Origin of the sequence: Aeromonas sp. A04, assembly GCF_047780465.1 — a bacterium.
Lineage (GTDB): Bacteria > Pseudomonadota > Gammaproteobacteria > Enterobacterales > Aeromonadaceae > Aeromonas > Aeromonas bestiarum.
In genome coordinates this window covers 967,677-1,022,287 of sequence record NZ_JBLNHP010000001.1, presented here as the reverse complement: position 1 = coordinate 1,022,287, position 54,611 = coordinate 967,677, and the positions used below count along the sequence as shown (strand labels likewise).

The following is a 54,611-nucleotide window of genomic DNA, read 5'->3' as shown; positions in this document are numbered from 1 at the left end:
CGCCCTTGCGGCTGTAAATGTCCTCAATCAGATGGAGGTAGTAATACTGACCCCGTATCCCAGCAGATAGAGTCCTTGCTGCCCAGCGTGGATCTCACTGAGCTGTTGCTGGAGATAAATGCTCATACCGGCTTCGCCAACGAATTTACTCATGTCAGCGAATCCAATGTCTGAGCCGAGGAGTTGGTTGTCAGTATCTGCGCAGTGTTGCTGGCGGAGGTCTGCAACATTGGATTGGAGCCGCGGCTCAAGCACCAGGTATGCCCTCTATCGCCATGGGGACTCCGAGCACCCGAGGGAGTTGCACCTCAAGTGGAATAACCTGGTGCTACCTATGGATCACCCCTGGTGGAATACCCATTCCCCGAGCAACGGGTATGGCTGCAAGTGCAAGAAGTTCCTGCTCTCGGCAGCCGACCTCAAGCGGCGCGGCCTTGAAGTCGGCAAGGCGCCGGATGATGGCGATTATGAGTGGGTGGATAAGGCGACCGGGGAGCTACACAAGATCCCCAGAGGTATCGACCCCGGCTTTGATTACCGGCCCCAGACCCCGGCTGCCTTGACCAAGGCCGTGGCCAAGCGGGAGGAAGCCAAGCCAGCGCTGGCCGAGCGGCTGCCCGAACGGATGGTGGAGAGTGCCTATTCCAGTGCCAAGGGGGTGAGTGCGCAGGGCTTGAGCGACCTGCTGGCCCAGCTGCCAGCCCCCCAGCGTGAGCCCTTGGCGGCCTTCCTCAAGGCGCATCCGGTCAAGACGCTGTTTATCAAGCAGACCGAAATGGGAAAGGGGGCCGCGGGGCTCAAGGTCGCCTCGGCCATTGCCGAGTATCTGGGCAAAGATGTTTACCAAGTCCGTGCCTTCTATCATTCTCGCCGCGCCAGCATGACCAATGGCTTTACCGCCAAAAGCTGGGATCATCTGGTTATCAAGGTAAAGGGAGGCGATACTTTAAAGGCGGTCGATATCAAGGCGGTGCAAGCGGCGGCCACCGAGGTGGTGACGGATGCCAAGGGCAACAGCGGTCCCCGGCAATGGCAGCCAAGAGGGATCAGCGGTGAGACTCTGCGCCGCCATTGAAGCGTCTCGGCCAATGTGGGGGCCAGGCAAGGTGAGTCGGCACAACGGATATCGACCTGGCTGCACGAACTGGGGCATCAGGTCCACTTTTGGGCTGGTGAACCGGATTTGACGGGGGTTGGCTTGCTGACCGAGTATGCCGGCAAGACCAGGATGGAAGCCGCCGCCGAGGCGTTTGCCTCCTGGGTATTGGCCAGGGACGCCATGGTGGTGCATTTCCCCGAGCTGGCCAAACGGGTGGAGGCCATGTTGGCCCAGGCCACGGCTGCCAGTGGCAAAGGAGATAGAGGATGACCTTGTTGGAACAAGCCAGCGCCCTGCTGGCACAGGATGGCCCCTTTACCTTGGCACAAGCCAAGGTGCTGGATGCGCTATGCGAGCAAGCCCGTGATGCGGAAGCCGACCTGATGGGGGATCTCTGGGAGGCCGCCATGGCGAATGCGGATGACGAAGCCTTGCACTATATGACCACCTTTGAGGATGAGATCTGATGGCCGGCAGCTTTATCGCCATCAGCCACCATGGCGTGGCCGATGCTCACGAGCTGTTGGCCCACCTCTACCAGCGCACTGGTGATCTCAGCGAACCCCTGGCCGATATCGGTGAGGGGTTGGCGCTCTCCCACCGGGATCGCTGGGATGCGCAGGAGACCCCAGAAGGGGAGCCCTGGGCCCCGCTCTCGGAGAAGTACCGCGCCCGCAAGCCACGCCATGCCGATGAGGTGCTGCGCCTCAACGATGACCTGCGCGATACCCTCAACTATCAGGCCGAACCCCAGACCCTCTACTTCGGTACCCCGCTCGAATACGGCGCCGCTCACCAGTTCGGTCGCCCCGAGATCAACCTGCCCGAGCGCCCCTATCTGGGGCTCTCGGAAGCCGATCAACAAAGCGTACTGGAAACCCTAGAAGGCTATCTCACCACATAGCTTCTGTACGGCGCGATATGGAATTATTGGGTAGATGTAGGGTGATGGCAGGGAGCTGTCGTAGAAATTGATTAGCAATGGATTTAAACAGTCTTAAACGTGACGTCTGTCTCATGGCCGGAGAGGAATGGTTTGTGTAACGGTGTATGATTATCCCCGACTATTTTTTAGGGGATGATTTATGTTAATTGAAAAAATCTATGGTGTTTCTAAAGATATCGTTGGCAGCTATATAGAACGACCACTGGTGGATGAGCGATTCTCCAGCGCGTTGAGACAAACTAAGCAGATAATTATATATGGGTCATCCAAACAAGGAAAAACTGCTCTTGTACAAAAGCATGTTCCTGAAAAAAATCGGATAACGGTGCATTGTGGTCCCAACTCAACGATGGAAGATTTGTATCGTTCAATTTTACGCCAAGCAGGGGTGGAAATCGTAACAGGCTCTGCAGTTGAAACCTCACGTGAACTTGAAGCTTCAATCAGTGCAAAGTTTACTGCAATGATCCCATTTTTTGGAAAGGGTGAAGCGAATGCGGAAGGTTCTGCCACTGCGGGCCATGCTAATAATATTGAATATAAGAAAATTGAATTCAATCTTGGATTGGCTCAAGACATTGCAGAGCTTCTAAAAGAGACCAGTGCTCACAATAAATTTTTTGTTGTAGAAAATTTTCACTACCTCTCACCAGAGGTTCAATCGCATTTTGCATTTGATCTTAGAACTTTTGAAGAGCTAGGGTTACGATTTATAATCCTCGGTGTTTGGCGAGAAGCAAATCGTTTGATTCAATTTAATGGTGATTTGCAAGATCGAATTTCAGAAATTCCTGTGGAACCATGGTCAACAGCTGATTTTGAGCAAATAGTCTTGAAAGGCCAACCTCTAGCTAACGTAGTGTTTTCAGAGCAAATAAAGAACACTCTCTATCAGCAGGCCCATGGCAGTGTCGCTGTTGTGCAAGAGCTACTAAAGAAGATATGTGAGTTTGCGGGTGTTTTAGAAACTCATCAAGGAGCATCACCATTATTAATTGAAGATCAAAGCTTCGTTCGGCAGGCAATTGATGAGAAAGTTCGGGAATACTCCGCTCGTCATGTTAGAAGTCTAGAGTCCATAGCTGCAGGTTCTAGAACTCGTCGTCCAACTGAAGATACCGCTGCTCTGTACTTGCCGTACTATGTTGTTGCTGTATTAGTCGCCAGAAATTATGAACAACTCAGAGAGGGTATTGAACGAAAAGAGTTACAAGAGCTCATCAAAGCAATTCATCCGAATGAAGAAAACGTGAGGACGTCTGATGTAACAGGGATGTTGTTAAGGCTTTCAGCGTTACAAGCATCAGCTAATATCATTCCGCCATTATTTGATTACGATAGAGGTAATCGAAGAATAAAGGTTGTTGACTCTACCTTGTTCTTTTTCATTGATAACAGCGACCCTGAAGATGTTATGTCTGAAATACCTCATCCTGACCCAACTAGTCGGCAGCACTAACCCACCATAAACCCTGCACCCTCTCATGCCGCCGCACTATGGCGGCATGAGCATATCCAAGACCCCTTATTCGGCGCCCCTCGTGGCCATCCTCAATGCCAACCCCGTTAGCGGGGAGCGGCTGGCGGTGCTCGATGCGCAACTCACTTCCCAAGGCGATGACTGGTACCAGCTGCTGCCGGTCGGCCCCTTCAAGGCCCGTGACGGTCGCCCGTTCGATGTGACCATCCCCCGCGCCATCATCACCTTGGGTAGTGATGATGGCCAGGGCAGGCGGCCAACGGTATCTGGGTCAGCGGTGGCCATCAAGGCATCAGTGCGCGGGTGGTTCGGCAAGGCACTGCGGGTGAGCAACTGGCACAGAGCATTACCCATCCGCTGGTGTGTGACGTGGTGGCGGCCCGCGCCTAGGGTGTGGTGGGGCTGGCCAAGACCATGCCCAAGCGCACTCAGACCATCGAGCTGCCGTTGTCTGCCGATACGGGTCTGATCCTGCCGGGGGCGCTGCTCGTGGTAGATGGCTGGAAGGGATACAACCGGGGCGTCAGGGTCTCTGCTGCACTGCAGAACAAGGCCATGACGGTGCACCAGCAACTGAGCGTGGAGCGATTTGTATGAACCTGTTCAAGCGATTCCTGGAACTGGTACCCGGTGCTGACCCGCTGCTGGTCGGTACCGTGACAGCCATGACCAGTGCCACGACCACTTTGGATACGCTGGCGGGCGGTACCGTCACAGTGCGCGGTGTTGGTGTAGCGATCGGCAAGAAGGCGTTTTACAGGGGAGGGGAGCTGGCAGGAGAGGCGCCGGACTTACCGACCTATGAGATAGAGGTTTAATGCCGGTTTAACGGGCTTATCAAACTCGGCGATTCCTGTGCCACCAAGTTTGATAAAAGTACCAAGGGCACGGTTTTTCGTTTTAGGCAGACAGATTTTTCATTTTTCGCGGCGGACTACAAAATGGCAGGAGAGACGCCGAAGAGCGGGGGACATTCGTCTAGCGTCTCAGCGAGTTAGCCGAATACACTGCCAGTAAAGGCTCAATCGTTCGACATAGGATGGAAACCGGACACAAATAAAAAGGGCCACTTCTTGCGAAGTGGCCCTTTCCAAACGTTTGGTGGAGCTGGGGGGATTTGAACCCCCGTCCAAAATTACTACATCCTCGGTACTACATGCTTAGTCACTCTTTACATTCGCCAACCCGCTGCGGAGAGACACGCCACGAATTGACTAGCTCGATTGGTTTTAATGCTTCCGCCCCGAGCAGGACTTCCACACGATCCTGTGAAGGATGACCTTCCGATTCCCTAGGACACAGGCAAGCTAGGGTAGAAGGGCTCAGCGCAGGTTATTAAGCTGCGAGTGCGTAGTTTTCGTCGTTTGCGACTATTTTTTTGCGGTTTGTTAACGAGGCCTACCGCACCTCGGCATGCACCTTGGGTTTCGTGAATCTTGTCGAATCCAGAATCAGCCCCAAGTTGTCAAAGCCGATTGTACGCAAAAATCCTGTCATGGCAAGGCGTTGATGGCAATCGACCGGCCAAGGCCGGTCGATTGCTGGTTTATTGGACGCCGCACGGCTGCATGCGGCGCACAATCAGCCGCGATGCTTGTTCTTCATGATGCGGGCTTTCTCCCGATCCCATTCGCGGGCCTTGGTGTCTTCCCGTTTGTCGTGCTCTTTCTTGCCTTTGACCAGGCCGATCTCGACCTTGACCCAGCACTCTTTCCAGTAGAGCGCCAGCGGCACTATGGTGTAACCCTGACGGGCGGTCAGGCTCTCCAGCTTGTCGAGTTCACGGCGGCTCAGCAGGAGCTTGCGGGTGCGGGTCGGATCACACACCACGTGGCTGGAGGCGGCGTTCAGTGGTAGGAAAGTGGAGCCGAACAGGAAGGCTTCGCCCTGCAAGAAGATGACATAGGCTTCGCTGATGTTGGCCTTGCCCGCCCGCAGGGATTTGACTTCCCACCCTTGCAGGGACAGACCGGCTTCCACGCGCTCTTCGATGAAGTACTCGTGACGGGCGGTTCTGTTGAGTGCAATGGTGCTGGACCCGGCTTTGTTTTTACTGTTCTTTTTGCTCATGACGGGCGCCTTTGGCAATGATTAGGAAGGCGCATTATACGTGGGTGGCGGCGGCTGTAAAACGCGCAACTGCTCGAGTGGCGGCTTTGTGAGCGGTTTTGGGGATGATCTTGGCTGACAAGGTGATAAAATCGGCCCGATTGGATGAGGAAAGCCCATGCCCCGTATTACTCGCAGTGCCCTGGTGATGTTCAGCGCAGAACAAATGTTCAGGCTGGTCAATGATGTTCACGCTTATCCGGAGTTTCTGCCCGGTTGTGTCGGCAGCCGTGTCCACGAGACAGGCGATGACTATATGACTGCCTCGGTCGATGTGGCCAAGGCGGGGATTGCCAAGACGTTTACCACCCGCAACCTGCTCGATGCCAACCGGCAGATCAAGATGGAGCTGGTGGAGGGGCCCTTCAGCAAGCTGGCTGGCTGGTGGACCTTCACGCCGCTGGATGTGGATGCCTGCAAGGTCGAATTCGACCTCGATTTTGAGTTCACCTCCAAGCTGATTGAGCTGGCGTTTGGCCAGATTTTCCGCGATCTGGTGGGCTCCATGGTGCTCGCCTTCTCCAACCGCGCCAAGGTGGTGTACGGTGTCTGATCTGCTCAATATCGAAGTTGTGTATGCCCTGCCCGAGCGCCAGACTGTGCTGCGCATCCGGGTTGCTCCCGCCACCAGCGTGCTGGCTGCCATCGAGCAGTCCGGCATAGTGCAGAAGCACCCGGAGATCGATCTGGCGGTCAACAAGTTCGGCATCTACAGCCGGCCGGTCAAGGGGACCGAACTGCTGCAGGACGGGGATCGCATCGAGATCTACCGTCCGCTCATCGCCGATCCGAAAGAGATGCGCAAGAAGCGGGCCGAGAAGGCCAAGGAGGAGGGGCGTGCCGATGTGGTGACCGGCGGCAGGCCCAATGCCAACCGCAAGCGAGGAGAGACAGACCCGGCCTGATGCCGCACTCTGGAATAAAAAAGGCGCCTTGGCGCCTTTTTTGATCTGCTTTTCTGCGGAGCCGCCGTCAACTCGCTTCAGCGGCAAAGCGCTGTCACATCCCGTGCAGCCGCTCGTTTTCCACCACCTCGACGCCACTCTCCTGCTGGCCGAGCACTATCATGGCATGGGCTACCTGGCTGGCCTCGATGGCGCGCCAGCGGCGCAACTTGCCAACCAGCAGGGGGCGCAGCAACGGATAGACAGCCTGGAAACACTGCTCCGACAGGCGCGGTGGCTGGCGATTGCCGAGCAGCATGGCGGGGCGCACTATGGCGAGCTGTGGCCAGGCTTGTGCCAGCAATGCCTGCTCCATCTGCCCCTTGGTGCGCGGATAGAGAGCCGGCGAGCCTGGATTGGCCCCCAGACTCGAGACGACGATCAGACGTTGGCAGCCGTGGCGGCGGGCGAGTGCCGCGAAGGCCAGCACATAGTCGTGATCGACCCGGCGAAACGCCTCGTCGGACCCCGCCTGCTTGCGGGTGGTGCCTAGGCAGCAGAAGGCGATGTCGATGGGGCCGGGCAGCGAAACCTCGTCGAGGCGTTCGAAGTCGGCCGGCAGCCAGTGATGTTGGGGCCGGGGATCACCTGCCTTGCGACAGAGCAGGGTCAGTGAGTGGACGGGGTCGAGCTGACGGAGCAGCTCCCGACCGATCAGCCCGCTGGCCCCGGCGATCAGGATCTGGCTCATGCGTGCCTCCCAAGTTCAACGAGGGCCGCCAAGATCTTGCCAGCGAGCCGTCCGTGGGTATGGGGATTCTTGGGCTGGTGCATGGAGGCTTCCTCGCTAAGATGGGATGGCGGTGGCCAAATAAAACAAAACCGGCGCGGGGCCGGTTTTGTGAATGCGATCAGAGCGGGGTGTGGAAGGCCGCTGGCAACGGGAAGTCGCCGGTGACCGTGGCCAATCTGTCGTTGGCAAAGGTCAGGGTGAGCTCCTTGCGCTCCTTCTCGCCGCGACCCGGCTGGAATTCATAGAGGTAATACCAGGTGTTCGGGTCAAAGCCATCGCGCAGCATGGCGGAACCCAGCACGAACTCGACCTGTTCGCGGGTCATGCCCTGGCGCAGTTTGTCGACCTGTTTTTGTTCCACATAGTTGCCCTGGGGAATATCGATGCGATAGACCAGGCTGCAACCGGACAGGGTGAGGGCGGTCAGGGCCGCGGCAATCAGGTGTTTCATCCGCATATCGAGTTCAGATCATCCATTCAAGTCTTTTACGCTGGCCGAATCATACCTACTCCCTTGGCGGAAGTAAAAGCCATGGAAAAAATAGCCAGAGGGCGCCTGGCCCTCTGGCCGATGGGATCACTCCTCTATGGTTGGGATGGGGCGGACCAGCCGCAGCATGACGCTGGATATTCCTATTCCGCCAACGTTGAAGGTTTCCCCGCTGCCGGCAAAGTTCAGAAAGTCGTATCCTTCCCCCCCCGAGCTGTCTGAACCAAAGGCGATGTTGGTCAGTGCCCAAAGTTGTTGTTCAGCTGCGTGACATGCAGTTTTGACATCATCGGGAGCCTCGATCCACTGCTTGGTTACCTCATCCCACTTGGGCGCTGCATCAGCACACAGGGTCTCTTTGTCTGCCGCTATCTGTGATTGGAGGGATGTCGAAGGGTAACCTTGTGCCGCATAAATGGCCGGCTGGCACTGGTTGTTGTAGAGGGTAAACAGTTCCTTGATGTCGGGGGCCCGCCAGGGGTGTGCGGGTATACCAAGCCGGTCGTTGGCCTGTTTGATCACGCCCATCAAGGGATTGTCTTCAACGTTGGCGCGGGTTGAAATAAACGCTGGTGTGCCTTCGCAGCCGGTGCCATCGGCACTGGCGTGCTGACCATAAGGGCAGTAGAGCCACTGCAGACCGGTGGATCTGTCGTTGACCACGTTCAGCTTGCCCTCGGCCGTGTCGATCTGTTCGCTGACGAAGCGGCTGTTGTCGTCCTGATAGCCAGGCAGACATTCGCGTGCCTGGCTGGTGACCGGCAACAGGGTGGTGATCAACAATAGGGGGGTGAAATAGCGGTGCATTTTATTCTCCTGTGACCTTGAAGCCATCGCTGACCAGCATGACGTAATGGGGTTGATACTGGCGGGCGATACTGCCTCTGAGGTCAGAGCTGGGTCGTACCTTGTAGGCATCCGGCCCGCCATCATCCTTGTTCCAGGTACCGACCGGGCGGCTCACCGGCATGACATCTGCCGTCCAGAAGCCGTAGAAGATGCCTTCCAGCTCATTCCACTTGCCGTAGGTGTATGCCAGGCCGGAATAGAGCGGGAAATAGCGGGTGTCGAGCGCGGTGGGGTTCTCCCTGGTCAGGGTCATGATGCCGTAGAACTCCTGCTGGCTGGGGGCGCGCCAGTTGCCAAGACCACATAGCTTGCTTCGATTGACCAGCGTGGTCTGGCGTTTCAGGTTGCAACGGCTTCTGTCGCTGACCAGGGTGCCACTTTGCGGGTCATAGCAACTGCCGTTGAAGGCGTTGTCGCTCTGGATATCGTCATAGGCAAACAGACTTTTGTCATCGTGCAGGGAGGACTCCCCATCCTTGTGCTGCACCTTGGTTTCCCACACCAGTCCGCTCAAGGCGTCGGCCACGCAGGCGAAGGGCAACTGCTTGTAGGAGAGGTCTTGCCGTGGCAGAGGTTGGCCCTGGCTGTCCAGCTTGATGTAGCGAGCGCCAAGTACCCCATCCTGATTGCTGTTGACTGCCTGTCCGCTCAGGGGGTCGCAGCGGTTGTCGAGATCCCGCCCCCGCTTGCCGTCATCGTCTCCCATGCTGTGGGTGATGCGGGTATCGGCCACATGCAGCTGGCCCGCCCGATAGTGCAGTGGGGCGCTGATAGTACCGCCTTCGCCCATCACCCTTATCTGGTAGTCCTGGTAGCGAGCGAGCCCGCTCAGGGTAACGCGAGTCTGCTGGCTGCTAGCTTGCTGCTCGGCGTGTTCAATATGCTCGAACGGGGTGTGTCCCCAGCCAATCCGGTACTGACTCGCCCCCTCCTGGGGTTGCCAGCCGAGGGTGACCCAGTGGCTGCCATCCTGATCACGGCCTTGGCCCAGAATGGCCAGCCCGATCACCTGATCCGACAGTACCTCGCGCTGACAGACCGCAGAGATGGGGCTGTTGGGGTAGGGGGTGATCCAGCTGCCCGGAGTGCTGGTTCCGGGATAGAGAGGGGCATCGCTCTCCGAGTTGCGGATCAGGCCGGCCGCCGCCTTGATGATGTGGGAGATGTTCTTGTCGCTCTGGCTGTTGAGCAGTGGCCCAAGCCCGCTGTTGTCGGCGAGGGCGGTCTCCAGCTTGAACAGGTCTGGTATCTGGTTGTCACGGGAGACGGTGGAATACTCATTGGCCATGTTGATCTCCAGCCAGCTCAGCAGTTGCTGGCGAAAATCCGTGCCTTCGATCAAGTTGACGGGCTGTTGCCAGAGCTCCCCCTCGGCTTGCAGGGCGACCATGGCCGCCAGCAGCTCGACCTGGTGCCTCGGCAGCGCCTTGAGTTTTTGATCCAGCTCCGCCAGGGTCCAGGCTTGCCAGCCCAGGAATGAGCCCATACCGGCACTGAGGGTGGTTTTGAGCAGCAAGGCTTGTTGAGCCGTACTGGTATAACCCACCTGCAGGCGCGGGAATTCGCCGGCGGTGAGGATGCCGTCCCGGTTGCTGTCCTGCTTGACCAGCTCGCACAGGGAGCCCAGAACGGATCGCAACTCCACCTCGCTCTGCCCATCCTGCACCACCAGGGTGAGGGTGTCCTGCATCAGGTCGTCGCTGGTGTCGCTCTTGCCTGGCTGGCAAGTGGCGAAGCTGTTGTTGAGATCCGGCAAGGTGAGGCTGAGGCTGTACCGGTTGCCTTGCTTGACGGCGAGCCCGTCAAGCATCCGGCCATCCTGGGCCCGGATGGGGAGTCGCAGTGGCCGGATGGGGCGTTCCGGTTTGAAGTAGTACTGGTTCAGGCCATCGTGATTGGGCTTGGCGCCGATCTCCACCGTGATCGTCGGCTCGGCAAGGCGTGAGGGGAATATCCCCTGCAGGGTCAGCTGGCGGTGGGGATGGAAGGTGGTGAGCAACTGATAGGCCGGGGAGCGGGTATCCAGAGTCGCCATGGCCTTGCTGGCTGCGACCAGTTTGGTCTCGGTATCGACAGGCAGTGCCGTCCCCTGCTGGGCGGCATAGTGCAACAGCCCTTCTTGCAGTGTGCTGCCCGGCAGTGACTGCTGGCGGGCGATCACATGCCCGGCCAGCCTGGTGAGCTCGCTGGCAGGCAGTGGGATATCACCATCCAGCACGAGCTGCAGCAGTGCGGTCAGTTCGCGAGCGAAGCCGTGATTGAGTTGTGGATCGCTGACCAGCAGGGCGGTGACATCCTGCTTGCCCTCCCGTTTTTGCAGTGCCGTGGTGAGGCTCTGGTATGCCAGCAGCATGGGGGAAAGGTGCAGATGGGGTACCTCCTGCTCGGTGATGATGCCATCCCCATTCTGATCCTGTCTGAGCAGTTGCTCCAGCGAGGGCAGTTGGCTGCTGAGGATGGAGGCACTCTGCTGGCGGTGGCTGGCGGTCAGGCTCAGTGGTTTATCCTGCGGCCACTGACTCAGCTTGAGCTTTAAATCAAAGCTGCCGTCGGCCCGGATATTGGCAGGCGTACAGACCTTGTCGGCGCAGAGCTGAATCGCGAATTGGGCTCCCTGCTGGTGGCTGACGGACAGCGTGCCCGCCAGATCCAGGCTGGTGGGTTGATGGGGCTGGTCTGGCTCCTTGTCCGGTTGATCCGGCGATGTGGGCGGGGTCACAGTACCTGCGTTGCCTGCGTTGCCTGCGTTGCCTGCGTTGCCTGCGTTGCCTGCGTTGCCTGCGTTGCCTGCGTTGCCTGCGTTGCCTGCGTTGCCGCTACCGCTCCCCGAATTTGCGTTGTTGTTATTGTTGGTCCCGGTGTCCTTATCGGGTGTCGAGGTGACGGGGTCCGTGGTGGTGGGCTGCGTGGTCTGACTGCCGCCGTTATTGCCGTTGGCATTGTTGTTGCCGTTATTTCCTTCCTGCCCCGGGGTGCCCAGCTCAGCCTTGCATGCCAGCAAGGCCAGGCAGCAGAGGGCCAGGGACAGTGATCGCGTTGTCCTGAACAAGATCGACTCCATTATTGTGATTTAGATTATTAATCGGACAAACTAGCCGTTTATTGCTATTTTCATTAATAAAGCAGACTTATTTGCTGTTTTATTTATCAAAAAGACAAATTCACTCTGCGAATTATTTCTAAAGATGATAATGATATTGATTCTCGTTTAAGATCTCAATATGATGTTTCCGCTGTTTAATTTCAGGCATAAAAAACAGGGACACTAAAAATGGACATGCGAGTTTGGGATTACCTTGGGGATTATCTGAAGGATGACACCGGCGCCACGGCGATCGAGTACGGCATTCTGGCGGCCGGGCTGGCGGCCGGGATCCTGGCCATTTTCGGGTCGGACGGGATCTTTATCACGGCCTTGAAGGAGAAGTTCACCACCATAGTGGCCGGGTTGAACATGGATGCCGCCGGCAAGTGATGGCGCACGGGCAATGGCTGGCCATCCTGATGGCGTGCTGGTGCCTGGTCAGCGACCTGTTTGAACGGCGGATCCCGAACCTGGCGGTGCTGGTACTGGCACTCTGGGCACTTTGGTTGCTGCCGTTCAATCTGCTCTCGCTGAGCCTGGCTCTGCTGACCTTGCTGCTGGGACTGTTTGCCTATCACAGGGGCTGGTGCGGGGCCGGCGACAGCAAGTTGCTGGCGGTCTGCCTGTATGGCGCGTCTGAACGCTGGCCCGAGCTGCTGCTCTGGATGGCGCTCTCGGGCGGCGTACTCAGCCTGGTTTGTCTGGCCTATGCCCGTTTACGGCCATTTCCCAGCCCCGTCACTGTGCCTTATGGATTCGCCATCCTGTGGGCGGCGAGTCTGACCACTCCTCTATTTATGTAGTCACACCCAATGAAGAAACTCTTCTCTCTTATCGCTGCACTGCTGGTGCTGGCGGCGATGCTGGCTGCCTTCTGGCCGGTTGAACCGGCGCCGCAGACGGCTGTGCCACCGGGCGAACAGGCGCCGGAGCCAGCCGCCTCGGCCCGCCTCGCCCAAGTGCTGGTAGCGGCTCACCGGGTACAAGCCGGCGCCTTTATTCATCCCGAGGATCTGGTCTGGCAAACCCTGCCTGCCGCCGAGGAGATGAACCTGCCCGGGCTCTTCCTGTTCGGGTTTACCGATACCAAGGCGCTCAAGGGCAGTCTGGTCACCCGCACGCTGGAGGCGGGCCAGATCGTCTCGGCCGATGATCTGGTGCGCCCCGAGCAGAGCCATTATCTCTCCGCCATGATGGCCCCCGGCATGCGGGCCGTGACCCTGGCGCTGGGACGGGAGGCGGCCAGTCATGGCCTGATCCGGCCCGGCAACCGGGTGGATGTGATCCTCACCAGCAAGCATACCCACCAGCGCAATGCGCAGGGGGCCGAGGTGACCAGCAAGCAGTCGGCAGAGATCATCCTGACCGACATCAAGCTGCTGGCCATCGATGCCCAGGTCACCGATATCGCAGCACTCAACGGCACAGTGGCGGCGCAGGACAACTTCGATCAGGTCGCCGTGACCTTCGAGCTGGCACCGAGCGCGGCGGCCCGGCTGTTGCTGGCTCATCGGCTCGGGGATCTGGCCCTGGTGCTGCGCTCGGCCCAGGCCGCCCCGACGGGCAGTGAGGCCGTGACCCTGCCAGCAGGGAGCCTGATATGGGCCGAACAGGTGGCCCGTGGCCAGAACCCGAGGGCCCTGCCGGGTCACGGCGTCCGGATCAGCTATGGCGACGGCAACGACCGTAACCGCCAACCTTAATCAACTCAGAAAGGACACGATGTTGCGAACTCTCGCCATGGTGCTCGCCCTGCTGCCGTTATGGGCAGTGGCGGCCGAGAGCCTGACTCTCACCCCAGAGCAGTCCACCCTGCTCAATTTCGATGAACCCGTGCTGGATGCCTTCGTCGCCAACTCCGAGTTGGTTCGGGTACACAGCCCCTCCGATCAGCAATTGCTGATCTATGGCCGCAAGGTTGGCCGCACCGATCTGGTGGTGACGGCCCTGGATGGTCGCACCCTGGGTCACTACCGGGTACAGGTGGTGGCGGATCTCGCTCCCCTCAAGCAGCTGGCCAGGCAGCATTTTCCCCAAAGTCGACTCAGCTTCAGCGAGTCTGGCGGCGCCATAGTGGTGGCGGGGGAGGTGACCAGTCCGCTGCAGGCCCACGAGATCCTGACCATGGTGGAGGGGTTCGCCAAGGGTATCCAGCCGCAGGGGAGTGCCCTGGGCACGACAGCCCCCGCCCCGCCTCAGACTGGCAGCCAGGATGAGGGGGCCGCGGTCGCCGGTGGCGGCAGCGGGCAATATGCTCACGTCATCAACCAGTTGCGTCTGGCGGGATCGGATCAGATCAACATATCGGTACGCATCGTCGAGATGCAGCGTACTACCAGCGAACAGCTGGGATTGCGCTGGAGTGCCATGGGGGAGTATCTGCAACTGGGGGTCTCGCCGGGCAACCGCTTCCCCAAACCTGCCGAACGGGGCAGCTGGAGCGGCAAGAAGGATGTGGTCTACATCAACGCCATCATAGATGCGCTGGTGGAGAACAGTCTGGTCAATGTGCTGGCCGAGCCGAACCTGACCGCAAAATCCGGTGAAGCCGCCACCTTCATGTCCGGCGGCGAGTTCCCCTTTCCGGTAGGCAATGGGGACAACGGCCCGGAGATCGAGTTCAAGAAGTTTGGCATCTCGCTGGAGTTGACTCCCACCTTGCTCGACAACAACCGCATCAGCCTGACGGTGTCACCCGAGGTGTCGACCCTGAGCCGGGAGAACAGCGTCTCCATCGCCGGGGTGGTGGTGCCTGGCATAGAAACCCGTCGTACCACCACCACCATAGAGCTGGCGGATGGGCAGAGTTTCGCCCTGGCCGGTCTGGTGCGCACCCATCGCAACCAGAGCAGCGAGGCCCTGCCTTTCCTTGGCGAGATCCCCGGGCTGGCCCCCTTCTTTGGCAGCAACGGCTTCAAGAACCAGGAGAGCGAGCTGGTGATCATCGCCACCGCCCGACTGGTGCAGCCCACCAGCGATCCCCTCTCCCTGTCGACACCGCTGGATCACTATCGGGCGCCGAGCCGGTTCGAGCGGCTGTTCTTCACCGACATGGGCTCAACCGAGCGACCGGGCGCACAAGCGACCCGCCTGTTCGGCAACTATGGCTACAGCTACTGAGGGAAGTGACCATGTTAAAAGAGACACTGCTGCTGGCCCTGGCGTTACCGTTGCTGGCTTGTACCACTCAACCCCCCGCCGCCCCGCTCACGGATCGGCTGCAGTTCCGGGTTGCTCCGTCGCAACTGCAACAACGGCTGCAATGGCAGCTGGCCCCGCTGGCCAGCAGGCTGGAATCCGGCTCCCTGCACCTGCGGATCACGGGCCCGCAACCCGGGAGCCATGAGCCGACAGCGGAGGCACTGCGTCAGCAGTTGGCCCTGTGGCTGGCGCTGGAGACCCGCCTCACCTTCATTTCGGCGACCCGGCAAGAGTATGAGGTCGAGCTTGACGCCACCCTGCAACCCGAGACCTGCCGCTATGCCAGAGGGGTATCCCCGCCATCCCCCATCGCCTGTCTGGTGCTGCGCAACCAGTACCGCGCCCAGAGCCATGTCGAGCACTGGGCCCGCGGCGCCGGCTATGACGGCAGCGGCAGTGCCCTCGATGCCGGCGCCGTGCAGCGCCTCTACCAGGGCAAGGCCAAATCGGCCAAGAAACAGCAGACGACGGGGGAGTAGTGAATGAGTGAACAAGTCAAACAGCTGGTGGCCGTCACCCGCCAGCCTGCTCTGAGTGCCGGGGTCGACCTGGTACTGGCCCGGCTGGCCGACGTTGAAACCCGGCAGGTCCCGGGCTCCCTGGCCGAGGCCAGGGCCCACTGCCTGACGCAAGGGGCCCCCGATATTCTGCTGGTGGAGGTGGAGAACCCGCAGACGCTGGCGGCCGATCTGGCCGCCCTCGCCGAGTGTTGTCCACCCCAGATGCGGCTGGTACTGCTGGGGGATCGGGGGGATGTGACCCTGTTTCGCTGGCTGATTTCGGTGGGGGTGGATGATTACTATCCGGCACCGCTGGATCCCGATGCCCTGCGCACCGGCCTGTTGCGTCTGCTGGGGGTTCCCCTTGCCACCTCGTTGCGCAAGGGGCGGGTGATCTGCGTGGTGGGTGCCGCCGGCGGGGTGGGCACCAGCACTGTGGCCGCCAACCTGGCCATGGCGCTGGCCGACCGGCATCACCGCCAGGTTGCGCTGCTGGATCTCAATCTTCACCACAGTCGCCACCCCATACTGCTGGGCAGCGACTATGCCCCTCCCGGCGAGCAGTGGTGGCAGGCGACCGAGCGGCTCGACGGTACCCTGCTGGCGCATACCGCCCATCAGCTTGGTCCCAGACTCTTTCTTTTCTATGACGAGGGGCAGGAGCTGGTGCTCGGTGCCGAACAGCTGGTAGCGGCGGTCAACGTGATAGCGGAGCACTACAGCACCCTCATCATAGATGTGCCGGATCTGCGCAGTCATGCGCTGCAGGCCTTGTTGCAGCAGGCTGACGTGGCGATCTGGCTGCACGATTTCAGTCTGGGGGCGTTGCGGCTGCTGGGGCAATTCCCGCAAGGCGGGCCGGCCCAGCGCCGCCTGCTGGTGGGCAACCACTGTCGTGGCAAGGAGGGACGGGTACCGGCGCAGGCGCTTGAGCGCGTCTGTGGTCAGCCCCACGCCGCCGTGCTGCCCTACGATCACGGCGCCTTCGTGCGCGCCGAGCGAGCCGGGCAGCCGTTGATCCAGCAAAAGAGCAAGCTGGCTCGCGCCCTCACGTCATTGGCCGCCGAGCTGGTGGGGGCTCAGGTCGCGGGACGAGCCCGGGGCGGGAGGCGCTGATGTTTGGACAAGCCAATAGCCGACAGCCGTCGGTGTCAGGGGCACTGCTCACCCTGTCTGATGCCGCGCGGGAGGCTTTCTACGAGCTGGTCGAACCCTCGGTGGCGGCGACCTTGCCGCGCGCCGCGCTGCTGGAGCGGGTGGCCAGTGCCCTCGCGCAGCTCTCGGCCCGTCGCATGCTGCCCTACAACCGCCAGGAGCTGACTCAGCTCGCCCGCCAGCTGGTGGACGAGATGGTGGGGGTGGGGCCGCTGCAACCCCTGCTCGATGATCCCGAGGTATCGGATATCCTGGTCAATGGCCCTGACAAGGTCTATGTGGAGCGGCATGGTAAGTTGACTCTCTCCGGGGTGCGCTTTCGCGACCGCCAGCATGTGTTCAACGTGGCGCAGCGGATCGTCAATGCGGTGGGGCGGCGGGTGGATGAGTCCACCCCCATGGTGGATGCCCGGCTGGCCGATGGCAGCCGGGTCAACGTGATTGCGCCTCCCATCGCTCTGTGCGGCACCACCATCTCCATTCGCAAATTTCCCAGCGCCCGTCTGACCCTGGCCCATCTGGTGGAGAAGGGAGCCCTGTCCGATGCCATGGCCCGTTTTCTGGGGCTGGCGGCGCGCAGCCGCTTCAACGTGCTCATCTCCGGGGGGACTGGCTCGGGCAAAACCACCTTGCTCAACGCCCTGAGCAAGCACATCAATGATGACGAGCGGATCATCACCATAGAGGATGCCGCCGAGCTCTCCCTCGATCAGCCTCACTGGGTGCCGCTGGAGACCCGCAACGAGAGTGCCGAGGGCAAGGGGGAGGTGAGCGTTCGCGCCCTGGTGCGCAACGCCCTGCGGATGCGGCCGGACCGGATCATCCTGGGGGAGGTGCGCGGTGCCGAGGCGTTTGACATGTTGCAGGCGATGAACACTGGCCATGACGGCTCACTCTGCACCCTGCACGCCAACACCCCTGAAGATGCGCTGCTGCGTCTGACCAACATGTTGCAGATGGGGGCTGAGCGGCTCTCCGAGCAGATCATCCAGGCCCAGATCGCCAGCGCGGTGGATCTGGTGGTGCAACTGGAACGGATGCGCGACGGTCAGCGCCGCATCACCGCCATCAGCGAGATCGCCGAACTGGCAGAAGGACAAATCCGGATGCGGCCGCTGTTTCGCTTCGTGCTGGAGTCCGAGCTCAACGGCAAGCTGCAGGGGCGCTTCAGCGTCCACCCTCTCTCGGCCGCAGTAGAAGAGAAAGCCCGTCAGGCCGGCTTGCTGAGCGAGCTGCAATCCTGCATGACGGGCGATGGGGAGCCAGTCTCATGAACACGCTCATTCTGGTGTGCCTCTGCTGGGGGCTGGCCTGTCTGCTGCTCTGGCAATGGCAGAGCCGATGCGATGCCTGGCAGCAGCAGTGTCAACGTTATGGCCATCAACCCGCGCAACAGAAGAGGACAAGGCCGCTGCCCCATTGGTATCAGCAGATGGTGACCATGGTGGGCCAGGAGCAGCTGACCCGCTGGACCTGGCAGGGCCCGGCGGGTGCGGCCCTGGCCTGCGTCTTGCTGGCGGCCAATGGCATGCCGTTCTGGCTGGCGGTGTTGTTGGCGGCAGGGGGGGCTCTGGCCCTGGGGCTGGTGCTCTATCAGCAGCTGCAACAGCGGGCGCTGGAGCGGTTTCGAACCCGGTTGCCCGAGGTGATCGACGGCATGATACGGGCGCTGCGGGTGGGGGCGCCGCTGGCGGATATCTTCCTGCTGGTGGCCCGCCAGCAGCGCGGTTTGATGTCACGGCTGTTTGCCCAGATGCACGACGAGTTGCAGGTCGGCCAGCCGGTGGCGCAGGTGATGCAGCAGGCGGCTGGCCGGGTCGCGGTGGCCGAGTTTCAGTTTCTGACCATAGTGCTCAGCCTGCAGCAGGAGACAGGTGGTCGCCTCTCCGAGGTGCTGGCGCAACTGGTGGAGACACTGCGTGCCCGCCAGACCCTGGCGGCCAGCATCCAGACCATCACGGCTGAGAGCCGCAATGCCGCCAAGGTGCTGGCAGCGCTCCCCGTCATCATACTGCTGGTGCTGTTCACCACAGGGCGGGAGCACTTCACCTATCTGATGACCACGACCAGCGGCCAGTGGGTGCTGGGCTATGTCTCCATCAGCGTGGCGGTCGGGCTCTGGCTCATCCGTCGCCTCACGCGTCTGCAGGGGTAGCCCATGACGGTCATGCAACTTTTTGGATTGGCGCTGAGCTGTTTCGCGCTGGCCGCGTTTGCCGGCTGGCATGGTTACCGGCAGCAGCAGCAGTGGTTGGCCCAGAGCCGTCGCTATGGCCCGCCTCGTCAAGGCAGGGACGTGGCGCGGGACTGGCTGGCCTGGTGCGGTCGTGGTTATCCGGTCGGTGCCCGGGAGCAGGCCCGCTTGCAGCAGCTGCTGGCGCAGGCGGGGATCTTCTCCCGCCATGGCTTTGACCGGCTCAGGGCGGCCAAGCTGTTGGGCGGGCTGGGAGGGGCTATGGCGACCTTGCTGTGGCGCCTGCTGGCGGCGCCTGCCGACGGCTTCACCCTGATGTGGGTGCTGGTGGCCTATGTGGTGGGGGCCGGGGTGCCCGAGCGCTGGCTGCAATGGCGCGCCCGCAAGGTGAAGGCGGCGCAGCAGAAGGTGGTGCCCGATGCCATCGATCTGCTGGTGATCAGCGTCGAGGCGGGGCTGGCCCTCGATCGGGCCCTGCTGCGGGTCGGTCACTATCTGGGGGCGCTGGAGCCGGGCCTGGCCCGCCAGTTTTTGCGCACCCATGCGGAGATCCAGATGCGCGGCGATCAGGCAGGTTGCCTGGCACGACTCGCCTGGCGTACAGGCCTGCCCGAACTGGATCGTCTCGCCAATACCCTGCAGATGGCCCAGCAGTACGGTTCGCCGCTGGCCGAGACCATGCGCACCATCAGCCAGGAGGCGCGCCAGATGCGCCGGCTGGCGCTGGAGGAGCAGGCAGGCTCCTTGCCGGGCAAGATCACTCTCATCCAGATGGCACTCATCATGCTGCCCATGCTGGTGCTGATCATTGCTCCCACCCTCAACTTGTTGATCAACAGCCTGCGCTGAGCGGGCCACAGGACTTGAAATGCGATCACGACTTCATCACCTGCTGCTGCTGGCCCTGCTCGGGCTGGCAGGTTGCAGCAATCACGGCGATACCCGGCAGCAAAGCCAGAGCAATGGCATGGCGGTAGCCAAGGCGGCGTTCGATTCGGCCCAGTATGACAAGGCGGAGCGGCTCTATCAGGCCTTGCTGGTGGACGATGCCAGCCTGGACGAGGCGCAGCTGATGCTGGCCCGCACCCGCTATCAGCAAGACAAGAAACAGGCGGCGCGCGATGGCTTGCAGCAGTTGCTGGACAAGGGCGGCAAGCAGGGGGCTCAGGCCGCCCACTATCTTGGCAAGTTTCTGCTGGATGACGGCCTGACTGCCGAGGCTGCGCGGGTCTATCAGCAGGGGTTGGCGCTGGCCGGGCTTGATCTGGACGAACGGGCGCGGCTCAGCAACGGTCTGGGGGTGGCCAGCTTGCAGCAGGGGGCGTTTGGCAAGGGGCGCCAGCAGTTTGAGGCGGCGGTGGCGGCGGCTCCCGACGAGCCCGACTATCGTGCCAACCTGGCATTGGGCTGGCTGATGGAGGGCAACAAGGTGGCGGCCCGGCAGGCATTCGAGCCCTTGCTGCACTACCAGAGCCTGCCACCGCGGGTGGAGATGAACTATGTCTTGCTGCTGTTGGCCGAGGGCAATGAGCCCCAGGCTCGCCTCATACTGTCGCGCTTTCTCAGCGCCAGTCAGCTGGAGCACGACATCAGGCTGCTCAAGGCACAGCTGGGGCGGGGGCAAGGGGCGTGAGAGGCCAGCGCGGGGTGGCCAGCATAGAGCTGGTGATCATATTGCCGCTGCTGCTGGCACTGCTGTTGCTGGTGGTGGATGTGCTGCGGGTGCATCTGCAATACAGCACCCTGGAACATGGCTTGCGATCCGTGCTGCGTGAGCTGCAGGCCGAATCGGCAGCGGGGAGGATCCCCTCGGCCGACGGGATCCGCCTTCGCTTGCAGCAACGGGGGCGAGGGGAGCTGGACGCCGTGACTGTGAGCGTCAACCACCATGTGTCGCTGGAGGCCATGCTGGGCCAGGAGGAGGGCAGCCCGGATCTCGCCAGCGAAACCCGCTTGCCTGCGGATCCCGTGCTGGAAGTGACGGCCAGGATCCGTCCCCGTCTACAGCTCACCCCGAGCTGGCTGATTGACGAGCGCGAACTCAGCTATCGGAGCACCCTGCTGCTGCTCACCGACCGGCTACCGGCCGGAGGTGCAGGATGAGCAGTTGTTTCCGGCGGCGGTCATCTCCCGGCCCGGGCACCATGGGCGGCAGCATCAGCATGGAGGCGATGTGCTTCATTCCCGTGCTGCTGGCCCTGCTGAGCTTTGGCAATGAAGCGCTGCAACTGCTGCGTCTGGAGCAACGTCTGCACAATGTGGCCTACAACGTGACCCAGATAGTCACCCAGCAGGGCACGGGGCAAAATGCCGCCGCCGTGGCACAGCTGACTTTCTATCAGCGCTTCGTACAGGGCCAGTTGTCTGCGCTGCAAGGGGGGCAGGCGGCACTGACCATAGAGCAATACAACAGCGCCAATGGCGAGCTTGTGTCCCTGTTGCAGGGCACTGGCTGCGCCGGGCAGGGCAGCTGGCCGCCACTGCGGGTCGGCACCCTGATGCGGGTCACTCTCTGTTATCGCCTCGGGCAAGGGGAGGGTGGCATGTTCAGCCGGTTCTGGGCGGGTCGTACCCTGACCACCCACTTTATTCAGGAGATCCATTGAATGGGACAGCCCTTGCGCCAGGGGGGCGGGCTCTCCCCCGCCTTCGCCCTGATGTTGACTGGCGTGCTGGCGCTGACCGGCGTGGTCATCGAGCTGGTACGAGGCTACAGCGGCCAGAGCCTGCTCAGCGCGGCCGCCGATGCGGTGCTTTACTCGGCCGCCGACAGCGACAGTGCGGCGGAAGATGCCGCCGCGCTGGTTCAGGCCAATCTGGCGGGGCGTCATTTGCAGGTGGGCCCCCCCAGTCTGAGCCTGAACGAGCAGGAGGCTCAGGTCATCCTGCAGGGAGAGGTGCCGGCGCTGATGGCGCTCTCAGCCATCGGCAAAAGCGGCGATCTGCCGGTAGCGGCGGCAGCCCGTGCCAGCAGTGCCCGTACCCGCATAGAAATTGCCCTGGTGCTGGATGTGTCCAACTCCATGTCAGGGGCACCTATGAAGGCGATCAAGCAGGGGCTGGCGGAGTTTGGCGAGGTGCTGTTTGGCCGCGAGCGGCGCAATCAGGACAGAGTGGTCAGCATCATTCCCGCCACCGGCCTGGTCAATATCGGGGATCACCCCGAGCTGTTTCATCCAGAGAGTCTGACATTCCCCTTCGGATTGCAGACGCTGGCCCATGAGCGAGGCTGGAGCAATTTGCTGACTCGAGAGGTGCCGGGACGCCAGCGCAAGGCATTCTGCGCTCGCCCGCCGGAGCATGTGGACGGCATCGATCGGCTGGCCGAACTTACCCCTGGCTGGATCCGCAAGCTGGAACTGGCCCCGCGTGGTGAGGCGCAGCCCCGCCTGCACTACAGCACCAAGCCGCCAGCCATCCAGCAGTATGAGGATGGCACCCCCCTGCGGGCGTTTGCCCCGCGGGAGAACCCCCTGGAGCGTTATCTGGAGAACCGGCGTGACAAGCTCGGCATCTTCGATGATCCGGATTGCGGGGTGAGCCCCATTCAGGCGCACCTGTCGACCCGTGCCGCGTATCGTCAGGCACTCGATACCCTCCATGCCGCCTTCAACACCAATACGGCCGAGGGGGTGATGTGGGGCTGGCGGCTGCTCTCGCCACAGTGGCAGGGTCGCTGGCAGCAGGGGGCCGCCGAACTGCCGCGCCCTTACGAGCAGGCGGATAACCGCAAGATCCTGGTGCTGTTCTCGGATGGGGAGCACATGGGGCCCGAAGCGGCGCTGCGGGATCGCAAACAACTGCTGCTGTGTCGGGAGATGAAGCGCAAGGGGATCCAGGTATATACGGTGGCATTCGAGGGGGATGCCCGTTTCGTGGCGCAGTGTGCCAGCGAACGCTCGCTGGCCTACAAGGCCACCAGCGGCAATATCAGGACAGTGCTGACCCGGCTGGCCAGCGCCATCAACGATGTGGTGCTGACAAAATAGTGCTATATGGTGCAAAAAAGAGGGGCCAAGTTTGGCCCCTCATCTCATCTGTCGAGCATCCGGTTTACATGGCGGCGCGGAAGATGGCGACTATCTCTTCGTGGCTCGCCTGTTTCGGGTTGGTGAAGCCGCAGGCATCTTTCAGGGCGTTGCTGGCCAGGATATCGAAGTCATCGGCCTTGACGCCGAGCTGCTCCAGACCGGCCGGGATCTTCACGTCCAGCGCCAGCTGCTTGATGGCAGCGATGGCGGCAGCTGCGCCCTGTTCGTCGTTCATGGCGGTCACATCGACACCCATATGGCGGGCCACCTCTTTCAGGCGGGCGGCACTCACCTGGGCGTTGTAGGCCTGAACGTGGGGCAGCAGCACGGCGTTGCACACCCCGTGCGGCAGGTCATAGAAGCCGCCCAACTGGTGCGCCATGGCGTGCACATAACCCAGGCTTGCGTTGTTGAAGGCCATGCCGGCCAGGAACTGGGCATAGGCCATCTGCTCGCGGGCGTGCAGGTCATCGCCCTGATTGACCGCTGTACGCAGGTGCCTGGCGATGAGCTGAATAGCCATGATGGCGCTGGCATCGGTCACCGGGGTGGCGATGGTGGAGACATAGGCCTCGATGGCGTGGGTCAGGGCATCCATGCCGGTGGCGGCGGTGAGGCCGGCCGGCTTGGCCAGCATCAGTTCGGGATCGTTGACCGACATCAGCGGGGTGACGTGCTTGTCTATGATGGCCATCTTCACCTGGCGAGCCTCGTCTGTGATGATGCAGAAGCGGGTCATCTCGGAGGCGGTGCCGGCTGTGGTGTTGATGGCGATGAGCGGCAACTGCGGCTTGGCGGAGCGATCCACCCCTTCGTAATCCTGGATGTTGCCGCCGTTGGCAGCCACCAGGGCTATGCCCTTGGCGCAGTCGTGGGGCGAGCCGCCCCCCAGCGAGATGACGCAGTCGCAGCCGTTGGCCTTGATCATCCCCAGACCCGATTCGACGTTGGTCATGGTGGGGTTGGGCCTGGTTTCATCGAAAACCACGCTTTCAATGCCATGTTCTGCCAAGAGGGTGGTGAGCCTGGCGACCACGCCGATCTGGCCCAGGATCTTGTCGGTGACGATCAGCGCCTTGCGATAGCCATAACCCTGGATATCGGCTGCCGCTTCTTGCAGGCAGCCAGCTCCCATCAGGTTGATTGCGGGAATGTAGAACTTGAATGTCGCCATGATGGACTCCGTATTATTAGCCATTAAGTGGTATACGGGCGCCAACATAGCATCGTCAGTGGGGATGAAAAGGGGTCAAGGGTATCCTGTTTGCAACTTTATGGACTCGATCACGTACCGGTAAACCGGGGCGTGACAGGGATTGACAAGGCCGGATACCACGTCTTTGGCAGAAAAACGTTTTTCAAGAAATTCATCAAGTTAGCAAACGTTTTGCACGGGATTTGTCACTGTCAATGCGTGGAAGTGTGAGGAGCTTCAAGGAATTGGAAAGCGCTTTCGACCATAGTTGGCGCCTCCCCAGAGAGGGGGGTAAAGGCTTGAAAGTATCATAAAGAATCATCTTAACTTGCGCCCTGACCATGCTGGCAGGGGGCAACCAGGAGTCCACTATGTCTGATGTATTTCACTTGGGTTTGAAGAAAGCGGATCTGCAAGGCGCCACCTTGGCGATCGTCCCCGGTGACCCCGAGCGTGTAAAGCGTATCGCAGAGCTGTTGGATAACCCGGTGCACCTGGCCAGCCATCGTGAGTTCACTACCTGGCGCGGCGAGATGGACGGCAAGGCCGTGATCATCTGCTCTACCGGTATCGGTGGCCCGTCCACCTCCATCGCGGTAGAAGAGCTGGCCCAGCTGGGCATCCGCACCTTCCTGCGTATCGGCACCACTGGCGCCATCCAGCCGCACCTGAACGTGGGCGACGTGATCGTCACTACCGGTTCCGTGCGCCTCGACGGTGCCAGCCTGCACTTCGCGCCGATGGAGTTCCCGGCCGTAGCCGACTTCGACTGCACCACTGCGTTGGTCAACACCGCCAAAGAGATGGGCTCCAAGCTGCACATCGGTGTGACTGCCTCTTCCGATACCTTCTACCCAGGTCAGGAGCGTTACGACACCGTTTCCGGCCGCGTAGTGAGCCGTTTCCAGGGTTCCATGAAAGAGTGGCAAGCCATGGGCGTGCTGAACTATGAGATGGAATCTGCCACCCTGCTGACCATGTGCACCAGCCAGGGCCTGCGTGCAGGTATGGTAGCCGGCGTTATCGTCAACCGTACCCAGCAGGAAATCCCGAACGCCGAAACCATGGCGAGAACCGAATCTGATGCCATCAAGATCGTGCTGGGCGCCGCCCGCAAGCTGATCTGATAGCCACACCGAGTGGGGGGTGGGGGCCGTTGCGAAAGCACGGCCCCTATCTTTTATCTGCCGTTTGCCCCGTTTTTCCCCTGTTGCTCCTCTGTTCCCTCTGTTGTTCCCTTCGCCTGTTATCACACCACAGCTTGATGCCACGTCTCGCTAGAAGGGGCTGGCACATCTGACCGCCATCGGTTCACCGCTCACCGGATGCCGCAAATCCAGCTCGCTGGCATGCAGCATCAGCCGCGGCGCCTGCTCTGTGCCTGGCAACGCAAGACCGCCGTAGAGATCGCAGCCGAGTATGGGGTGGCCCAGCAGCTGGCTGTGGATCCGCAGCTGATGGGTACGGCCGGTTTCCGGCACCAGCCGCACGCGCGTTAATGGTACGGCCTGACCTTGCATCTGCTGCGCCAGCCGCTCAATGACCCGATAGCGGGAGCGGGCGGGCTTGCCGCTGGCGGCGCAGATGGTCATCAGCGGGAAGAGAGCCGGATCCTTGGCGATGGGGGCATCGATCACCCCCTCATCGTCGACCAGATGGCCGCACAGCAGGGCGCTGTAGGCCTTGCTTACCGCCCGCTGGCTGAACTGGTGACACAGCCGGGCGTTGATGGCCTTGTTTCTGGCCACCACCATGATGCCAGAAGTGCCAAAATCGAGGCGGTGCACCAGGGTGCAGCCGGGATAGTCCTGCACCAGCCGGTAATGGACAGAGTCGAGGTTCTGCGGGTTCTTGCCCGACAGGCTGAGCAGGCCGCTCGGCTTGTTGATGAGCAGCAGATGTTCATCCTCAAACAGGATCTCGATGGCAGCCTCGCAGGGCGGGGCGATGAAGGTATCGATGATGACGGACATAGGGCACACGGGCTGGAAACGGGGGGCGATCATACTCGAACCGGCTGCGCGGGGCGAATCGGCTGCTTGCGCCGTGCGATGCGAGGGGGTCATTCGTTCAACAGCTTGATAACACAATGGTTTAAAACGCGAGAAGGGCACCGTTTTGTGACCCCTTCCCGAGTTCATCCGGGGCTTGCTTGTTAAGGTATGGCTCCCTGTCATGTTGTAAGGAGTCTGTCCATGGCGTTGCCCGTTATTCTCGATTGTGATCCCGGCCACGATGATGCCATCGCCCTCATACTGGCGCTGGCCAGTCCCGAGCTCAAGGTGCTGGCGGTTACCACCAGTGCGGGCAATCAGACGCCGGACAAGACCCTCAACAATGCCCTGCGCATCCTGACCCTGCTCGGCCGTGACGACATCCCTGTGGCGGCGGGGGCGCCCAAACCGCTGATGCGCGAGCTCATCATAGCCGACAACGTCCACGGCGAGTCGGGCCTCGATGGCCCCAAGCTGCCGGATCCCGCCTTTGCCCCGCAAGCCATGACGGGCCTCGAATTGATGGCCAAGTGCCTGCGCGAGAGCCCGGAGCCGGTGACGCTGGTGCCGACCGGGCCGCTCACCAATATCGCCCTGCTGCTGGCGGCCCATCCTGAGTTGAAATCCAGGATTGCCCGCATCGTGCTGATGGGGGGCGCGGCGGGGGCGGGCAACTGGACCCCGGCGGCGGAATTCAATATTTATGTGGACCCGGAAGCGGCCGATATGGTGTTCAAGTCCGGCATCCCCATCACTATGTGCGGGCTGGATGTGACCCACGAGGCCCAGGTGATGGACGAGGACATAGCGCGGGTGCGCGCCATCGCCAATCCTGTGGCCCAGTGCGTGGCCGGTCTGCTCGACTTCTTCATGATCTACCACAGGGATCCCAAGTGGGGATTTGCTGGCGCGCCGCTGCACGACCCCTGTACCATTGCCTGGTTGCTGGCCCCCGAGCTGTTCCACGGGGTCGAGTGCCGGGTCGATATCGAAACCGGCGGTGCGCATACCACCGGCATGACGGTGGTGGATCGCTATGGCCTGACCGGCAAAGCGGCCAATGCGCTGGTGCTGCTGGGACTGGATCGTTCGGGCTTCATCGACCTGCTGGTCGAGCGACTGCGGGCGTTTGGCTGACCGCCATTGCACTATTGAGAGAAGGGACGGGAAATGTACAAAGCGTCGCTGGCACTGCTGGCCGGGTTGCAACTGACGGCCTGCTCCACGCCGTTTGAATCTATGTGGCAGGGGCTGGCGACCTGCGAGCTCGATGATCTCTATCTCGACAGCGAGACCGGCAAGCCGGCCCATCCTCAGCTCAAAAACTTCACCCCCTACAAGGTGACGGACGGGTTTGCCTGGTACAAGACCCGCCAGGAGCTGCATGGCCTGCCCATCAGCGGCTTTCTCATCCCCTCGTCCACCTTCGAGGTGCATGCCCTGTTCGTGGACACCCCCATCGCCAATGCGCGAAGGCTGACCCACAACGCCTATGGCAGCGAGTTCTCCGACGAGCAGAAGCACAACGAGGGACTGGCCCCCTTGCTGCTGCGCGACCCCAACAACCCCAAGCGCTCCATCATAGACTGCACCCAGGGTGAGACCCAGGAGCCGCTGCCGGAAGAGCCCTTCCCGGAATAAGCCTCCCGCCATCTCCAGAGCCTTGGCCGTCCTTCCGACATAAAAAAGCAGGGGCCAGCCTCATCGGCTGGCCCCTGTTCATCGTCCCCTCGTCGGGATCCGGGATAACCCGGCGTCTGCTTGATCACGGGCATCCCCCAGTCGCCGAGTCATGGCGCTTATGGATAACCCAGGGTCTGCTTGATCACGGGTAGTTGCGCCTTGATCCAGGCGGGATTGATGGGCCCCCAGTCGCCGATGCGATAGTGACCCTGCAGATGGCGGGCCCCCTCGGTCTGCTCGAAGCCGCAGCTGATGTCCAGCTCGGCCAGGGCGCTTAGCGTGTCCTGGGCCGTGCGTCTGGGCATGCCGGTGGCGGCCATGATGGCCGGGATTGTGTCTGTGCCCTGACTTATCAGCCAGGCCACGTAGAGTCGTCGGTAGAAGCTGGTGCGAGTCTTGCTCGGCTCTGTCATATCTCGTCCTCGAGCCGGTCGAAGTAGCGCCAGGTCGCCAGCGCGGCCTTGCCCATCACCAGTGCCCAGAGGCCGAACCAGAACCAGCGGAAGAAGCTCCAGGTGGAGGCGTCAGGCTGAGTGCTCTCGATCTTGGTGACGTTGGGGAACATGGAGAACATGTTCACGCGCCAGCCGTAGGAGGTGATGATGGCCAGACGCTTCTCGAACTCCATGGACTTGGCCTTGGCCTGCACGTCGGCGGCATTGAACTTGAAGTAGAAGGGCCAGCCCCACTCTGTGTCCTCGTTGCGAAACACGCGGATCTTCTCGCCGGGCCGCTCGGTATAGATGTAGTAGACGTCAGTGGTGGGACCGTCGGCCGGGTTTTTCTGGCTGATGGGGCCATCCTTGTCGGTGCGTTTCACCTCGACGCCCGTGATGGTGGCTATGGTGTGTTCCGGCAGATAGAAGTCGAGCCAGATGGCGGAGACGAGGGCGATGAGGCCCAGGCCGATGAAGGCCGGTTTCTTGAATTTCAGCTTCATGGTGATCTCATGTGAGGGGGAGTGACGTGCCTCTACCATACTCACATTTGGTGGGGTAGCCCAGCCCCTAATGAGGCCACCTAATAAAAAAGACCGTTTAAAACAATAACAAGTCGGCAGCGCCATTAACACTAAGGCCCCGCGAGCGGAGCCTTCGTTTGACGTGATAGCGCAGCCATTACAACTGGAACTGGGCCAGCTGCTTGCGCTGCTGTTCGGCGAGCTGTGACAGTTCGTGACTGGCGGCGGCGCTCTGGCTGATGCCGGCCGCACTCTGGTTCACTATCTCGTGGATGTTGGTGATGTTGCGGTTGATGTCGGCGGTGACGCAGGACTGCTCCTCGGCGGCGGTGGCGACCTGGGCATTGGCACCGTTGATCTGGTTGACCGCCTCCGTGATGCCGCCGAGCAGCGCCTGTACTTCGCCGGAGAGCTGCTGGTTGTGCGCCAGTATGGAGAGGGTCTCCTGCATGCCGCTGTTGGCTGACAGGGACTGGCTCTGCAACTGCTCTATGATGGCCTGGATCTCCTTGGTGGAGTCCTGGGTACGGGCCGCCAGCAGGCGTACCTCGTCGGCCACCACCGCAAAGCCACGGCCGGTTTCACCGGCGCGAGCGGCCTCGATGGCGGCATTCAGCGCCAGCAGATTGGTCTGCTCCGAGATGCTCTGAATGACCTCGATCACCTTGCCGATCTGCTCGGACTGGGACTTGAGGCGTGCCACCACGGCGGCGGCGCTCTCCAGACTGCCCGCCATGCGGCTGTTGGCCTGGATGCTCTCGGCAAACAGCGCCAAGCCCTGCTCGACCCTGTCGTTGGCATCCCGCGCCAGTTCGTCGGCCAGGGCCGCGTTGTGGTTGACGTTGTCGGCCGTGCTGGCCAGCTCGGTCACGGCGGAGGCCACCTGTTCGGTTTCGCTGCGCTGCTGCTGGGCATTGGCCTCGGACTGGGTCATGACGGCGGCCAGCTCGGTGGCGGCGGAGGCCACGTTGCCGCTGATGCCAGTCAGGGTATGCAGTGTGCTGCCCAGCTGGGTCAGGGTCTGGTTGATGTCCCTGGCCAGCTGGCTCAGCTCGTTGTCGCCCTCGGCGGCGGCCCGAACGTTGAAGCGGCCCTGGGCGACGGCGCGCATCACCTCCTGCAGCTGGCCTATGGGGCGCACTATCCGGCCGGACAACCACCAGCCGCCGAGCAGGGCCGCGATCAGGGTAGCGCTCATCAACAGCAGGGTACGCAGCAGGGTGGCGTGGTAGTGCGCCTCCTCCTCGGCGATTTCGGCCTGGATCAGCTGGTTGACGTGGGCCGACATGGTATCTATCTGCTTGATCAGCTGTTCACCCAGCTCGCGAAAGCGCAGCCTGGACTGCTCGTAGGCGGCGGGATCGCCAGCCCCCTGATATTTCTGGGCCAGCAGCGGCAGCATGTTGTTGCGGGTGTGGCCGAGATAGGCTTGCAGGGCGGCGGCCACCTGGCTGTTGTCCTGCTCGGCGCCGGCGATCGCCAGTCGGGCCAGGATGGCCCCTATCTCCTGCTCGGCCGCCGTCAGATCGCTCGGCAACTGGGCGAAGCGCTGCTGATCGTAGAGGCCATAGATGGCGTTGGTACGCATCCGGTAGGTGGCGTGGATCAGGGTGGCGATGTCGTCCTTGTGACGAGTCACGCTGGCTGTGGTCTGGTTCATGTCCGCAATGGCGCCGTCTATCTCCTGCTTGCTGATCCCGGCCATGAGGATCATCAACAGGCTGGCGAGCAGAAGCGGTATGAGAACTTGAAAACGGATAGACAGGTTATTCAATGACATGAAAGGTCCTAACCCAAAAGAGGAGTGAGGCGGCATCTTACACAGACGCGACAAAGGTTGTCACAGGGTTTTTATGGCTGAAATCGTGCTGAACGAAAAGGTTTTTCTTGTGTGAAAAGAGTGTGATAGGCAAGATCACAAGCTTGTTACCATGGAGGTGTCGCGTGTCCGACTGGATTGATCCCGCTATTCTGGCGCTGTTTATTCCCACGTTTTTCTTTGTCTCCGTCACCCCCGGCATGTGCATGACCCTGGCGATGACCCTCGGCATGAGCCTGGGGGTGCGTCGCACCTTGCACATGATGTGGGGGGAGCTCATCGGGGTGGGGCTGGTCTCAGTGCTGTCGGTGATCGGGGTGGCGGCCGTCATGCTCAACTACCCGGCGCTCTTCTCCGCCTTCAAATACGTGGGCGGCGCCTACCTCATCTGGCTCGGCATCCAGATGTGGCAGGCCAAAGGCAAGATGGCCATACCGGCGGATCTCTCGGCCGGGCAGGAGACGCGCCCCCTGGGGCTGGCCATGCAGGGTTTCGTCACCGCCATCGCCAACCCCAAGGGCTGGGCCTTCATGGTCTCCCTGCTGCCCCCCTTCATCAACGCGGCCAAGCCGATGGCCCCCCAGATCAGCGCCCTGGTGGCGCTGATCCTGGTCATAGAGTTCTCCTGCCTGCTGCTCTATGCCAGCGGTGGCCGCACCCTGCGCCACTTCCTCGCCAAGAGCGGCAACGTCACCCTGATGAACCGGATCGCCGGCTCCCTGATGTTTGGTGTCGGTGTCTGGCTGGCACTGGGTTGATATGAGGCCCCTCTTGTAGAGACCGAGCCGCAGACATCACCCGAGACGAAAATGAAACAGCCCCGGCAGTGCCGGGGCTGCTTTATTTGGTGGGCAAGGGCCCTGTCAGGTGGGGAGCGGGTACATTTGCTTACATTTTTTTTGTTTTCAATCGGCGACTATTTCATCAGTCTCGAATGGCATTAGATGCATGTGCTTTACATGTGATGATGATCCGGGCAATCCAAGTTTTATATTTTTTGGTCAAGGATGGTAATGGATGATGATGTTAATAGGCGCCGCGTTACTCACTTTTTCGGGTGTGGCAGCGGCCGACAATGGAAAGAACCTGGATTTTTACAATATAGAGGAACAGCAACTCGTTGACATGTTTGCTCAGCATCAGGGCGGCACCCCAGGCCAGTCAATAAAGGATTTCTCCCGCCTGTTTCTGGAGAATCCCTATGTTGCCAATCGGCTGGTGGGATCGAGTGATACACAAGAGAAACTGGTGGTGGATTTTGGTGAGCTGGATTGCTTCACCTATCTGGATTACGTTGAGTCACTGCGGCACTCAACGAGTGTGCATAATTTCATTGAGAACGTCATGTACACTCGTTACGTAAATGGTGAAGTCAACTATCTGACTAGAAAGCACTTTTTCTCTGACTGGGTACATGGTGGCAATAAGGTCAGCGACGTGACCCATCTGGTGGGAAATTATGTCGTGACGGCCCCCAAAATATTGAATCAGAAAGGTGATGGTGGCCACTATATTCCCGGGCTGGGAGTGAAGAACCGCGACATCAGCTATATTCCGGGTGATCGCGTGGATGAAGATACCTTGAGTCTGCTGGAGGATGGCGATTATATCGGCATCTATACCAATATTGCCGGTCTGGATGTGACCCATACCGGCATTTTCATTCGCGGTGAGAATGGCCCCGTTCTGCGCAATGCCTCGTCTGTCTCGACGAATATGAAGGTGGTGGATTCGCCCTTTCTTGAATATGTGAAGAACAAGCCGGGCATCCTGGTTTACCGGGCCACGGATGACAATGGCCAGTCGTGATAGGGCCGGGCATGAGGGCGGCGTTTTAACCTGTTGGCAATGACGGGTGTAAACATACAGGCTTGGTGAGCCGGCTCTCTTCCTGCTGTGACCACAACATAAAAACCCCCGGCCAGTGCCGGGGGTTTTTATGTTGTGGGGGCGGGGGATTGAAGCGAGCCACCGTATTCTGCTGCACCCTGCACCCTGCACCCTGCACCCTGCACCCTGCACCCTGTTCCCCCCTGCCGCCCTTGTTCGCAGCTCGGACTTGTGGCGCCCGTCTCGCCGTGGTGCCGGGTCCGGGAAGTTATGCGGTTTTGAAGCGCCTGACCCAGGGGTTGGCGCTGATGCCGTGCAGTATGACGCTGAGGATGATGGTGCAGAGCACAGTGGCTATGATGGGCTTTTGTCCCAGCAGGGCGGGCTCGTGCTGCAGCACCATGACGGCGAACACTATGCTGGCCAGCCCCCTGGGTCCGAACCAGCCGATAAAGAGCTTGAGCTCAGGTTTGAGGCCCGTGCCCAGCAGGCTCAGCCAGACCGGCAGCATGCGCAGCAGGGTGAGGCTGGCGGCGGCATAGAGCCAGTATTGCCAGTGCAGCAGCTCCGGCAGCATGGGCATCAGGGTGGCGCCGAACACCATCCAGATCACCACTGAGAGCAGATCTCCATACCCCTCGCAGCTGTCCATGTAGGCGTGTTTGTGCTCCCCCAGCCGGCGGCCGATCAAGAGGCCGCCCACGAAGGCGGCGATGAAGCCGCTGCCCCCCAGGGTCTGGGCCAGCGCGAAGCAGAGCAGAGCCAGCCCCGGCATGGTGAGCTGACGCCAGAGTGGCAACTGCCAGCCATTGAGGTAGGAGGTCTTGATCAGACGAATGGTGAGGCCGGCGAGCACCAGGGCCACCAGCAGGCCTATGCCTATCTCTTCCAGCAGCAAGGTGACCGCCAGCATGCCGGTGCCGGCGTGTTGTTCTGTGGGGGCTATGAGGGCGAGCAGCAGCAAGAGCACGGGCACGCAGATGCCGTCGTTGAGGCCGCTCTCCTGGTTGAGCCCTTCCCGGATGGGGGCGGGCACGGCCGGGTTGCTGACCACCGCCTTGCCGAGCGCCGCATCTGTGGGGGCGAGTATGGTGGAGAGGATGGCCATCTCCAGCAGCGGCAAGTCGGGGTAGAGCCAGAGGCCGAACAGGGTGCCGCCGATCAGGGTCAGCGGCAGGCCGATGAGCAGCAGCCGCATGGGCAGGGCGCGGTGGGCCGCCAGCACCTGCCAGTTGGTGTTGGCCGCATCGCTGAACAGCACTATGACCAGGGTCAGCTCCGCCAGCAGCTTGATGCCGTCGCTGTTGATGGAGAGGGAGAGCAGACCCAGTCCACCGGATCCCAGCAGCCAGCCCATCAGCAGAAACAGCAGCGGGCCGTTGACCAGCTTTGATTCGAATCGGCCCGCGATCAGGCTGTAGATCAGCAGGAAGGCGGCGAGCACCGCCAGGTTCTGGTAAATCAGGGATGCGTCCATGCAATCTCCTCAAGGCCCCGGGGGCCGCGTCAGTCAGTCAGGCAATCTGGATCGAACACATATTCACCGGCCAGCCAGCGCATGATTTCGTGCACGCAGGCCTGATCCTGGAACGGCAGGTAACGGGTCTTGAGGTGGATGATCTGCTCCGGGGTGAGCTGGGCCAGCCCTATGTCCTGAAACAGCGGCAGGTCGGCCTGGATCATGGCGGAGATCTGCGGGCCGCAGGTGGCGTTGAGGGAGGCGTGCAGCGCCTTGTCCGGATCGTACTGCTTGCCGAGCTTGTAGCTCATGGGCAGGGTGGCCAGCGGCAACACGGAGAGTGCAGCCTGTTTCATGGGGTTGACCGCGTGGCCCGCCACCAGTTCTGCCAGCTCGGCGGGGCGGTTCTCGAAGGCGCGCAGGTGCAGGAAGCTGCTGGCCTTGCTGCCGTCGTTGACCGGGTAGTTGTCCCACAGGAAGGGCTTGCGGTGCAGCCAGTCGGCGACTTGCCTGAGGTGCGGGGCCGGGTACTCGCCGGAGCAGACTTTGGGGCCGGTCCAGAAGATGTCGATGCGCCGATCCAGCCCCTGGCCCAGATCGGTCAGATAGTGGGGCGGCATGGCGCCGAACACCTTCTCCAGCACGGGATCCGTCGAGTAGTAGCTGGGACAGAACAGCAAGCGGCTGGCGCGGGTGTGGGCCGCTATGTCGTGGGCCATGGTGAGCTGCCAGTGGGCGAGATCCGGGGTATCCCCCTTCATGTCGTCAAACAGCACCGCCAGTATATCGGGCTGGAGTGCCTCGTCGATGAGCCGCACCTTCTCCAGCAGAGCCGGGCGCTTGCGGGCATAGTCGTGATGGGCGCCCATGGGGCTCAGGCCTATGCCGAAGGCGAGGCCGTTTTCACGGCACTGACGGGCCAGCTGGCGCAGGGCCTCGAGCTGGGCCGCAGGCCAGGGCTGGGTCCAGTGCTTGCGCAGATAGCCGTCTTCTTTCGGGGCATAGATATAGAAGCCATAACCGTGGCGTGGCAGCCACTGGGCGTAGCGGGCGCGGGCTTCCCAGCTCCAGCCCTTGCCGAAGAATCCCTCTATCAATCCCAGCTGGGGCGAAGGGGGTTGCAGGCCAGACAACAGGGTTTGGTAAGGCATAGATAACTCCCTTCTCGCTGAGGACGGGTCGGACGAGCGGCGTCAGACCGGGTCTTCTTCCTGAAAGCGCACCCCTATCTTGCGGGGTTCACCCTCTTCCATTTCGGCCACGGTCCAGATCAGGCCCTGCCATTCAAAGTGGTCGCCGACCACCAGATTATCGCCCAACTGGTTGGCAATAAAATGGCCAAGTGTCTGATCCGCCATCTCGCTCACATCCAGCCCGTAGAGCGGGGCCAGATCCACCAGGTTGGCGGCGGCTTCCAGCAGGAAGTCGCCGAAGAAGCGGGGGCCCAGATCCTGCTCAGGAGCCTGGCTGAACAGCTGGCCGAGGGCGGGCAGATCCCGTTCGTGGCCGATGACGCAGAGGATGTCATCGGATTGCAGGCAGGTACTGCCCGAGGGGTGCAGCAGCTCCTGATCCCGGAACAGGGCGCAGATGCGGGTCCCCCTGGGCATGCGCAGATCCCGCAGGGGCGAGCCGATGCACCACTTCTCGGCGCTGAGGCGATAGACGAAGGTCTCCCACTGGCTGTCGAGATCTATCTCTAGCCCGGAGCGGTTGATGGGCGACGGCGGCGCCGGCACTTCCACCCGCGCCAGCTTTGAGGCCAGCGGCAGCGAACTGCCCTGCAATATGAGGGAGACCAGCACCACGAAGAAGGCCACATTGAAGTAGAGCTGGGCGTTGGGCAGCCCCGCCATCATGGGGAAGACCGCCAGTATGATGGGCACGGCGCCGCGCAGGCCGACCCAGGAGATGAACCAGCGCTCGCGGGGGGCGAAGTTCTTGAACGGCAGCAGGCCAATCCAGACCGAGACGGGGCGGGCGAACAGTATCATCCACATGGCCAGCGCCAGCGCCGGCAGGGCGATGGGCAGCAGGTTGCTCGGGGTGGCCAGCAGTCCCAGCACCAGGAACATGCCGATCTGGCTGAGCCAGGTCAGGCCATCCAGTACCGACAAGGTGGTGCTGCGGCTGCGCAGGGAGAGGTTGCCGAGCAGGAGGCCGGTGAGATAGATGGCGAGGATGCCGCTGCCCCCTACGGCTGTCGTGAGGGCGAAGATCAGCAGGCCGCCGCTGACGGTGAGCAGCGGATAGAGGCCGGGGGCCAGCCTGGCGCTGTTGATGAGGCGCCACAGCAGCCAGCCGCCGCCAAGACCTATGCCGGCACCCAGGCCAAACTGCTTGCCGAGCTGCAACAGCAGGAAGCCCCAGTCCAGCCCTTGCTGCTGGGTGGCGAGGATCTCAATCAGGGTCACGGTGAGAAACACCGCCATGGGGTCGTTGCTGCCCGACTCTATCTCCAGAGTGGCGCTGACCCGCTCGTTCAGGCTGCGCCCGCCGAGCAGGGAGAAGACGGCCGCGGCGTCGGTGGAGCCGACGATGGCGCCGATCAGCATGCCCTGCATCAGGCTGAGATCGAACAGCCAGGCGGCGATGAGGCCGGTCAGGCCCGTGGTGATGGCTACCCCCACGGTCGCCAGCGAGAGTGCTGGCCAGAGCGCCACCCGAAACGAGGAGACCCGGGTGCGCATGCCGCCATCGAGCAATATGATGGCGAGCGCCAGGTTGCCCACCAGATAGGCGACCGAGTAGTCAGCGAAGTGAATGCCGCCCGGGCCATCTTCCCCGGCCAGCATGCCGACGGCGAGGAAGATCACCAGAATGGGGATGCCGAGACGAGAGGAGAGCGCGCTCAACAGGACACTGGCTCCCACCAACAAGGCCGCGATTAAAAAGAAACTGTTGATGGTGACGGCATCCAATGGCGAACTCCTTCTGTCAAAATGCAAATCAGGCACATTATATGCAGTTTGTTGGGCGCCGTGTGGCTTAATTGTGCATTAATTTGCAGTTTTTTACATTTTCGGTGCGCGGGTGGCGGGAGCATTTACGCCGAAAACAGCGGGGGGCAAGTGAAGAAAAGGGCCGCTTAATGTGAATCGGTTCACACAATCGACACGGCCTGAGGGTGGCCTGCCGGCCATGTACCCCACAAGCAGCAGGGGCGCCACAATGGCGCCCCTGGCGGGCTGGGAGGGCGGTCAGTCGTCCTCGTCGTCTTTGACTTCCCGGATCTTGTCCTTGTAGTTGGGCAGCTGTTTCTCAAGCTGTTTCATGTCCTTGATGGCATTGAGAAACAGGCCGAGCAGGAACAACAGCGGCAGGCCTATCCATAACCACAGACTCATGAGCTTTTCCTTTCATCGAGACAGAGGGTGACGTCATAACCGACCAGCAGCTCATAGAGCCGGGTCAGCATGGTCAATTTTCCTTCAATATGCCCCGTCTTCATGAGTGACTCCTCGCGTCGGGACAGAGAGTGACATAACGGGCCAGGATCTCGTCAAGCTGGGCCAGTATGGTCGACTTGCCTTCAATATCCGCCTGTTGCAGGCAAAGCGCCAGCGCATCCGGATCCAGCCGCTGTTCGCGGGACTCCAGCGCGAAGCTGATATGCCAGGGTTCGTAGGCGACGCCGCTCTCGGCCCCCGCCGGTTTGGCATAAGGCAGGAAGAAGCTGAAGTCGTTCATGTGATCCTCAAGCCAGTCGCCCAGATCGGCAAACCAGCCTCCTTCCTCATACTCCCAGGGCTCCAGCGCCAGCTTGGTGCCTGCAGGCAGGCAGTCGGGATCATAGATGTCCAGATCCGTCCCCCAGTGATGACGACTGGTGCCGGGCAGGGCGCTCCAGCGCAGGATGGCGTGCAGCCGCTCTGTGTCGCTCAGTTGCAGGGCATCCAGCGGCTGGTTGTTGGCATCCAGCAGGGGCCGCTCGCCACGCCACTTGCCATTCCAGATGGCGAGCTGACGGTCGAACCCGCGCCAGCTGGAGGCCGCCTGCAGGTTGTGCCCCTCATGGGCGGCGGCCACCTGCATGTCGTTGAAGGCCGCCGCCGTGGCCGCGGTCAGACGATGGGGCCCGCGCCCCACCAGGATGAGGTGGTGCTCGTCTCGCCCCAGCAGTTGATCCTGTGTCATGCCCATCCCGAATCCTGTGTGTTGTTGAGTGGAATACCCGCAAGCCTGCGCTGAAGCAGCGTCATGCCAGCAACCGATCCAGTATGCCCTGGTACATGTCCGCCAGCAGATCCAGGTCCCCGGCCTTCACGCACTCGTTCACCTTGTGGATGGTGGCGTTGACCGGGCCGAGCTCGATCACCTCGGCGCCGGTGGGGGCGATAAAGCGCCCGTCGGAGGTGCCGCCGGTGGTGAGCAGGGCCGGTTGCTGGCCATTGACCTGTTCGATGGCCGCGACGGCGGCATCGAGCAGATCGCCGGTGTCGGTCAGGAAGGGCTGGCCGGAGAGGGTCCAGTCGAGCTGGTAATCCAGCCCGTGTCTGTCCAGCAGCGCCTCGACCCGCTCGCGAATATCCATGTCGGTCAGTTGGGTGCTGAAACGGAAGTTGAACTGAACCTGCAGCTCGCCGGGAATGACGTTGGAGGCGCCAGTGCCCCCCTGAATGTTGGCAATCTGGAAGCTGGTGGGCGGGAAGTAGGCGTTGCCCTGATCCCATACCGTCGCCGCCAGCTCGGTCAGCGCCGGCGCCGCCTTGTGGATGGGGTTGTCCGCCAGATGGGGATAGGCGACGTGGCCCTGCACCCCGCGCACCAGCAGATCGCCGGTGATGGAGCCGCGTCGGCCGTTCTTCACCACGTCTCCCACCACGGCGGTGGAGGAGGGCTCGCCGACGATGCACCAGCGGATCTTCTCGTGGCGCGCCTCCAGGGTATCTATCACCCGGGTGGTGCCGTTGATGAAGGGTCCCTCTTCATCCGAGGTGATGAGAAAGGCGATGGACCCCTTGTGATCCGGATTGGCCGCGACGAAACGCTCGGTGGCCACCACCATGGATGCCAGCGACCCCTTCATGTCGGCGGCGCCGCGACCGTAGAGCACGCCATCCTGTATGGTCGGCTCGAACGGCGGCGTGTGCCACTTCTCCAGCGGCCCGGCGGGCACCACGTCTGTGTGGCCGGCGAAGCAGAACAGGGGGCCTTCGCTGCCACGGCGGGCCCAGAGGTTGGTGGTGTCTTCAAACACCATGGGTTCGATGACGAAACCCAGGCGTGCGAGGCGCTCCGCCATCAGGGTCTGGCACCCTTCATCGAGCGGGGTGACTGAGGGGCGGCGGATCAGATCCTTGGCCAGTGCGATGACATCCGACATCGGCGTTCCTTAACAGAAAAGTTTAACGAGAGAAGAGGGATTGGTAGTGATCGGCTTTAAAACCCAGGGTCAGCTCACCGTCCCGCTCGAGCAAGGGGCGCTTGATCATGGCCGGGTGTTCCAGCAGCAGGGCGCGGGCCTTCGCGGTGTCGAGCCCCTGTTTGGCCTCATCCGGCAGGGCGCGGAAGGTGGTGCCACGGCTGTTGAGCAAGGCTTCCCAGCCAAGCTTTGCCAGCCAGCTGTCCAGCGCGGCGGGATCCAGCCCATCGGCGCGATGGTCGTGAAAACGGTAGTCGATGCCGGCCTCATCCAGCCACTTGCGGGCTTTCTTGATGGTGTCGCAGTTTTTGATGCCATAGAGGGTGGTGGCCATGGGGAGTCCTTGTCTGCGGGCGCGGGCCCTTGGAGCTGAAACGTGAAATCGGCAACTTGAGATCTGAACGCGACATCAAGCAAAGGCCCGATTCTGGCATTGTGACTATCCCATGGCAACGGCGGAGCCGCACCTTGGGTGATTTTCCAAAGGCGAACGGGCAACAGGAAGGGGCGGGGGAGAAAAGAGCCCGGCGCCTGGGGCGCCGGCGGGATCAAAGCTCGCGCTGGGATTGGCACCAGAGGTGCAGCTCGGACTCGAACCAGTTGAGCATGGCGTGGTTGTCATCGCGGCGATGGCGGATCAGGCTGACTTCAAAGGTCGGCAGGGCGAAGCGGGTCTCGTACTCCACCAGATCCAGCAGCGGCATCAGCGGTCGCAACACCCTGGCGGGGGAGGTCAGCAGCAGGGGCGCGTAGGGCAGGATGAAGGGCGCAGCCAGAAAGCTTTGCACTATCAAGGGGGTATGCCGGGTCATGCCGTGGGCGGCCAGCAAGTCGTCGACTATGCCCCCTTCGCTGCCACGGGGGGCGACAAGCAGGTGCTGGGCCTTGGCGAAGGATTCGATGCAGAGCACCTGGCCCTGGAACGGGTGGCTGCGGTGGGCGGTGCAGATCAGCTTGTCTTCAAACAGCGGGATGCGACGAAAACGGCCGGGCACCTCGTCCTGCTTGCTGATCACCATGCTGATCACCCCCTCGTCGAGCTGACGCTCGTAGTCCGCATTGAGGGGCACCATGTGGATGCGCAGGTTGGGCGCCTGCTGCTGCAGGCGCGCCAGCAGGCTCGGCATCATCACGTACTCCACATAGGTGTGGGCACCGATGCGCAGCACGCCCTCGAACTTGCCCGGATCGAGCTGCTCCGGCTGGCTGAAGGTCTGCTCTATGTCGTGCAGTATTTCCCGCAGCGGCAGCAGCAGCGCCTGTGCCCTGGCGGTGGGTTCCATGCCCTGGGGCGTGCGGATCAGCAAGGGATCGTCATAGAGCAGCCGCAGGCGAGCCAGGGCACGACTGACGGCCGGCTGGCTCATGGCGAGCCGCTCGGCGGCCTTGGTGGTGTTGCGTTCCTCCAGCAGCGCCTTGAGCACCACCAGCAGGTTGAGGTCTACGCCTCGTAAATTCATTCTGTGCATAATGGAATACTAATAAATCATTTCCTTAAGCAGGGCCTTCACTTTAGTCTCATTCCCCGTCGATGGTCAGCATGAAGCTTGGATAAATCAGCGATTTATACAAACCCATGTTGTCCTGTTACCTCTTTCGCGTGGTGCCGGGGGTGGCAAGATTCGACAGCCTGAACTCTTTACTCTGGTCATCCAGAGCGTTGCTTGCTTAGTACCCGCCTTCGAGGCGGGTTTTTTTTGCCTGCGGTTCAGGTGAGCTGGCCCGAAGAAGTACAAAACGCGCCACCGGGCGCGTTGTTGTGATGAGGCTGTGACTCAGGGCGCTACCGGCCACTGGTAGTCAAACACCCTGGCACGTTCCCAGGGGGCGTCCGGCAGGCTGGAGGAGAGGCCGGTATATTTGCCCACGTCGTCCACCACTATGGTGGAGAGGATCGGCAGCTGGTGCTCGGTGCAGTACATGCGGATGCGTTGCAGCAGGGTGCGCAGCTCATCCTGGCTATTCTCCAGCCCGGCCTGCCTGGCCAGTTTGGAGTAACGAATGGTGGTGCGTTCCTTTGCAGACTCGACGAGGATGTCCCATAGCTGGTAGTCGCTGGTGGTCATACCCGCGGTTGCTTGGTTTGTCATAACTCTCTCCGGCGCGAAATGGTCGCTGTATCGATGCGCATCTTGGCCAGTTCACTGGCCCCTGACGTTGATCCAAAGCAAAAAAGCCTGAGGTTATCCGCCAGAACGGATGGCAAAGGGATTCTAAAGGTTTGCCTTTAGTTTAAACGACCGTTTTTTGTTAAGTAGGTAGCACTTTATTCCATCAAAGGGAGGCGAAGCCACCTTTATTGACAGGGATCAAGGGGAAAGCGAGGCCCGACCACTAGATTCCGCTCCTCGATAATTTTATCAGGAGCGAATATTGGAACTCTTATTTGTCTTGCTCGTACTGATCGCCGTGGTCTACGGCATCATCAAGGATTACAACCCGCAGGCGGTGCTGGCGCTGGCGGGCATGGCCATTTTTGCGGTGGCCTACTGGTTGGGGCTGCACCCCATTCTCCCCGCGGACAAGAGCACCGGCTTCGCCCTGTTCGACCTGTTCGAGGTGTTCAAGGGGATCTTCTCCTACCGCGCGGCCGGGCTCGGCCTCACCATAATGGCGGTGGCGGGCTTTGCCACCTACATGTCCCATATCGGTGCCTCCCAGGCGCTGGTGCGGGTGGCGGTCAAACCGGTGGCGGGCATCCAGTCCAGCTACCTGATGCTTTCAATCTGCTATCTGGTGGCGGTCTTTGTCTCCCTGTTCGTCACCTCCGCCACCGGCCTTGGCCTGCTGTTGATGGTCACCATGTATCCTGTGATGCGCAACCTCGGCATCAGCCCGGCCTCCGCCTGTGGCGTCATCGCTACCTCCCAGGCGTTTGAAATTGGCCCGACCCAGACCAATGCCATCTTCTCCGCCGGTCAATCGGGCATGGACCCGACCAGCTACTTCGTCGACTACCAGATCTGGCTGGTGGCCCCCATGCTGCTGGTGACCATGGTGCTGCACTTCTTCTGGCAGCGTCACTGCGATCGCCAGGATGGCTGGGATCCGGCCCTGCATCGCGGCGAGCACGCCGAGCTGGACGAGCAGGGCACCGAGGCCGTGCAGGCGCCGACCTGGTATGCCCTGCTGCCCATCATTCCCTTCGTGCTGATGATGACCTTCTCCAAGTTGCTGGTGACCACCATCAGCGTCAGCGTGGAGGTGGCCATGCTGCTGTCGGTCTTTATCGGCATGCTGTGCGAACTGCTGCGCAGCCGCTCGCTGCGCACCGCCATGGCCGGACTGTCGAGCTTCCTCGATGGCATGGGCAAGGTGTTCGGCCCGGTGGTGGCGCTCATCGTCTGCGCCGAGCTGTTCGCCGAATCCCTCAAGGCCATAGGTGCCATCGACACCCTGCTGCACTCGGCCAGCAATGCCGGCATCGGCAGCGCGCTGATGACGCTGGTGATGGTGGCGCTGATCATGGTGGCGGCTGTCATCATGGGTTCGGGTAACGCGGCTTTCCTCAGCTTCTCGACCCTGGCGCCGGCGGTGGCGGCCAAGTTCGGGGTGCCTGCGGTGACCATGCTGCTGCCGATGCAGCTCGCCTCCAGCATCGGCCGCACCATATCCCCCATAGCGGCCGTGCTGATCGCCTGCGCGGGGATCGCCAGGGTGTCGCCCTTCGTGGTGGTCAAGCGCACCAGCGTGCCCATGGCGGGCGCCCTGGTGACGGCGCTGGCGCTCAACTATCTGCTGTTTATGTGATGGTCTGCTGTGTATGTAATGACGGGGCGGGCAGCGCGGCTGCCCGCCCTCATCCTGTTGCTGACAGGCCTTGGCCGCGAGTGGCAAGGCTTGCATGGAGAAGATGATGACAGATGTAAAGAGCCCGTTTTCCCTCGATAGCTATCTGGCCGATCTGGCCCCGCTCATCAATCTCGATTGCGGCACCCGCACCCCGGCCGGGGTGGCTCGGGTGGCCGACATCATGACCGAAAAGTATCAGGCGATCGGCTGGCAGGTGACCCGCCACCAGTTCGCTCCTGAGTGCGGCCCCTGCCTCGAGGCAACCAATGCGCCGGGCGCCGATCACTACGACGTGATGCTGTGCGGCCACATGGATACCGTCTTCCCCGAGGGGACGGCGGCCAAGCGTCCGCTCTCCATCGAAGGCAATCAGGCCTTTGGCCCCGGCGTGTCGGACATGAAGAGCGGCCTGCTCTCTATCTGGTATGCCCTGAAAGAGATGGATCCGGCGCAACTGGCCAAACTCAAGGTGCTGGTCTGCTGCAACTGCGATGAGGAGGTGGGCTCCCCCTGGTCCAAAGATTGGCTGGTGGAGAAGGCCAAGCAGAGCGGTTGCGTGCTGGTGGCCGAGGCGGCTCGCCCCAACGGGGATCTCATCAGCGCCCGCAAGGGCAATGCCAAGTACCGCATCCTCTTCCACGGCAAGGCCTCCCACGCCGGTTCGGCCCTGAGCGAGGGGATCTCGGCCATCACAGAGCTGGCGCACTGGGTGCTGGCCATCAACGATCAGGTCAATCTTGAGACGGGCACCACAATGAACGTCGGGGTGGTGCAGGGCGGCACTGGCGTCAACGTGGTGCCGGACTTTGCCGAGGCGATCGTGGACTTGCGCTTCTGGCGCAATGAAGAGGCGGCGGCTGTGCATGAGCGGCTCGGCTTCATGGCCAACAATCCCTTCCTCGCCGGCTGCCGGGTCGAGGTGGATCGCCAGGCCTTCAAGCCGGCGATGCGCCCGAGTGGCGATACCGAAGCGCTGATGGCGCTGGTGGACGCGGCAGGCCTGGAAGAGGGGATCCCCTTCAACTGGCTGGAGGCAGGTGGCGGCTCGGATGCCAACTTCACCGCCGCCGCGGGCGTGCCGTCGCTGGACGGCTTCGGCCCCATGGGTGGCGGCTTCCACTCGGAGAGCGAATTCCTGCTGCTCGACAGCATAGAGCCGCGCATCCGCCTGTTGCAGCGGGTGCTGACCAGGCTGGCACGCTGACATATCGAATAAAAGCAGTGCAAACGGGAGGCTCAGGCCTCCCGTTTTTTATGGAAATTGGATGGTCTGGCGCAGCCCTAACTGATTAGATGGCTAGCGCCTAACTGACTAATGCCTAACTGACTAGATGGCTCGCGCCCTCTTCTGCCAGATAGGCCAGATGATCCTGCCGTGTTACCCGCCAGCCATCGAGGCGCAACGGAGCGGCAAAGCCGGGGCCGTCGGTCACCATGGTGTGGTACTCCCCCTGCTCGCCGCAGGCATCGAACCCCTGGCGCTCGGCCAGTTGCTGCAGATCGGCGAGGGTGGCTGCATTGAGCGAGCGCCCGGCCCACTCGGGAGCCAGCACCCGGGTATCGACGCAGGAGAGGTGAGCGACTATGCCGCGCGCCAGCATATCCGCCAGCAAGGTTTGGCGAGATTGCTGCCAGAGCGGGGTGTGGACGGCGAGCCCGAGCGGCTGGCTGCGCTCGCGGATCCAGTTTGGTGCGCCGCCCACGCTGTCGATATCGCCGGTCACTACCCCATCGAGCGCCCACTCCTGCTGCAAGCGGCTCAGCGCGGTTTCGTAGCTCTGCTCGAACGGCGCTTCTATGGTGACCAGCAGATGGGACAGCCCGAGGGCCGCCGCCTGACGGCGCACCAGCGGCAAGGGGTGAGCCAGAAATCGGGGCTCTAGCGGTGCAAAGGTGGCCAGTGCCACCACCTGATGGCCCGCATCGCGGGCATGGCAGAGGGCCAGCATGGCATCTTTGCCACCGCTCCAGAGCAGGATGACGCGAGACATGGGGAAGATTCCTATGGTGAACGAGGGAGCATGCTACCCAGTGGCGGGGGCGCAGGTAAAGCCGCAGCAGGAAATCGTGGCAGGAATTGACCGGGGAGAAAAGAGCAGGCCCCCATGCGGGGGCCTGCCTGGCAAGAGCGTGATAAACGCCGCCGTGATTAGAGCAGAATGGTGGTCAGCACATACCCCAGGGCGCAGGAGCTGCTGACCCCGATCAGCCCCGGAATGATGAAGCTGTGGTTGATGATGAACTTGCCGATGCGGGTGGTGCCGGAGCGGTCGAAACCGATACAGGCCAGATCGCTCGGGTAGGTCGGCAGCACGAAGTAGCCGTAGCTGGCCGGCAGGAAGGCGATCAGCAGCTTGGGCTCCACCCCCAGTGCCAGCCCCATGGGGGCGATGGCGGTGAGGGCGGCGGCCTGGCTGTTCACCAGCTTGGAGATAAGGAACAGCACCAGGGCGTAGGTCCAGGGCTGGGCCTGTACCACGTGGGCCAGGGTTTCTTTGAGCAGCGGCATGTGAGCCTGGAAGAAGGTCTCACTCATCCATGCAACCCCGAACACGGAGAAGATGGCGACCATGCCGGCCTTGAACACGGGGCCGTTGGAGATCTCGCCCGGCTTGACCTTGCAGCGCATCAGTATGATGGCGCCGGCGATCAGCATCATCATCTGGATCACCAGGTTCATGGAGAGGGGGCCCGTCTTGTCCTTGATGGTGAACACGGGGCGCAGCCCTTCATTGGCACCGAGCAAGACCACGGCGGCGATGGCGGCGAAGAAGATCCAGGTCGACCAGTAGGCCTCTTTCGGGAACTTGGTGTTGAGCAGGGTTTCACCACCGCCATAGATGAAGGTGCGCTGCTCCGGGTCTTTGATCTTGGACTGGAACTCTTCGTCCTGATCCAGATCCTTGCCGCGACGCAGGCTCCACAGGGCCGCCATGATCACGCCGGTCAGGGAGGAGGGGATGGCGATCATCAGGATGTCGAGCAGGCCGTAAGCCTGACCTATGCCATGACCGGCCGCCAGAATGGAGACCATGGAGACTACGGCAACGGAGACCGGGGAGGCGCAGATTGCCATCTGGGAGGCAACGGACGCCACTGCCATGGGGCGCTCCGGGCGGATGTTCTTCTGCAGCGCTATGTCGGCGATGATGGGGAACATGGTGTAGACCACGTGGCCGGTGCCGCACAGGAAGGTGAGGGTCCAGGTAGTGAGCGGTGCCAGGATTGTGATGTATTGGGGGTGACGGCGCAGCAGGCGCTCGGCAATCTGCATCATCAGGTTGAGGCCGCCTGCGGTCTGCAGGGTGGCGGCGCAGCCGATCACGGCGAGTATGGTCAACATCACCTGCACCGGTGGTTCACCCGGGGTCAGGCCGAACACGAAGGTCAGCAGGAACAGACCTATGCCGCTGATGAGACCCAGTCCCATGCCCCCAAACCGGGTACCCAGCAGCAAGCAGCCGAGCACCACAAAAAATTCCATCAAGATCATTCCATTACCTCGCGTGATTTAATCCATGTCAGTGTTGTGTTGGGTTCATGGACCAGGATTGTCTGTTTTTTATTTAGCCCTAAAGGGTTAGTGGGTATTGTGCCCTCCTAAAAGGGGTAAAAATTTGAGGTACTTCAATAACTCATCGCTTTTTGATTTAACTGCATAAAAACCACGTATTAACATCATTGTTATTTGCTGTGCCAATAAACGGCACCGTACGGGGCTCTATGTACTGCAGGGGGCGAGGGGAGTGGCGGATGGGCTGTGGGGGAGTGGAGTGGGTGATTAATTGTGGTGATCTGCAGGGCGGAATGGCGCTGCCTGGATAACAAAAAGCCGACCCTGGGGTCGGCTTTGTCGGCAAGTGGTAGTAATCAGAACTCGGCGGTACGCGGGGTACGCGGGAAGGGGATCACGTCACGCACGTTGCCCATGCCGGTCACGTAGACCACCAGACGCTCGAAACCGAGGCCGAAACCGGCGTGCGGGACTGTGCCGAAGCGGCGCAGATCGCGATACCACCAGTAATCTTCCTTGTTCAGGCCCATCTCGGCCATGCGCTGATCGAGTACCTCGAGGCGCTCTTCACGCTGGGCACCGCCGATGATCTCGCCGATCCCGGGGGCCAGTACGTCCATGGCGGCAACGGTTTTGCCGTCATCGTTGAGACGCATGTAGAAGGCCTTGATGTCTTTCGGGTAGTTCTTCACCACCACAGGAGACTTGAAGTGCTCCTCGGCCAGATAGCGCTCATGCTCGGAGGACAAGTCTATGCCCCAGGAGACAGGGAACTCGAAGGTCTTGCCACAGTTTTTCAGCACTTCGATGGCATCTGTGTAGTCGATCTGGGCGAAGTCGGAGGAGACGAAGCGTTCCAGACGACCGATGGCATCCTTGTCGACGTGCTGGGCAAAGAACTCCAGATCGTCGCGGCGCTCACTCAGCACGGCGTTGAAGACGTATTTGAGCATGGCTTCGGCCAGGGCGGCGTTATCGTCCAGGTTGGCGAAGGCAATTTCCGGCTCAACCATCCAGAACTCGGCCAGATGGCGGCTGGTGTTGGAGTTTTCGGCGCGGAAGGTGGGCCCGAAGGTGTAGACCTTGGAGAGGGCACAGGCGTAGGTTTCGACGTTGAGCTGACCGGACACGGTCAGGAAGGTCTCCTTGCCGAAGAAGTCCTTGTCGTAATCGACCTTGCCGGCATCGGTGCGCGGCAGGTTTTCCAGATCCAGGGTGGAAACGCGGAACATCTCGCCGGCACCTTCGGTGTCAGAGGCGGTGATGAGCGGAGCCGCAATCCACAGGTAACCCTCTTCATGGAAGAAGCGGTGGATGGCCTGGGCCAGGCAGTTGCGCACCCGGGTCACGGCACCGACTATGTTGGTGCGCGGACGCAGGTGGGCCTGTTCACGCAGGTACTCTATGCTGTGGCGCTTGGCGGCCATGGGGTAGGTGTCCGGATCTTCGACCCAGCCTACGACCTTGACGTCGGTGGCTTGCAGTTCGAAAGCCTGACCGTTGCCCTGGGAGGCGGCAACCACACCGGTGACTTCCACGGAGCAAGCTGTGGTCAGACGCAGCACTTCATTCTCATAATTGGCCAGGGTATTGGGGACGACGGCCTGCACCGGATGGAAACAGGAGCCATCGGATATGGCCAAAAATGAGATCCCCGCCTTGGAATCACGGCGAGTCCGGATCCACCCTTTGACTGTCTGGGTGGTGCCAACCGCATATTTACCGGTCAGCACATCTACTACGGATGCGTGCGTCATCGAAATATTGTCTCCAGCTTGTTCTTGCAGCGCTATGGGTCTTGCCCGGGCATTGATAGGCCCATCATGGCAGACTAAGCCGTCAATCTTACCCGCGCGGGTTTGATAAACAAGCAAAAATGTCGGACTCTGGAGGGGTTTTGTGTCCGGATCACTTCATGACCGGGCCACTTGGGTGAGGGATGGGCATGAAAGAGCGGCGACATGGACCCGACAGGCTGACCCGGGTGCTGCAGGGCTTGGTGATCCTCTGCTGGGGCGGCTTCATCGCCTTGCTCTCCCTCTATCACTTCGCGCGGCCACAGACGGCCTACGGTTTTCTGATCTATGGCGGGGTCAAGGTGCGCCAGAGCTGGGATCCCGTGCTGACTCCCTGGCTGGTGCACGGGCTTTGGGGTTGCTCTGTGCTGACCCTGGTGGTCTTGCTGTTCGAGCGGCAACGTTGCCGTCGTCGGGAGGATGTCGGCCTGGTGCATCTGGCCATTTTGTTGCTGATCCTCATCGCCAGCCTGCTGTTCTACTACAGGGGCTAATCTTGCTTTTTCTCGCCCCTCTCCGGGCGAGGTGCGGGGCGCTTGCCCAGCTGGCGCTCCACGCTGTCGAGCATCTGGTTGTAGGCCAGCGCGACCCGACCTATCTCGTCCCCTTCATCCCCTTCCAGTCGATGACCGAAGTCGTGCAGATCGGTGGCCTCTTCCATGGAGCGGGTCAGCTGGTTGAGGGGGCGCACTATCCAGGTGCGGATGACCCAGAGAGTCAGCAGCAGGCCCAGCCCGAAGATGACGGTGAGGCTCAGCGCCGAGGTGAGTATGTTCTGCTCGACCCGGGTGAACAGGGTATCGAGGGAGTAGTCAAAGCGCACCGCCCCCAACACGGTATTCTCCGCCACCTGATGGCAGCTGGTGCAGTCGGTGCCGCGAAAATCCTTCTTGGCCAGCAGCGGCCGGGTCACCACCAGCTTGCTGTGCATACCGTCGTGCACCACCTCCAGGCTGCCTTTGCCCGCCAGTGCCAGCTCATCGAACCTGTCTTTGGGCTGCTCGCTCTCGTGGCCGACCCCGTACTGCTTGCTCACCGATTCGCCGCGCACTATGCGGGCATCTTCCACGTGGGCGTGATCGAGAAACTTGCTGCGCAGGGTGTCGCGGGCATCCATCTTGCCGGTCAGCATCAGCATGTTGAGGCCATCGAAATAGGCCTCGGTCTGCTCGCGACTCTGCTCCTTGATCAGGGTCAGGATGAGGTCGCGCTCGCGCACCGCCTGATAGGCTGCGGAGAAGACCAGCACCATGGAGAAGATGAACAGCAGGAAGAAGTTGATTTTGGCAGCAATGGAGAGGCGCATGGGAAAGGTACGTCTGTTGGGTAAAACCCGCGCAGTCTACTCGCCCCGGCGGTCCGGGTCTGGTGCCTCGCTCACATTCTGATGAAAAAGAGTCAAAAGGCCCTGCATTCTCATGCAGGGCCTGTTCATTCAGGCTCAGAATTCGCCGCTGGCGATGGCTTCATTGATGGCGCCGGTCAATACCCTCAGCTCCTCGGGGGTGATGACGAAGGGCGGCATCAGGTAGACAAGCTTGCCAAACGGCCGGATCCAGGCCCCCAGTTCGACGAACTTGCGCTGGATGCGCGCCACGTCCACCCGCTCCTTCATCTCCACCACACCGATGGCGCCGAGCACCCGCACATCGGCCACTGCCGGGTTGAGGGTCAGTTCCACCAGCTCGGTACGCAGCTGGTGCTCTATGGCCTGCACCCGTTCCTGCCACGGGGAGGCGAGCAGCAGATCGATGGAGGCGTTGGCCACCGCGCAGGCCAATGGGTTGCCCATAAAGGTGGGACCGTGCATAAAGACGCCGGCCTTGCCGTCGCAGATGGTGCGGGCAACCTGCTCGGTAGTCAGGGTCGCCGAGAGCGTCAGATAGCCGCCGGTGAGCGCCTTGCCCAGACACATGATGTCGGGACTGATCCCCGCCCAGTCACAGGCAAACAGCTGGCCGGTGCGACCAAAGCCGGTGGCGATCTCGTCGGCGATGAGCAGCAGGCCGAACTCGTCGCACAGGGCGCGTACCCACTGCAGGTAGCGGGGATGGTAGAAGCGCATGCCGCCGGCCCCCTGCACTATGGGCTCGAGCACGATGGCGGCAATCTCTTCGTGATGATCGGCTACCAGCGTCGCCAGCTCCACCACGCTCTGCTCGTCCCACTCGGCGTGGAAGCGGCAGCTCGGTGCCGGGGCGAAATGGTGTTCCGGCAGGAAGCCTTTATAGAGCTCGTGCATGCCGCCATCCGGGTCGCAGACGCTCATGGCGCCGAAGGTGTCGCCGTGATAACCGCCGCGCAGGGTGAGGAACTTGGCTCTGGGGGTGCCCCTGGCGTGCCAGTACTGCTGGGCCATCTTGAGCGCCACCTCCACCGCCACCGAGCCGGAATCGGCAAGGAAGACTCTGTCCAGGCCGGCCGGGGTGATCTCCACCAGCTTGCGACACAGCTCGACGGCCGGGGCATGGGTCAGGCCGCCGAACATCACGTGGGACATCTTGCCGAGCTGGGCGGTGGCGGCCGCGTCCAGTTCCGGCACCTGATAGCCGTGGACGCAGGCCCACCAGGAGCTCATGCCATCCACCAGTTCGCGGCCATCGCTGAGGGTGATTTTTACCCCTTTGGCGCTGGCCACTTCATAGCAGGGCAGGGGGTGGGTGAGGGAGGTATAAGGGTGCCAAACGTGATGCAGGTCGAATTCTTGATTGGTCATTATGTGTTCTGTTGTCAATTGATTTGATCTGGTCGGTGTTGACAGTCTACGCGCGCTCTCTACACTAGCCAACAATTTCAGCCACTTGGCTCTGCCCATTGAGAAGGTGCAGGCACAGCGGCGGTTTCTGTGTTCGCTCATCCGGGATGGCCGGCGCAGGATCCCACTTATAACAATCGGAAGCCATGTATGAATGCTCTCACCCTGGGCGGCCACGCCCTTCGCCACGACTGGACCCTGTCCGAGGTTCAGGCCCTGTTTGCCCTGCCATTCAACGATCTGCTGTTCCAGGCCCAGACGGTACACCGCGCCCATTTCGATCCCAACGAGGTGCAGGTGAGCACCCTGCTCTCCATCAAGACAGGCGCCTGCCCGGAGGATTGCAAGTATTGCCCCCAGAGCGCCCGCTATCACACCGGGCTCGAGACAGAGCGGCTGATGGAGGTGGAGAAGGTACTGGAACGGGCCCGCGAGGCCAGGGCCAACGGTTCGTCCCGCTTCTGCATGGGGGCCGCCTGGCGCAACCCCAAGGAGCGGGACATGCCCTATATCCTGCGGATGATCGAGGAGGTGCGCGGGCTGGGCATGGAGACCTGCATGACCCTAGGGATGCTCACCGCCGATCAGGCGGCGCGGCTGGGGGCAGCAGGCCTTGACTACTACAACCACAACCTCGACACCTCGCCGGAGTTCTACGGCGAGATCATCTCCACCCGCACCTATCAGGACAGACTGGATACCCTGGAGCATGTGCGCGGCGCCGGCATGAAGGTCTGCTCCGGCGGCATCGTCGGCATGGGCGAGCAGGCCAAGGATAGGGCGGGCCTCTTGATGGCGCTGGCCAACCTGCCGCGCCACCCGGAGAGTGTGCCCATCAACATGCTGGTCAAGGTGAAGGGGACGCCGCTGGAGAACGAAGAGAACCTCGACTCGTTCGAATTTATCCGCACCATAGCCGTGGCGCGCATCATGATGCCCGCCTCCCACGTGCGCCTCTCCGCCGGGCGGGAGAAGATGAACGAGCAGATGCAGGCCATGTGCTTTATGGCGGGGGCAAATTCGATTTTTTATGGTTGCAAGCTGCTGACCACCCCCAATCCGGACGAGAACAGCGACATGCAGCTGTTCAAGCGGCTCGGCATTCGCCCCGCCCAGCGTGCCCAGAAGCCGGATCAGGTACAAGAAGAGGAGCTGCTGGCCGAGGTGAGCCGCCAGAGCGAGCCGGATGAGATGTTTTACGATGCCACCCGTCCCCGTGCAGGCGTAGCGCGTCCATGAAGAGCCCTGTGGTAACGGGTCCCTTTGGGTTGGGTGAGGCGCTGGCCGGGCGCGAGCAGGCCACCTTGCTGCGCCGCCGCACCGCCACAGATGGCCGCACGGGAGCCAGGCTGGTGGTCGATGGGCGCGACTACCTCAACTTCTCCGCCAACGACTATCTGGGGCTGGCGGATCACACCGCCATCAAGTCCGCCTTCAAGGAGGGGATTGACCGCTATGGAACGGGCTCCGGCGCCTCGCCGCTGGTGACCGGTTACAGCCGCGCCCACCAACAGTTGGAAGAGACGCTTGCCGACTGGTTGGGGGTGGAGGCTGTGCTGCTGTTCAACTGCGGTTTCTCCGCCAATCAGGCTGTGCTCAAAGCCCTGCTCGGCAAGGATCATCTGCTGTGGCAGGACAAACTCAACCACGCCTCCCTGCAGGAGATGGGCAGCCAGCTGCCCTGCAAGATGAAGCGTTTCGGCCACAACGATATGGCCGCTCTCGGGCGTCAACTCGAACCAAATCGGGGCTTGATCGTCTCGGAAGGGGTGTTCAGCATGGACGGGGATCAGTCCCCTTGGGCTGAACTTGCGGCATTGGCCGCCCGGAGCGGCAACTGGCTGATGATCGACGATGCCCACGGCCTCGGCGTACTGGGGCCACAAGGGCGCGGCACCCTGGCGGCGCAGGGCGTTGACCCGGCTTGCGTCCACATCCAGATGGGCACCTTTGGCAAGGCGCTCGGGGTGGCCGGGGCCTTCGTCGGCGGCAGCCGCGAGCTGGTGGACTATCTGGTCAACTTCGCCCGTCACTACGTCTACAGCACCCATATGCCCGCCGCCCAGGCTTGCGCCGTGAGCAAAAGCATCGAACTGGTGCGCGGCGCCGACGACGCCCGAGTCCGCTTGCAGCAGCTGATAGCCCGCTTTCGGCAGGGTGCCGCCGCCCTTGGCTGGCAGCTTGGGGCGAGCGACACCCCCATACAGCCGCTGCTGGTGGGAGAGAGCGCGGCTGCCTTGCAACTGGCCGAACGACTGCGCGCAGTCGGGCTCTGGGTCACCGCCATTCGCCCGCCCACTGTGCCGGCGGGCACGGCGCGGCTGCGCATCACCCTGAGCGCGGCCCACAGTGAACAGGATGTGGATCGCCTGCTCTATGCCCTCGGCCCTTGCACCCCGTCGGCCAGCGGGGATCAGGATGCCGCAGACCCGAGAGGTGCTCGCCATGCATGAGCGTTTCCAGTCGGTCGACAAGGCCCAGCTCGCCCGCCGCTTCGGGGCGGCCGCCCGCCACTACGACGCCCACGCCCGCTTCCAGCAGGAGGTGGGGCTGGCGCTGCTCGAGCGGATGCCGGACAGGCAGGTTGGTCTTGCGCTGACGGTGAGCGGGCTGGATCTGGGCTGCGGCACAGGTTTCTTCCTGCCGCACCTGGCGGGCCGTTGTCACCGGCTGCACGGGCTGGATCTCGCCCCCGGCATGCTGGCGCAGGCTGCCCTGCGCGGCAGCGGCGCTCAACTGGTGTGCGGCGATGCGGAGCAGTTGCCCTTTGCCGATCAGAGTCTGGACTGGGTCTTCTCCAGCCTGGCCTTGCAGTGGTGTGAGCGGCCGGCGCAGGCCTTTGCCGAACTGCATCGGGTGCTCAAACCCGGCGGCCGGCTGTTGTTCTCGACCCTGCTCTCGGATTCGCTCTGGCAATTGCGTGAGGCCTGGCGCACGGTTGACGACAGTCCCCATGTCAATCGCTTCCTCAGCCTGCCACAATTGCAGGATGCCATGGCCGCAGGGGGCTTCAGCGCCCCTCGCCTCGAGAGCCTGACCTGGTCGCTCGCCTATCCCGAACTGAGTGGTCTGCTGCGCGATCTCAAGGGGATAGGGGCCAGCCAGATCAATGACGAGCGTCAGCCCGGCCTCAGCAGCCGGCAGCGCTTGCAGCGCCTGAGCCTGGCTTATGAAGCCCACCGCCAGCCGGACGGCAGGCTGACCGCCAGTTACCAGGTCTGTCTGGGGCAAGCGAGCCGCCGATAAACCGATCCGAGTTTGAGCTGGCGGTGGATCTGCCGCTTTGCCTGACAGAGTTGATACGCAGGTGCTCTGTCCCCACATGCGGATAGGCACCTGATTTGCGTTGAGGAGTCATCATGGTTAAATCCTTCTTTATCACGGGCACGGACACAGATGTGGGCAAGACGCTGGTCGCCCGCACCCTGTTGCTGGAATTTGCCGCCCACGGCATCCAGTGCGCCGGTTACAAGCCGGTCTCCGCCGGTTGTGCCCGCACCCCGGATGGGCTGCGCAACCTGGACGCCGTGCTGTTGCAGGAGGCCGCGAGCCTGCCTCTGCCCTACGATTTGGTCAATCCGTTTGCCTTTGAACCGCCCATCGCGCCCCATATCGCCGCCAGCGAGGCCCGT

The 54,611-nt window shown here is 61.7% G+C and carries 58 protein-coding genes, 1 other RNA gene and 1 pseudogene (1 of these 60 only partly in view); 35 read left to right on the top strand and 25 right to left on the bottom strand.

Annotation, left to right across the window (positions count from 1 at the left end; translation table 11 throughout):
• Positions 1-54 precede the first annotated feature (54 nt).
• The 8 genes and pseudogenes from ACM3N8_RS04580 to ACM3N8_RS04545 form a co-directional block, all read left to right on the top strand.
• Positions 55-273, top strand: a pseudogene (locus ACM3N8_RS04580) (Tn3 family transposase); the annotation flags it as partial.
• 52 nt (positions 274-325) lie between these two features.
• Positions 326-1,075: a hypothetical protein gene (locus ACM3N8_RS04575; protein WP_416015497.1), complete on the top strand. Its 750-nt coding sequence runs from the start codon at positions 326-328 to the stop codon at positions 1,073-1,075.
• 108 nt (positions 1,076-1,183) lie between these two features.
• Positions 1,184-1,369, top strand: coding sequence for a hypothetical protein (locus ACM3N8_RS04570; RefSeq protein WP_348685755.1), 186 nt, complete (start codon positions 1,184-1,186; stop codon positions 1,367-1,369).
• Positions 1,366-1,566, top strand: a complete 201-nt coding sequence (locus ACM3N8_RS04565) for a hypothetical protein (protein ID WP_348685754.1) — start codon at positions 1,366-1,368, stop codon at positions 1,564-1,566. Before ACM3N8_RS04570 ends, ACM3N8_RS04565 begins: the two co-directional genes overlap by 4 nt.
• A complete protein-coding gene (locus tag ACM3N8_RS04560; RefSeq protein ID WP_348685753.1) occupies positions 1,566-2,003 on the top strand; it encodes a phage virion morphogenesis protein in 438 nt (145 codons plus the stop codon). Before ACM3N8_RS04565 ends, ACM3N8_RS04560 begins: the two co-directional genes overlap by 1 nt.
• A gap of 181 nt (positions 2,004-2,184) precedes the next feature.
• A complete protein-coding gene (locus ACM3N8_RS04555; protein ID WP_416015496.1) occupies positions 2,185-3,504 on the top strand; it encodes a hypothetical protein in 1,320 nt (439 codons plus the stop codon).
• A gap of 435 nt (positions 3,505-3,939) precedes the next feature.
• Positions 3,940-4,122: a hypothetical protein gene (locus tag ACM3N8_RS04550; RefSeq protein ID WP_348685751.1), complete on the top strand. Its 183-nt coding sequence runs from the start codon at positions 3,940-3,942 to the stop codon at positions 4,120-4,122.
• On the top strand, positions 4,119-4,343 hold the full coding sequence (locus tag ACM3N8_RS04545) for a hypothetical protein (protein ID WP_348685750.1): 225 nt from the start codon (positions 4,119-4,121) through the stop codon (positions 4,341-4,343). Before ACM3N8_RS04550 ends, ACM3N8_RS04545 begins: the two co-directional genes overlap by 4 nt.
• 281 nt (positions 4,344-4,624) lie before the next feature.
• Here ACM3N8_RS04545 and ssrA read toward each other — a convergent pair.
• Together ssrA and smpB are read right to left on the bottom strand one after the other, a co-directional pair.
• Positions 4,625-4,984, bottom strand: a transfer-messenger RNA (tmRNA) gene (ssrA, locus tag ACM3N8_RS04540).
• A 122-nt stretch (positions 4,985-5,106) separates the two neighbouring features.
• Positions 5,107-5,595: an SsrA-binding protein SmpB gene (gene smpB, locus ACM3N8_RS04535; protein ID WP_042036966.1), complete on the bottom strand. Its 489-nt coding sequence runs from the start codon at positions 5,593-5,595 to the stop codon at positions 5,107-5,109.
• Between the two features lie 157 nt (positions 5,596-5,752).
• On the opposite strand from smpB, the gene ACM3N8_RS04530 reads away from it, so the two are divergent.
• On the top strand, positions 5,753-6,187 hold the full coding sequence (locus tag ACM3N8_RS04530; RefSeq protein WP_042873080.1) for an SRPBCC family protein: 435 nt from the start codon (positions 5,753-5,755) through the stop codon (positions 6,185-6,187).
• On the top strand, positions 6,180-6,539 hold the full coding sequence (locus ACM3N8_RS04525; protein ID WP_290017136.1) for an RnfH family protein: 360 nt from the start codon (positions 6,180-6,182) through the stop codon (positions 6,537-6,539). Before ACM3N8_RS04530 ends, ACM3N8_RS04525 begins: the two co-directional genes overlap by 8 nt.
• A gap of 94 nt (positions 6,540-6,633) precedes the next feature.
• Here the strand turns inward: ACM3N8_RS04525 and ACM3N8_RS04520 are convergent, their stop codons facing one another.
• The 4 genes from ACM3N8_RS04520 to ACM3N8_RS04505 form a co-directional block, all read right to left on the bottom strand.
• On the bottom strand, positions 6,634-7,269 hold the full coding sequence (locus ACM3N8_RS04520; RefSeq protein WP_290017135.1) for an NAD-dependent epimerase/dehydratase family protein: 636 nt from the start codon (positions 7,267-7,269) through the stop codon (positions 6,634-6,636).
• Between the two features lie 160 nt (positions 7,270-7,429).
• Positions 7,430-7,768: an outer membrane protein assembly factor BamE gene (locus ACM3N8_RS04515; protein WP_011705347.1), complete on the bottom strand. Its 339-nt coding sequence runs from the start codon at positions 7,766-7,768 to the stop codon at positions 7,430-7,432.
• Positions 7,769-7,888: 120 nt separating this feature from the next.
• Positions 7,889-8,608, bottom strand: coding sequence for a hypothetical protein (locus ACM3N8_RS04510; protein ID WP_348685718.1), 720 nt, complete (start codon positions 8,606-8,608; stop codon positions 7,889-7,891).
• Position 8,609: 1 nt separating this feature from the next.
• Complete coding sequence (locus ACM3N8_RS04505; RefSeq protein ID WP_416015495.1) at positions 8,610-11,699, bottom strand: DUF1566 domain-containing protein; 3,090 nt, start codon at positions 11,697-11,699, stop codon at positions 8,610-8,612.
• Between the two features lie 222 nt (positions 11,700-11,921).
• On the opposite strand from ACM3N8_RS04505, the gene ACM3N8_RS04500 reads away from it, so the two are divergent.
• Genes ACM3N8_RS04500 through flpL form a run of 13 tightly spaced genes read left to right on the top strand, consistent with a single transcriptional unit; the run spans position 11,922 to position 22,774 of the window.
• Positions 11,922-12,125 (top strand): Flp family type IVb pilin, encoded by a 204-nt coding sequence (locus ACM3N8_RS04500; RefSeq protein WP_011705350.1) that lies wholly within the window; start codon positions 11,922-11,924, stop codon positions 12,123-12,125.
• Positions 12,125-12,538 carry a prepilin peptidase gene (locus ACM3N8_RS04495; protein ID WP_290017131.1) on the top strand — a complete coding sequence of 138 codons (414 nt, stop codon included), beginning with the start codon at positions 12,125-12,127 and terminating at the stop codon, positions 12,536-12,538. The genes ACM3N8_RS04500 and ACM3N8_RS04495 overlap by 1 nt, the downstream gene beginning before the upstream one ends.
• 9 nt (positions 12,539-12,547) lie before the next feature.
• A complete protein-coding gene (cpaB, locus tag ACM3N8_RS04490) occupies positions 12,548-13,438 on the top strand; it encodes a Flp pilus assembly protein CpaB (RefSeq protein ID WP_290017130.1) in 891 nt (296 codons plus the stop codon).
• A gap of 19 nt (positions 13,439-13,457) precedes the next feature.
• Positions 13,458-14,855 (top strand): type 4 pilus assembly secretin FlpC, encoded by a 1,398-nt coding sequence (gene flpC, locus ACM3N8_RS04485; protein ID WP_065478520.1) that lies wholly within the window; start codon positions 13,458-13,460, stop codon positions 14,853-14,855.
• An 11-nt stretch (positions 14,856-14,866) separates the two neighbouring features.
• Positions 14,867-15,415: a Flp fimbrial biogenesis protein FlpD gene (flpD, locus tag ACM3N8_RS04480; RefSeq protein ID WP_098984555.1), complete on the top strand. Its 549-nt coding sequence runs from the start codon at positions 14,867-14,869 to the stop codon at positions 15,413-15,415.
• 3 nt (positions 15,416-15,418) lie between these two features.
• A complete protein-coding gene (locus ACM3N8_RS04475; protein ID WP_290017127.1) occupies positions 15,419-16,552 on the top strand; it encodes an AAA family ATPase in 1,134 nt (377 codons plus the stop codon).
• Positions 16,552-17,865, top strand: coding sequence for a CpaF family protein (locus ACM3N8_RS04470; RefSeq protein WP_290017125.1), 1,314 nt, complete (start codon positions 16,552-16,554; stop codon positions 17,863-17,865). The genes ACM3N8_RS04475 and ACM3N8_RS04470 overlap by 1 nt, the downstream gene beginning before the upstream one ends.
• A complete protein-coding gene (gene flpG / locus ACM3N8_RS04465) occupies positions 17,862-18,746 on the top strand; it encodes a Flp fimbrial biogenesis protein FlpG (protein ID WP_098984552.1) in 885 nt (294 codons plus the stop codon). Before ACM3N8_RS04470 ends, flpG begins: the two co-directional genes overlap by 4 nt.
• A 3-nt stretch (positions 18,747-18,749) precedes the next feature.
• The gene (flpH, locus tag ACM3N8_RS04460) at positions 18,750-19,634 is read left to right on the top strand and encodes a Flp fimbrial biogenesis protein FlpH (RefSeq protein ID WP_098984551.1); all 885 of its coding nucleotides are present in this window, start codon (positions 18,750-18,752) and stop codon (positions 19,632-19,634) included.
• A gap of 19 nt (positions 19,635-19,653) precedes the next feature.
• Entirely contained in the window at positions 19,654-20,418 is a 765-nt protein-coding gene (flpI, locus tag ACM3N8_RS04455) for a Flp fimbrial biogenesis protein FlpI (protein WP_098984550.1), read from the top strand.
• Positions 20,415-20,888 carry a Flp fimbrial biogenesis protein FlpJ gene (gene flpJ / locus ACM3N8_RS04450; protein ID WP_290017122.1) on the top strand — a complete coding sequence of 158 codons (474 nt, stop codon included), beginning with the start codon at positions 20,415-20,417 and terminating at the stop codon, positions 20,886-20,888. Before flpI ends, flpJ begins: the two co-directional genes overlap by 4 nt.
• The gene (gene flpK, locus ACM3N8_RS04445) at positions 20,885-21,391 is read left to right on the top strand and encodes a type 4 pilus assembly pseudopilin FlpK (protein WP_290017121.1); all 507 of its coding nucleotides are present in this window, start codon (positions 20,885-20,887) and stop codon (positions 21,389-21,391) included. Before flpJ ends, flpK begins: the two co-directional genes overlap by 4 nt.
• Positions 21,392-22,774 (top strand): Flp fimbrial protein FlpL, encoded by a 1,383-nt coding sequence (gene flpL, locus ACM3N8_RS04440; RefSeq protein WP_416015494.1) that lies wholly within the window; start codon positions 21,392-21,394, stop codon positions 22,772-22,774.
• A 64-nt stretch (positions 22,775-22,838) separates the two neighbouring features.
• On the opposite strand, the gene yiaY is transcribed toward flpL, so the two are convergent.
• Positions 22,839-23,990, bottom strand: a complete 1,152-nt coding sequence (gene yiaY / locus ACM3N8_RS04435) for an L-threonine dehydrogenase (RefSeq protein ID WP_290017119.1) — start codon at positions 23,988-23,990, stop codon at positions 22,839-22,841.
• Positions 23,991-24,382: 392 nt separating this feature from the next.
• On the opposite strand from yiaY, the gene udp reads away from it, so the two are divergent.
• A complete protein-coding gene (gene udp / locus ACM3N8_RS04430; RefSeq protein WP_043138232.1) occupies positions 24,383-25,138 on the top strand; it encodes a uridine phosphorylase in 756 nt (251 codons plus the stop codon).
• Between the two features lie 150 nt (positions 25,139-25,288).
• On the opposite strand, the gene ACM3N8_RS04425 is transcribed toward udp, so the two are convergent.
• Entirely contained in the window at positions 25,289-26,017 is a 729-nt protein-coding gene (locus ACM3N8_RS04425) for an RluA family pseudouridine synthase (RefSeq protein WP_290017118.1), read from the bottom strand.
• A 189-nt stretch (positions 26,018-26,206) separates the two neighbouring features.
• On the opposite strand from ACM3N8_RS04425, the gene rihA reads away from it, so the two are divergent.
• A complete protein-coding gene (gene rihA / locus ACM3N8_RS04420; protein WP_290017117.1) occupies positions 26,207-27,142 on the top strand; it encodes a pyrimidine-specific ribonucleoside hydrolase RihA in 936 nt (311 codons plus the stop codon).
• 33 nt (positions 27,143-27,175) lie between these two features.
• Positions 27,176-27,646, top strand: coding sequence for a hypothetical protein (locus tag ACM3N8_RS04415; RefSeq protein ID WP_290017115.1), 471 nt, complete (start codon positions 27,176-27,178; stop codon positions 27,644-27,646).
• A gap of 158 nt (positions 27,647-27,804) precedes the next feature.
• On the opposite strand, the gene ACM3N8_RS04410 is transcribed toward ACM3N8_RS04415, so the two are convergent.
• The 3 genes from ACM3N8_RS04410 to ACM3N8_RS04400 all read right to left on the bottom strand — a co-directional run bounded on the left by ACM3N8_RS04410 (position 27,805) and on the right by ACM3N8_RS04400 (position 30,429).
• Complete coding sequence (locus ACM3N8_RS04410; protein WP_043140989.1) at positions 27,805-28,101, bottom strand: winged helix-turn-helix domain-containing protein; 297 nt, start codon at positions 28,099-28,101, stop codon at positions 27,805-27,807.
• The gene (locus ACM3N8_RS04405) at positions 28,098-28,628 is read right to left on the bottom strand and encodes a DUF1523 family protein (protein ID WP_043140986.1); all 531 of its coding nucleotides are present in this window, start codon (positions 28,626-28,628) and stop codon (positions 28,098-28,100) included. The genes ACM3N8_RS04410 and ACM3N8_RS04405 overlap by 4 nt, the downstream gene beginning before the upstream one ends.
• A gap of 178 nt (positions 28,629-28,806) precedes the next feature.
• Complete coding sequence (locus ACM3N8_RS04400; RefSeq protein ID WP_098984543.1) at positions 28,807-30,429, bottom strand: methyl-accepting chemotaxis protein; 1,623 nt, start codon at positions 30,427-30,429, stop codon at positions 28,807-28,809.
• Between the two features lie 164 nt (positions 30,430-30,593).
• On the opposite strand from ACM3N8_RS04400, the gene ACM3N8_RS04395 reads away from it, so the two are divergent.
• Both ACM3N8_RS04395 and ACM3N8_RS04390 read left to right on the top strand, forming a co-directional pair.
• On the top strand, positions 30,594-31,226 hold the full coding sequence (locus tag ACM3N8_RS04395) for a LysE family translocator (RefSeq protein ID WP_043557625.1): 633 nt from the start codon (positions 30,594-30,596) through the stop codon (positions 31,224-31,226).
• A gap of 259 nt (positions 31,227-31,485) precedes the next feature.
• Positions 31,486-32,277: a DUF1460 domain-containing protein gene (locus tag ACM3N8_RS04390; protein WP_241324567.1), complete on the top strand. Its 792-nt coding sequence runs from the start codon at positions 31,486-31,488 to the stop codon at positions 32,275-32,277.
• Between the two features lie 289 nt (positions 32,278-32,566).
• Here the strand turns inward: ACM3N8_RS04390 and ACM3N8_RS04385 are convergent, their stop codons facing one another.
• The 9 genes from ACM3N8_RS04385 to ACM3N8_RS04345 form a co-directional block, all read right to left on the bottom strand.
• The gene (locus tag ACM3N8_RS04385; RefSeq protein ID WP_290017109.1) at positions 32,567-33,775 is read right to left on the bottom strand and encodes a cation:proton antiporter; all 1,209 of its coding nucleotides are present in this window, start codon (positions 33,773-33,775) and stop codon (positions 32,567-32,569) included.
• Between the two features lie 29 nt (positions 33,776-33,804).
• The gene (locus ACM3N8_RS04380; protein WP_098984540.1) at positions 33,805-34,908 is read right to left on the bottom strand and encodes a beta-N-acetylglucosaminidase domain-containing protein; all 1,104 of its coding nucleotides are present in this window, start codon (positions 34,906-34,908) and stop codon (positions 33,805-33,807) included.
• 42 nt (positions 34,909-34,950) lie between these two features.
• Complete coding sequence (locus tag ACM3N8_RS04375) at positions 34,951-36,678, bottom strand: potassium/proton antiporter (RefSeq protein WP_103471962.1); 1,728 nt, start codon at positions 36,676-36,678, stop codon at positions 34,951-34,953.
• A gap of 279 nt (positions 36,679-36,957) precedes the next feature.
• Positions 36,958-37,104, bottom strand: a complete 147-nt coding sequence (locus ACM3N8_RS04370) for a hypothetical protein (RefSeq protein WP_098984538.1) — start codon at positions 37,102-37,104, stop codon at positions 36,958-36,960.
• 100 nt (positions 37,105-37,204) lie between these two features.
• Positions 37,205-37,894 (bottom strand): M15 family metallopeptidase, encoded by a 690-nt coding sequence (locus ACM3N8_RS04365; protein WP_416015493.1) that lies wholly within the window; start codon positions 37,892-37,894, stop codon positions 37,205-37,207.
• 61 nt (positions 37,895-37,955) lie between these two features.
• Positions 37,956-39,083: a succinyl-diaminopimelate desuccinylase gene (gene dapE / locus ACM3N8_RS04360; RefSeq protein WP_416015492.1), complete on the bottom strand. Its 1,128-nt coding sequence runs from the start codon at positions 39,081-39,083 to the stop codon at positions 37,956-37,958.
• A gap of 22 nt (positions 39,084-39,105) precedes the next feature.
• The gene (locus ACM3N8_RS04355; RefSeq protein ID WP_043140968.1) at positions 39,106-39,456 is read right to left on the bottom strand and encodes an ArsC family reductase; all 351 of its coding nucleotides are present in this window, start codon (positions 39,454-39,456) and stop codon (positions 39,106-39,108) included.
• Between the two features lie 214 nt (positions 39,457-39,670).
• Positions 39,671-40,582 carry a LysR family transcriptional regulator gene (locus ACM3N8_RS04350; protein ID WP_043140966.1) on the bottom strand — a complete coding sequence of 304 codons (912 nt, stop codon included), beginning with the start codon at positions 40,580-40,582 and terminating at the stop codon, positions 39,671-39,673.
• Positions 40,583-40,897: 315 nt separating this feature from the next.
• On the bottom strand, positions 40,898-41,212 hold the full coding sequence (locus ACM3N8_RS04345; protein WP_043140964.1) for a hypothetical protein: 315 nt from the start codon (positions 41,210-41,212) through the stop codon (positions 40,898-40,900).
• 283 nt (positions 41,213-41,495) lie between these two features.
• On the opposite strand from ACM3N8_RS04345, the gene dcuC reads away from it, so the two are divergent.
• Positions 41,496-42,872 (top strand): C4-dicarboxylate transporter DcuC, encoded by a 1,377-nt coding sequence (dcuC, locus tag ACM3N8_RS04340; protein WP_416015491.1) that lies wholly within the window; start codon positions 41,496-41,498, stop codon positions 42,870-42,872.
• 106 nt (positions 42,873-42,978) lie between these two features.
• A complete protein-coding gene (locus ACM3N8_RS04335) occupies positions 42,979-44,118 on the top strand; it encodes a M20 family metallopeptidase (protein ID WP_416015490.1) in 1,140 nt (379 codons plus the stop codon).
• A 115-nt stretch (positions 44,119-44,233) separates the two neighbouring features.
• Here the strand turns inward: ACM3N8_RS04335 and ACM3N8_RS04330 are convergent, their stop codons facing one another.
• The 3 genes from ACM3N8_RS04330 to asnS form a co-directional block, all read right to left on the bottom strand.
• A complete protein-coding gene (locus ACM3N8_RS04330) occupies positions 44,234-44,905 on the bottom strand; it encodes a hypothetical protein (protein ID WP_416015489.1) in 672 nt (223 codons plus the stop codon).
• 158 nt (positions 44,906-45,063) lie between these two features.
• Entirely contained in the window at positions 45,064-46,407 is a 1,344-nt protein-coding gene (locus tag ACM3N8_RS04325; RefSeq protein WP_416015488.1) for an anaerobic C4-dicarboxylate transporter, read from the bottom strand.
• Between the two features lie 377 nt (positions 46,408-46,784).
• The gene (gene asnS, locus ACM3N8_RS04320) at positions 46,785-48,185 is read right to left on the bottom strand and encodes an asparagine--tRNA ligase (RefSeq protein ID WP_416015487.1); all 1,401 of its coding nucleotides are present in this window, start codon (positions 48,183-48,185) and stop codon (positions 46,785-46,787) included.
• Positions 48,186-48,373: 188 nt separating this feature from the next.
• On the opposite strand from asnS, the gene ACM3N8_RS04315 reads away from it, so the two are divergent.
• Entirely contained in the window at positions 48,374-48,718 is a 345-nt protein-coding gene (locus ACM3N8_RS04315) for a hypothetical protein (protein WP_241278321.1), read from the top strand.
• Here the strand turns inward: ACM3N8_RS04315 and ACM3N8_RS04310 are convergent.
• Together ACM3N8_RS04310 and bioA are read right to left on the bottom strand one after the other, a co-directional pair.
• Positions 48,715-49,530, bottom strand: coding sequence for a HAMP domain-containing protein (locus ACM3N8_RS04310; RefSeq protein ID WP_416015486.1), 816 nt, complete (start codon positions 49,528-49,530; stop codon positions 48,715-48,717). The two genes, ACM3N8_RS04315 and ACM3N8_RS04310, sit on opposite strands and share 4 nt — an antisense overlap.
• A gap of 135 nt (positions 49,531-49,665) precedes the next feature.
• Complete coding sequence (gene bioA / locus ACM3N8_RS04305) at positions 49,666-50,940, bottom strand: adenosylmethionine--8-amino-7-oxononanoate transaminase (RefSeq protein WP_241278319.1); 1,275 nt, start codon at positions 50,938-50,940, stop codon at positions 49,666-49,668.
• A 189-nt stretch (positions 50,941-51,129) separates the two neighbouring features.
• Here bioA and bioB point away from each other — a divergent pair, with 189 nt between their 5' ends.
• From bioB to bioD, 4 genes are all read left to right on the top strand, one after another.
• Positions 51,130-52,218: a biotin synthase BioB gene (gene bioB, locus ACM3N8_RS04300; protein WP_241278318.1), complete on the top strand. Its 1,089-nt coding sequence runs from the start codon at positions 51,130-51,132 to the stop codon at positions 52,216-52,218.
• Complete coding sequence (gene bioF / locus ACM3N8_RS04295) at positions 52,215-53,432, top strand: 8-amino-7-oxononanoate synthase (RefSeq protein ID WP_290017094.1); 1,218 nt, start codon at positions 52,215-52,217, stop codon at positions 53,430-53,432. The genes bioB and bioF overlap by 4 nt, the downstream gene beginning before the upstream one ends.
• Positions 53,425-54,225 (top strand): malonyl-ACP O-methyltransferase BioC, encoded by an 801-nt coding sequence (bioC, locus tag ACM3N8_RS04290; RefSeq protein ID WP_290017366.1) that lies wholly within the window; start codon positions 53,425-53,427, stop codon positions 54,223-54,225. The genes bioF and bioC overlap by 8 nt, the downstream gene beginning before the upstream one ends.
• Before the next feature lie 113 nt (positions 54,226-54,338).
• On the top strand, positions 54,339-54,611 hold the 5' end (the start) of the coding sequence (bioD, locus tag ACM3N8_RS04285) for a dethiobiotin synthase (protein ID WP_043140934.1). Its footprint extends 408 nt past the window's final position; only the first 273 of its 681 coding nucleotides appear in the window; it begins with the start codon at positions 54,339-54,341; its stop codon lies off the right edge, out of view.

Bases quoted from the DNA above. Each gene is read 5' to 3' on its own strand.
- ACM3N8_RS04565 (WP_348685754.1), top strand. From the start codon at position 1,366: ATGACCTTGTTGGAACAAGCCAGCGCCCTGCTGGCACAGGATGGCCCC.
- ACM3N8_RS04560 (WP_348685753.1), top strand. From the start codon at position 1,566: ATGGCCGGCAGCTTTATCGCCATCAGCCACCATGGCGTGGCCGATGCT.
- ACM3N8_RS04555 (WP_416015496.1), top strand. From the start codon at position 2,185: ATGTTAATTGAAAAAATCTATGGTGTTTCTAAAGATATCGTTGGCAGC.
- ACM3N8_RS04550 (WP_348685751.1), top strand. From the start codon at position 3,940: ATGCCCAAGCGCACTCAGACCATCGAGCTGCCGTTGTCTGCCGATACG.
- ACM3N8_RS04545 (WP_348685750.1), top strand. From the start codon at position 4,119: ATGAACCTGTTCAAGCGATTCCTGGAACTGGTACCCGGTGCTGACCCG.
- smpB (WP_042036966.1), bottom strand. From the start codon at position 5,595: ATGAGCAAAAAGAACAGTAAAAACAAAGCCGGGTCCAGCACCATTGCA.
- ACM3N8_RS04530 (WP_042873080.1), top strand. From the start codon at position 5,753: ATGCCCCGTATTACTCGCAGTGCCCTGGTGATGTTCAGCGCAGAACAA.
- ACM3N8_RS04520 (WP_290017135.1), bottom strand. From the start codon at position 7,269: ATGAGCCAGATCCTGATCGCCGGGGCCAGCGGGCTGATCGGTCGGGAG.
- ACM3N8_RS04515 (WP_011705347.1), bottom strand. From the start codon at position 7,768: ATGCGGATGAAACACCTGATTGCCGCGGCCCTGACCGCCCTCACCCTG.
- ACM3N8_RS04510 (WP_348685718.1), bottom strand. From the start codon at position 8,608: ATGCACCGCTATTTCACCCCCCTATTGTTGATCACCACCCTGTTGCCG.
- ACM3N8_RS04500 (WP_011705350.1), top strand. From the start codon at position 11,922: ATGGACATGCGAGTTTGGGATTACCTTGGGGATTATCTGAAGGATGAC.
- ACM3N8_RS04495 (WP_290017131.1), top strand. From the start codon at position 12,125: ATGGCGCACGGGCAATGGCTGGCCATCCTGATGGCGTGCTGGTGCCTG.
- cpaB (WP_290017130.1), top strand. From the start codon at position 12,548: ATGAAGAAACTCTTCTCTCTTATCGCTGCACTGCTGGTGCTGGCGGCG.
- flpC (WP_065478520.1), top strand. From the start codon at position 13,458: ATGTTGCGAACTCTCGCCATGGTGCTCGCCCTGCTGCCGTTATGGGCA.
- flpD (WP_098984555.1), top strand. From the start codon at position 14,867: ATGTTAAAAGAGACACTGCTGCTGGCCCTGGCGTTACCGTTGCTGGCT.
- ACM3N8_RS04475 (WP_290017127.1), top strand. From the start codon at position 15,419: ATGAGTGAACAAGTCAAACAGCTGGTGGCCGTCACCCGCCAGCCTGCT.
- ACM3N8_RS04470 (WP_290017125.1), top strand. From the start codon at position 16,552: ATGTTTGGACAAGCCAATAGCCGACAGCCGTCGGTGTCAGGGGCACTG.
- flpG (WP_098984552.1), top strand. From the start codon at position 17,862: ATGAACACGCTCATTCTGGTGTGCCTCTGCTGGGGGCTGGCCTGTCTG.
- flpH (WP_098984551.1), top strand. From the start codon at position 18,750: ATGACGGTCATGCAACTTTTTGGATTGGCGCTGAGCTGTTTCGCGCTG.
- flpI (WP_098984550.1), top strand. From the start codon at position 19,654: ATGCGATCACGACTTCATCACCTGCTGCTGCTGGCCCTGCTCGGGCTG.
- flpK (WP_290017121.1), top strand. From the start codon at position 20,885: ATGAGCAGTTGTTTCCGGCGGCGGTCATCTCCCGGCCCGGGCACCATG.
- flpL (WP_416015494.1), top strand. From the start codon at position 21,392: ATGGGACAGCCCTTGCGCCAGGGGGGCGGGCTCTCCCCCGCCTTCGCC.
- yiaY (WP_290017119.1), bottom strand. From the start codon at position 23,990: ATGGCGACATTCAAGTTCTACATTCCCGCAATCAACCTGATGGGAGCT.
- udp (WP_043138232.1), top strand. From the start codon at position 24,383: ATGTCTGATGTATTTCACTTGGGTTTGAAGAAAGCGGATCTGCAAGGC.
- ACM3N8_RS04425 (WP_290017118.1), bottom strand. From the start codon at position 26,017: ATGATCGCCCCCCGTTTCCAGCCCGTGTGCCCTATGTCCGTCATCATC.
- rihA (WP_290017117.1), top strand. From the start codon at position 26,207: ATGGCGTTGCCCGTTATTCTCGATTGTGATCCCGGCCACGATGATGCC.
- ACM3N8_RS04415 (WP_290017115.1), top strand. From the start codon at position 27,176: ATGTACAAAGCGTCGCTGGCACTGCTGGCCGGGTTGCAACTGACGGCC.
- ACM3N8_RS04410 (WP_043140989.1), bottom strand. From the start codon at position 28,101: ATGACAGAGCCGAGCAAGACTCGCACCAGCTTCTACCGACGACTCTAC.
- ACM3N8_RS04405 (WP_043140986.1), bottom strand. From the start codon at position 28,628: ATGAAGCTGAAATTCAAGAAACCGGCCTTCATCGGCCTGGGCCTCATC.
- ACM3N8_RS04400 (WP_098984543.1), bottom strand. From the start codon at position 30,429: ATGTCATTGAATAACCTGTCTATCCGTTTTCAAGTTCTCATACCGCTT.
- ACM3N8_RS04390 (WP_241324567.1), top strand. From the start codon at position 31,486: ATGATGATGTTAATAGGCGCCGCGTTACTCACTTTTTCGGGTGTGGCA.
- ACM3N8_RS04385 (WP_290017109.1), bottom strand. From the start codon at position 33,775: ATGGACGCATCCCTGATTTACCAGAACCTGGCGGTGCTCGCCGCCTTC.
- ACM3N8_RS04380 (WP_098984540.1), bottom strand. From the start codon at position 34,908: ATGCCTTACCAAACCCTGTTGTCTGGCCTGCAACCCCCTTCGCCCCAG.
- ACM3N8_RS04370 (WP_098984538.1), bottom strand. From the start codon at position 37,104: ATGAGTCTGTGGTTATGGATAGGCCTGCCGCTGTTGTTCCTGCTCGGC.
- ACM3N8_RS04365 (WP_416015493.1), bottom strand. From the start codon at position 37,894: ATGACACAGGATCAACTGCTGGGGCGAGACGAGCACCACCTCATCCTG.
- dapE (WP_416015492.1), bottom strand. From the start codon at position 39,083: ATGTCGGATGTCATCGCACTGGCCAAGGATCTGATCCGCCGCCCCTCA.
- ACM3N8_RS04355 (WP_043140968.1), bottom strand. From the start codon at position 39,456: ATGGCCACCACCCTCTATGGCATCAAAAACTGCGACACCATCAAGAAA.
- ACM3N8_RS04350 (WP_043140966.1), bottom strand. From the start codon at position 40,582: ATGAATTTACGAGGCGTAGACCTCAACCTGCTGGTGGTGCTCAAGGCG.
- ACM3N8_RS04345 (WP_043140964.1), bottom strand. From the start codon at position 41,212: ATGACAAACCAAGCAACCGCGGGTATGACCACCAGCGACTACCAGCTA.
- ACM3N8_RS04335 (WP_416015490.1), top strand. From the start codon at position 42,979: ATGACAGATGTAAAGAGCCCGTTTTCCCTCGATAGCTATCTGGCCGAT.
- ACM3N8_RS04330 (WP_416015489.1), bottom strand. From the start codon at position 44,905: ATGTCTCGCGTCATCCTGCTCTGGAGCGGTGGCAAAGATGCCATGCTG.
- ACM3N8_RS04325 (WP_416015488.1), bottom strand. From the start codon at position 46,407: ATGATCTTGATGGAATTTTTTGTGGTGCTCGGCTGCTTGCTGCTGGGT.
- asnS (WP_416015487.1), bottom strand. From the start codon at position 48,185: ATGACGCACGCATCCGTAGTAGATGTGCTGACCGGTAAATATGCGGTT.
- ACM3N8_RS04315 (WP_241278321.1), top strand. From the start codon at position 48,374: ATGAAAGAGCGGCGACATGGACCCGACAGGCTGACCCGGGTGCTGCAG.
- ACM3N8_RS04310 (WP_416015486.1), bottom strand. From the start codon at position 49,530: ATGCGCCTCTCCATTGCTGCCAAAATCAACTTCTTCCTGCTGTTCATC.
- bioA (WP_241278319.1), bottom strand. From the start codon at position 50,940: ATGACCAATCAAGAATTCGACCTGCATCACGTTTGGCACCCTTATACC.
- bioB (WP_241278318.1), top strand. From the start codon at position 51,130: ATGAATGCTCTCACCCTGGGCGGCCACGCCCTTCGCCACGACTGGACC.
- bioF (WP_290017094.1), top strand. From the start codon at position 52,215: ATGAAGAGCCCTGTGGTAACGGGTCCCTTTGGGTTGGGTGAGGCGCTG.
- bioC (WP_290017366.1), top strand. From the start codon at position 53,425: ATGCATGAGCGTTTCCAGTCGGTCGACAAGGCCCAGCTCGCCCGCCGC.